We start from the raw sequence: 55,337 nt of genomic DNA, 5'->3' as shown, positions 1-55,337 counted from the left end.
AAACGAAATCAATCACCCCTGACAGCAACCAGGCTGGCGGAAATCGATCGAGCCCGCTGTCCGCGACTTAGCGAAATGCTTGTCCGCGACTTGCTGAAATCGCTGTCCCGATTCATCGAAATCCGCAACCGGACTAAAGCAGAACCTCCTGGGCATAAGCAAACGCGGCAACAACTACCTTCGACGATTGATCATTCATGGCGCAAGGTCATGCATGCTGCATCTCGATCGCGGTAAAGATCGCCTTGGCGTCTGGATCGATGCCTTACGGCTCAGGATGCATGTGGACAAGGTGACCGTTGCTCTAGCCGCTAAATTGGCGCGCATCGTGTGGGTCGTATTGACCAAACCTGGCGCCACGTACATGCGCCAAATTGCAGCTTAACCCCCCATCGCTTCTCTGGCCATCACGGCCAGACAGATTGCGAGGTTCGAGGGTGATGACGAAACAGTTGATCGGCATTCTGTAAATCCTGTCCGAAAGCGGGCCTCGTGCCCGAAGAAGCTATTGGGAAACAGGATGTGCGCATCTCATCAGGGCCTGGCTGCAACAGCAGTCCACTCGCGAGAGGCCGGATACATTTACGCAAACTGCAATCGTCAGAACCTAAAATCCTTGCAATGACAGGGCGGACCATACATTTCGGCGGATGACGTCCTGAAGCATCTCGCGATCCAATGTCAGATCGGCGACGATCTTCTTGAGCCTGGAATTCTCATCTTCCAAAGCCTTTAATCGGCGCATCTCGTCGGGCAGCAGCCCGGCGTACTTCTTGCGCCAATTGAAATAGGTCGCCTGGCTGATGCCCGCCTTGCGGCAAATCTCTGCCACCGGCACTCCGTCATCGCCCTGCTTCAGAATGAACGCCTTCTGGGCGTCCGAAAACTTCGATGCCTTCATCGCTTCCGCTCCTGTTCCCAGCCGGGAGTTTAACGCGGAAAACTCCAGTTATGAACGATCCAGTTTTTGGGGATCAGAGCACCTTGTGTCCGTGGTCCACGCCCTCTTGCTCAGCACCGTTTATCGAGGGCGCGCCCAGATGGGCAACGCGCAGAGCGTGTTGCAACTCAACCTCACCCATGAGCGGCTAGAAGGTTCGTTTAAACGCCCCGACGAAAACAAGGCGCTCGAAGGCTGGGAGAGCTTGAAGGAAAACTTTGGTCACATGCTCCCCGGCGACACGAACGACTTGTGGATTTGGCTGATGGATCAGCAGCGCGATCAGCTTTTGAACCTGATGGCCTTTGCCGCTGCCCACTCCGTTAACGCCGTCGAACTGAAATATTCGGGCGACCGGAAACAGGCTTTCGCCTATGCCGACCAGCTTGGCCAAGCTCTCAATGTGAACATGGGCGACTAGTTCACCCCGACCGTCGAGAGCTATTTCAGCCACATAAATCGCCAGAGCATCGGCGCGGCGGTGGCCGAGGTTTGCGGAACTGACTTTGCCGAGGGCGTTTCCAGCATGAAGAAGGCCGACGCCGCCGAGTTTGCCGTGAAGTCCATCAAAGGCAGTGATGGCTCCCGCCATATATTCGGATCGCCACGACCACCGAAGTACATTGCGACGACGATCAACAGTTCCCTGCGGCGGCCGAATAGTCGACCGCGCAGTCCCGGCCACGTTGCTCCTTTACGTGGCCGGGTCCCCCTTCGCTAGGGTATCGGCCTTGCAACGCGACCCGGCCTTGACCACATGTTGTAGTGTTGGCATTATGGACAACATGAATGCGCAGAAGATAACCGAACACCGCAGCGTTGAAGACGATGGCAGCATCATCCAGTTTGTCATCTGGAAAGTACCAACGCCAGTCCCGCCGACAGAGCATGGGTTCAAATACCGGATGGTCTATGTTCGCGAAGGCCACCGGGTAGTCGGCTTCGACAACGAGCGCGGCAAAGGTGACCATATACATTTGGACGGTGAGGAATATCCTTACAGGTTCACCACACTGGATCAGCTTATCGAGGACTTTATGTCCGAGATCGAAAAACGGAGGCAGTCATGAGAACTCTAACGATCACGACAAATCCAGATTGGAAGTCTGCCCTGCGTGCTGCTGGGCAACGGGCGTCGAAGGGGATCGCCACTGGCGAGTACCAAGGTGAAACTTTGAATTTCGAGACGCCGGGTTCATTCTTTTCCCGGCTGACGGAAAACCGCTGGCAGTTGCTCAACGAGCTGTTGGGCAGTGGCACGGTCGGAGTTCGTGAGCTAGCCCGCAGGCTAGGCCGGGATGTGAAGCGTGTTCACGCAGACGCCGCCGTTCTGGTGGAGCTTGGGCTGATCGAGAAAGACGAGAATGGTGCGCTCGCCTGCCCTTTCGGTAACATTCATGTTGATATGGTGATGACCCAGACCAAGCGCGTGGCATGAGGTTGAACGGATTTGCGAACTAGGGGAGCCCATGCCCCTCCCCTCGTGCTCCCCTTCCCGCCACCTCAGCAGGGAGACGAAGCGCTGGCGAGGATATGCAAAAAGGGATATTATAATATCCTCGAAAGGATATGCTTCCATGCCGCTTTATGTGAAAGACCCGGAAGTCGACAAGCTGACGGCGGAACTCGTCGCTCTTACGAAGACGAGCAAGGTGGATGCCGTGAAGGACGCGCTTAAGGAGGCGATCGCCAGCCGTAAGGCTAGATTGCCGATTCGTGAGCGTCTTGCCAAGACCCTTGCAATGGCAGAGGCCGCTGGCCCGTTTCATCCCGGCGATCACAAGCAGGAAACCGATGAAATGTGGGGCGAGGAAGACTGATGCTGTTTATTGACGCCTCGGTGGCCGTCGCGATCATTACCAGGGAAGCCGATGCGATAGCTCTGATGGACCGATTGGAGAGGGAAGGCGGCCCATTCTACGTCTCGGCCGTGATGAGGCTTGAGGCCACGCTTTCCGTCGCTCGGCGGCTTGCGGGTAAGGACAATCCGACGACACCGGAAATGTTCTCGACTGCGCGCCGTCTTGTCGAGCAATTCATATTCGACCTCGGGGCCCGCGAGGTGCCGGTATCTGGCGACATAGGCACCAAGGCGGTCGAGGCCGCGGAGCAATTTGGAAAGATCGTGAACCATGCGGCCAAGCTGAACCTTGGTGACTGCTTTAGCTACGCATGTGCGAGGGCCTATCGCACGAAGGTCGCCTATAAAGGCGACGACTTCATCCACACCGACATTGGTTGGCAAACGCATTGATTGAACTAATAGGATTCAAACGACCGCGCAGGATCGTGATTTATATGGCTCGCTAGCCGAGCCCGACTGCAGACGACTTGCAGAGGCACCACCGCATCTGGCTATATAACTGGAAATATCAGGAGGGTCCGATGGTCAGCTCCCAGACACGCGCAATTCAGAACTATAGAAGCCGCTTAAGCGACCGCGGCCTCGCTCGTTTTGAGGTACTTGGGCGTGATAGATCGCGGTCTAATTAGACTACTTGCGCGCAAATTGGCAGAAGATGGCCCGGAAGCAGCCAATCTGCGTACTGTTGTCAGCGAAACGCTTGCCGGAGAGCCGCCTAAAAAGGGTGGTATTCTCGCGGCTCTCCGCCGGTCGCCGATGGTCGGAGCCGATCTCGATACAACCCGTTCACGCGAGGAAGGTCGAGCGATAGATCTGTGATGCGCTACTTGCTCGACACCAAAACCTGAGAAATATCACCAAATCAGAGCCTTCGACGTCACTGATGACATGGATGGCAGAACAAGCCGACGATGATTTGTGCATCGCTTCGCTTACCGTCGCCTAGATAAAACGAGGAATACTTGAGAAGCCGGCGGGAAAGACGCGAGCCGCCCTCGAAGCCTGGTTTGCAGGCAATGAAGGCCCGCAATCGCTCTTTGCTGGTCGCATCCTTCCGTTCGATGAAAAAGGCAGCTCTGATCTGGGGCGAGCTAATGGCACACGGAAAGGCGACCGGCCGCCGTCGGAGTGCCTTGAGCATGATCGTAGCTGCCATTGCGCAATCCAACAGCTGCATCGTTGTCACCGACAATGAGCGAGATTTTCAGAGGATCGACATTATCAATCCCCATCGTGCGACCGTAATCTAAGTCAGTCGTCAGGATTTAAAGCTCTTGACTGGATCAGAACCAACGAACGAGTTGGCACCTATTCATGATTTTCTGGTGGATACCCTTGCAGGACGATTCTAGCGGTGCGAAGCCGGCCTACTCAGCGCATGTTCCAAGGATTGGCATCATCGCCTTGACGTGCCCATCGATGCGTTCCAGCACTTTGTGGGGAACATAAGCCCGTTCTGGTAAGGACCACCAAAACCTGTCGACCTGGCCCACAATTTCGGTCACCGCTCTGAGGACTGCAGCTTCGGGCAATTGTGCCCGATTGGCAAATGCTTTCCATCTCTGGGCATTCATCGCCTTGAATGAGCGCTCGCCAGCAAGCGACAGCGCCATTGCGTCAGCTGGAATATACGGGATTGTTGAGAGTACGTCGTAAACTGGGGCGATCGCTGGTTTGTCGCCCACACCACCGTAGGTCACGGAGCAGTTTTTGAGATGCATATCGCCGTTACCAGTCATGACGGCGAAAGCCAGCCGTCGTACGAATTCGAGCGAGGTCGCCGTTGAGACGGCGATTGCGAGCGCTTTGGCGATGTCATGATACGCCGCCCCTTCGTATTTTCGGGAAGGATAGATACCAAATACCTGGGCGAAATCCTCCATGTGGATACGCTCACCGTTGGCCTCACGATCGAACCGCTTGACCAACAGGACTTTGCCATCTGACAGCGTCGCAAATTCTTCCGGAATGCCCTCAAAATCGGATTGTTCGACGAGTTCGCGCTCCGGCACGTCCATCCCGATGGCTTCGGCCAAGGCGAGTTGAGCGTATTCGTTCTCGGAGACGCCGGGGAAAGATGTCGAGGGGAACTTGGCAATGTACGAACCCTGCTCGTCGCCGAGCGGGATGGTCAGCCCTCCACCCTTGCCTGTGTTCTTGATGACAGAGAGCTTCATCTGGACACCTGCCAGAGAAAACCGGGCTTTTGGTCTGGGGCGCGAACGCGCATCGACAGAAGCAACGGCGCCTACGCTCGGCGCGACACGAACGGCTCCGGGCAGATCCGAACCAAGCGCGACAAGGAGATCGAAGTCGTTTCCGGCCCGGACACTGCCTGCGTGGTGCTTCTCCATCGCTTCGCGCAGCTTGTCTTCCGGCAGAAGATTGGCAAAGAACGCAGGCAGTGCTCTGGCTACTGGCTTCGGATCTTTGCGGAGACCACCGGTGGCTGAACGAAAAGACAGGCTGAGCACAGGGAACCCGCCAGTGGCACGATAGCTGTCCTCGAAGCTGAATGCGGTAAAGTCGCCAGGGGTCCTGACGATCGTCCCAATTTTCAGACCATTTAGGAATACCTCGAGAGACGAAATAGACTCCGGATGAACCGGAACATCAGTCATGATCGTCGCTCTCCGGGCTGACAGCAAAGGCTGGTAGATCATCATCGTCATCATGAGGCTTTAGGAGAGCATTGACTGCCGGGGCGATCGCTTTCGGAATGAGAATGAGCTCCAGACCAAGCGCGCGCGCGATGTTTATCAATGTCGTAACGCGGGCAGCAGCGCTCCCGACCTCGATTTCGCGATACCTCGGGCGCGAGATGCCCGCCATATCGGCAACCTGCTCCTGTGTGAGTTGAAGATCCTTGCGGGCCGCCTTTAATAGGCTACCAATTTCCAAGAGAGGATTTGACATATCGTCGACACCGATACCCAGACAGATCATTTTCTGTTAAAAGAAATGTGCGCGGCTCTTTTGTCAAGTATTCGGATTTCAAATTGATCTGTTTACATATCTCTTAGTCCAGAATGAGCCCCAAGGGATCACTATCGCGAGGCGCTAACCACTGTAGTTGAGTCCTAGTCCGCACAGCGACAGGTATGATTTTACTAAAATGCGATACCCTATTTCCGCTCGCCCTAGGCGTTGGCGCCGAGAGAAACCATAATGTCGTAGGTGGGACGCAGGCGCGTCAGCTTGGGGAGGAGGGGTCACGGCTGGTTGTTTCAACGGGCGCAGATACCGGCTGTAATAGAGTTCCAGGAATTTCGAGCGGAATGCGGGAAGCTGACCTTGACGGGGCACTGGCCCGAGCAGACCTTGCACGACCAGCATCGATGCAGCCTACAACTCGACCACGTTCTACGAAGCTTGGCGGACCGTTATTCAACGCTACGGGATAGCGGTGCAATCAAGGGCTTGCTGCCGCCTGGCCCGCATAACTTGCAGGTAATCCTTGCGACGCAAATTTTGAAGCAAACCGGCTCATACGAGCAGGCGAGTTTGCCATTCAGGAGACGCCCGATGTCGTGCAACAGCACTACGGTCGCTTTCTACCGCAAGACAAGGCTGCGTTGGCAGCCAAAATCCTTAGTCAAGTTGGGAAGCTGCGTAAAATCGCATGAGATGCTCGGCTCGGATGTAAACCACGGCCTACTTTCGAGCCGCACTCGTTGTTTCAATCTTGAAGAGAATCGAACCAGCGCCCTGCAATTCTTAAGGCTTAAGGCGACCCGAGGATTAATAACTTCAATCCGGCTGCCTCGAACGGGCTGGTATGTCACGGGCATAGAAGCAATTCCGAAACGAAGTTCGGCAATTGAGATCGCTTAGATGAAGAGCGTCTCGATTGCCTGTGCATACAACCAAGTCAGCACAATGATATCAGTGGGCTGGCTTCCAAGGCTCAGAAATTACATTAGTGTCTAGCAAGATCATTCGAAAGTCATCGGTTCTGCCGGCGTCTTGTCGCGCTGTTGTTGCAGCGCTTAAACATCGCTGTCTGACAATTCGGCGTCACAGTCGATGGAAGCGAGCAATGATCCGAGCTTTACGCGTCTAGTTGGGCGGACCGCGGCTTCAAGAATGTCACGAATTTCGGCTTCAGTGCCACGTCCGTGGTGAGCTGCTCGTGCATGCAACGCTCGATGGGTTTCACCAGAGATGTTTCGAATGGTGACCGCTGCCATGACCGTAATCCTATTAGTCGTCTCGCTGCGCTATCAATGCAACCAAAATGATGTCGCTCTTCAAGCTGCGCTGCGAGGAGGAACTAAGACCTCATTTTGAAATTACTGCCGGAAAACGGACCACCGACCCGCAATCATTTTCTTTTGAAAGCTCTGTATTCCACGATTATTGCGGTGGGTCGGATCCATAATCGCAGAGCCTTCCGCCTGCAGATATCAGATCCTCAACGGTATCAACGTCTTTCAACGCAGCATTCCCAAGGTCGATCATCCTAACCGAAGCCTTTTGTTGTTGAAGCATCTCTTTGGCTCCATGGTCGCCATCCAGCTTGCGCACATGGCTGAACAATGCGGATGGCACTATAACCGGGTGTCCGGGCGTTTTCCCGTCGGAGCCGCGCACGATCACGTCTTGGCTCGATTGAAACGCGGCTAAGAGCTTGTTGATATGAGCCGTGGTGATCTTTGGCATATCGGCAAGCATGACCAGAATCCCACCAAAATCTGCGAGAAACTCATGTCTAAAACCCCAGGCTAGCGATGTGCCCATCCCCTGCAGGAAATTTGGGTTGTACGTGGTAAAGAGCGGCAGACCATGTAGCGCCATTCCCACCTCGGACCATCGGTGTCCAGTCACGACAACCACAGACCCAAGGTCAGAACGTAGCATCGTCTCCGCGGATTTCCGCACTAGCGGAATACGATCGAACTCGGCCAGAAGCTTGTGACAACCTTCCGGCATCCGGCTCGATCGACCCGCCGCCAAAAGCAAACCGCCAACAGTTTTCATCGCTACTCCTACTCCTCGTCAGCCACCGTCATGGAAATGTCTCCAGCCGAGCAGCAGCGATATCAGCCAGAACAGAAAGGGCGAGAGACGTCGAATCTCTTGTCGGGCCGAACAAACCAATGGGTGCTTTAATCCGATCAAAGGCTTCTGAAGAAACGCCATTCGATTTGAGGCGATCGATGCGCCGCCGATGCGTGCGCGTGCTCCCAAGAGCGCCGATGTAGAAAGCGGGGGACGTAAGAGCCTTGCTCAAGAGGTCTTCCTCGTGGTCGAGGTCGTGATGTAACAGTACCACCGCTGTAAACGCATCTATAGCCGTCGCCTGCGATAAGGAGCGCGAGCCCACAAGTGTTAGGTCGTAACCTGACGCTTCCACCAGACGACGCACAGCCTCCGCCTCCCCCGTTTGGCCGGAGATCACGACACGTGTGACAGGCCGATAAACGCAGATGAAATCCTTGCCGCGCCATCCCGATCGAACGGGGACCTGGTCGAAGCGCACAAGACTCTCCGTATCCGGGCTGTAACTCAAGGCCAACGACTTACGCCCAGCCAACTCGCCCAAAACGTCCTTCAGCACATTCGTATCGCGCAAGACATGAATAGCGATAGTGATGCCGCCGCCACAGGGTAGAGCAATGTCGAAGAACGGCGAACCTTCTCCGAATTTGACGATGCGATCACGATCCTCGGCGATCGCCTCCAGAGCCTCTGCTGCTACGGCGGCTTCAACGCAGCCGCCTGACAGATAGCCGCAATACCGGCCATCGGATGCAACGGCGACATGGGCGCCAAGAGCACGCGCAGCCCCGCCTCGTATCTCCACCAGTGTTGCAAGAGCAGCTCTACCTAACTGCGAGGCCTCGATAGCAAAGCCAAGGATATCAGCTTGATTATCGACGGAACTGACCCGGACGGGGCTTGGCATCAAGTTTATCGGGGCATCTTTCAAGTCGGATCCTCGGAAGAACGGGCGGTGGCCATGTGAGGCTAACTCATACGATCATGCTACGTTGGGCAGTTCGTCGATTAGCTTGTCGAGCGTGATCGGGTAATGTCGAACGCGAATGCCGGTTGCGTTGTAGATCGCGTTGGCGATGGCGGCGGAGACACCGCATAACCCGAGTTCGCCCACTCCCTTTGCCTTCATCGGCGATGAGTATGGGTCTGTCTCATCCATGAAAATCACTTCCTGATGCGGAATATCCGCGTGGACAGGAACCTCATAGCCTGCGAGATCGTGATTGACGAAGAACCCATGTCGGGTATCGACCGCAAGCTCTTCCGACAATGCACCACCCGCGCCCATCGTCATTGCACCGATGACCTGGCTGCGGGCGGTGATTGGATTGAGGATGCGGCCGGCTGCGCAGACGGCCAGCATGCGACGGATACGCGTCTCACCGGTGGCGACATCAACGCCGACCTCGACGAAATGTCCGCCAAAGGTTGATTGCTGGTGCGTCTTGGTAAGCTCTCCCCACTCGATGGTATCTTCGCCAACAAGGCCGTCTACGCCTGCGGCTTCGGCCAGACGGACAACCCGGTTGCCGGACTTGACCTCACCATCCTCGAACAGAACGTCGGCCGAATTGAACCCAAGCTTGCTGGCGATTGCCTCGCGAAGCTTGACGCATGCGGCGTAAACGCCGGAGGTTGCAGAATTGGCACCGAATTGACCGCCGGATCCCGCCGAGACGGGAAATCTTGAATCACCAAGCTGGACAGCCACCCTATCGACACCGACGCCCATCATCTCGGCGGCGGTCTGGGCGATGATTGTGTAACTGCCGGTGCCGATATCCGTCATGTCGGTCTCGACTGTGACGATACCATCCTTATCAAGCTTCACCCGCGCGCCGGACGGCATGACGAGGTTGTTGCGGAACGCAGCCGCGACCCCCATGCCAATCATCCAGTTTCCCTCGCGCCGTGTCGCAGGATTTTTCCGCTGGTCCCAACCGAACTTTTCGGCACCAAGTTTCAGACAGCCGATGAGATCGCGATGAGAAAATGGACGCTCCGGGTTTTCCGGATCGACCAAGGTATCATTCTTGATGCGAAACTCGATCGGATCCATGCCGAGTTTTTCCGACATCTCATCGATGGCGATTTCGAGCGCCATCAAGCCGGGAGCCTCGCCTGGCGCACGCATGGCATTGCCCTCCGGCAGATCAAGCGTCGCCAGCTTCATGGCGGTCATCCGGTTTTCACCAGCATAAAGCAGACGCGTCTGCATTACCGCCGTCTCCGGCCCGCCACCCGGCAGATCGCCTGACCAACTTTCGTGCCCAATCGCCGTGATCTTGCCGTCACGTTCGGCGCCGATGCGAATGCGCTGAATCGTGGCTGGACGGTGGGTCGTGTTGTTCGAGATCATCGGACGCGGGAGCGCGACCTTGACCGGCCGTCCGACCGCGTTGGCGGCAAATGCTGCCAGCACCGCATCGACGCGCAGAAACAGTTTGCCACCGAAGCCGCCGCCGATGAACGGTGACATCAGATGCACCTTTTCCTTATCCATGCCGAGCGTGATGGCGAAATCCGAACGCCACCAGTCAATCATCTGACTGGACGTCCAGACCGTGACCTCATCGCCGTCCCATGCAGCAATAGATGCATGCGGCTCCATCATCGCATGCGACTGATCCGGGGTGGTGTATTCGGCATCCAACGTCACGGCGGCTGTAGAAAAAGCCGCCTCGAAATCCCCAACCGAGCTCTCCGGCTCGGTCGAAGGATCAGGCGTTTTAGCATTGGCCATCTCAGCCCTGAGATCGAATGCGCCCTTTTCCGGCACATAGTCGACCTTGAGCAGTGCGGCTGCAGCACGCGCCTGCTCGAATGTTTCTGCAACAACGACGGCGACTACCTGATGGTAGTGTTGAATCACACTGCCGCCGAACAGATTGGCGGTGTTCAGCTTGCCCTTTTGCAGGTTGCCGACATCGAGCGCGGTGACGATGCCGAGAACGCCGGGTGCCTTCTTGGCGGCAGCACTGTCGATCGATGTGATCTGTCCTTTCGCAATGGCGGAGCCGACCGGATAGCCGTAGGCATAGGGCAGGTTGGGATCGTGCCACTCGTAGGCATATCTCGCGCGACCCGTGGTCTTCAGCTCGCCGTCGATCCTTTGAACGGGCTTGCCAACGACCTTGAGCTGGTCGATCGGATTGGTCGTTGCTGGTTTTTCGAACTGCATGATTTATCCCTTCGCCTCTGACAGAACGGCGCCAAGCGTGCGCTCGGTCAGGCTGATCTTGAACCTGTTCTGCTCGGTCGGGCGGGCATCGGCCAGCAGCGCCGATGTCATGGCGTGCGCGCCTTTCGGCAGTTCGGCTTCCGCAGCCTCGATGCGCCACGGTTTGTGGGCGACGCCGCCAACAGCGACCTTGCCACTACCATCGGGCTGAATGACGGCTGCGACAGATACCAGCGCAAACGCATAGGAGGCACGGTCACGAACCTTGCGGTAAATCTGCTTTCCGCCGACCGGCGATGGCAGAACAACGCTGGTGATGAACTCGCCGTGCTCCAGCGCGGATTCGATATGCGGGGTGTCGCCCGGCAGGCGATGGAAGTCGGCGATCGGGATTGTGCGCTTCGCACCGTCGGTCTTGACGGTTTCCACTACCGCGTCCAGAGCTCGCATCGCCACCGCCATGTCGCTTGGGTGGGTGGCTAGACAAGCCTCGCTCACACCGACCACACCAAGCTGGCGGGTAATCCCGCCAATGGCGGAACAGCCGCTGCCGGGGTTCCGCTTGTTGCAAGCCTGGTTGGGATCGTAGAAGTAGGGACAGCGCGTCCGCTGGAGCAGATTGCCGGCAGTCGTCGCCTTGTTGCGCAGTTGCCCTGATGCCCCTGCAACAAGCGCGCGGGACAGAAGCCCATAGTCGCGCCGGACCGTCCCATCCGCTGCGAGATCGGTGTTGCGGACCAGCGCGCCGATACGCAAGCCGTCATCCTGCGTTTTCTCGATCGTATCGAGGCCGAGGCCATTCACATCAATGAGATGCGAAGGCTTTTCGATCTCAAGCTTCATCAGGTCAAGAAGATTGGTACCGCCGGCGATGAACTTTGCATCAGGATTTTGCGCTGCCGCGCCTGCCGCAGCCTCGACCGACGAGGCCCTTTCATAGGTAAACGCTCTCATGCCGGCTCTCCTGCAACTTCTTGGATCGCATCCAGAATGTTCGAGTATGCTCCGCACCGACAGAGGTTGCCGCTCATGCGTTCGCGGATTTCATCGGAGGTAACGGTGGCGTTCTGCGTGAGACTTTCTGTGACGTGGCTTGGAATGTTGGCCTTGATCTCCTCAAGCACCGCCACGGAGGAACAGATCTGTCCTGGCGTACAGTAACCGCATTGAAATCCATCATGCTTGACGAATGCGGCCTGCATCGGATGAAGATTGCCGGGTTGGCCGAGGCCTTCGATGGTGGTGATCGTGTCGCCCTCATGCATGACAGCGAGTGACAGACATGAATTGATGCGGCGACCATCAACAATCACTGTGCAGGCGCCACACTGGCCGTGGTCGCAGCCTTTCTTCGTTCCCGTCAAATGCAAGTGCTCTCGCAATGCGTCGAGCAGCGTGGTGCGATTGTCCAAGGTCAGATGCTGTGTCTCTCCGTTGACCTCGAAGGCCACGTCCGTTGTGTTCTGCAAGGCTTTTCCCCTTGTGTCTGCCGCCCGTACACCCGTCGCGGCTCCAGCGACCGCTACTGTCGCGGCCGAGGACACAAGCAGTTCTCTTCGGGAAAGTTCCAATTGAATTGGTGTTTGCATCGCAACCTCCTGGCTAATGGCATCTTCATATGAGTTGAGACAGCCTCGACGTCGAAGTCAGATAGAGCCTTAATCGAGCGAGATTACCCCTGCAAAACCGCATGCACCTATTAGCGTAGCGCATGAATACGCTTCGGCCTTGCAGCCTGCGCAGAGAGAAACTGTCGTCCGCAAACTTGATAGAGCGCAAGAATGCTTCGCCGGTGGATGCACGAGGCAGGACAATACTACCAGCAGATATGCCGACCCACCGATCATGCCCTTCATGGACGCATTGGTCATCGCAAGCTGGTCGGATCAATAATTTCGCGCGCGGTGCACGGCATCATAGCAATTGGCAAGGCGAGGATGACACTGAATGGCAAATTGATTAGTCCGTCTCCGAGTGACCTGATCCCGGTGCGGCATCCCAGAGCGGCTCGATACATCATACCCGTCTTTTGACACGGCAGTGGAAGGCGGATCCGGTCGCGGGACTGGTTTTCTGATATCTGCAAATTGGCTATTTATTGCGGCAATCACAGGGTATTTGTCGAAGCGACCCCACCTCTGTTGTAGTCTGTTCATTGAAGGCACGTCAGAGCCACCATATTTGTGCTCCATGAGCGATTGTGAAGACACTAACATTGAACTTCTAGCCACCTGGTCGCTTTCTCCGGCGGTGACGCTTGGATCTGCAGTACGTGCCAAAGGCATTTTGCAAGAAATCCAGGCTCGGCTTCCTGCCACGGCGAGAAAAGCAGTTGTCCTTGACGGAAACGCGATCAGGCTTGTGATGTCTGCGGCGGAGAAGACGGCTTTCACAAGGGCGGCGGCCATTGCTTCCAGCATTGTGGCAGAAGCTGAGGCCCTTCCCATTATTCCGCGCGAGATACAGGACATCCTCGCAATCACAGCCAGCGAGCGGCGTCGATGGCTGGCAGATGGACGCTTGGTCAGTGCCGGTACGAGAACCGTTCGCCTTGCCGGCCGCGCTCGCCAGATCACGTTTCATGTGTTCAATCCAAAAGTGGTGGAAGACCTCCTTGATCGGGGGGCAGTCGATGAGTGGCGGGTCGAGGATGCCGAAGCGACGGCCGAGAAGCGCCAACGAGCTGCTTACGAAACAAGACTCAAGCGGCAGTCAAAGAAAAATGAAAAAGCAAAAAGCAAAGCGGTCACTTTCGTGAACGAGGATACCGATCATCTTTCAGGCTGGGCAGATTTCGACCGCGACGGACTTCTCAAATAAGCGATATCGTTGAAGAAATGCTTGGCGATCACCAAGGCGATGAAGCGTAGGAACAACCACGCAGTTGTTTCGGTTACGACCTAGTCAATTTGCAAAGGACGGAGAAGGATGTCGATCGCTCGTATACGCGTCATTGATCTAGAGACCGGCGGCAATGGAGCGAATGATGTCTGCGAACTAGGCTGGCAAGATGTCGTTTTGTGCGACGATGGTGATTGGGTGGTCAACGAGGAAAGAGGTGCAGTGTTCGTCAATCCCGGCCGCCCGATTTCTCCTGACATGATGGCGATCCATCATATCCTCAATGAACAGGTCGCCGATGCACCCTACTGGAAAGATATCGCACCGACAGTTCTACGTCCTGGCGGAGGGATGAGTGCTCTGGCTGCGCATCGCGCGGCCTTCGAACAGCGATATTGTACCCCGCGGCTTACAGGCGGCGTACCATGGATATGCACATGGAAATGTGCGCTCCGTGTTTGGCCGGAACTACCGCGTTTCTCCAATCAGATGCTACGTTACCAGCGGATGCCAGAAGGCCTCGTTCACGAGATTGGGCTTCCGGCGCATCGAGCCATGCCGGATGCCTATGTGACGGCCCATCACTTGCGAGATCTGCTCAATGCCGCGTCGCTAAAGCAACTATTGGCATGGAGCGCTGAGCCAGGTCTTCTCCCGCGGGTGCCCACGGGATTGCATCGCGGAAAAGGATGGGACCGCCTAACCACGGATGTGCTGAACGCATTTCTGCAAGATCGGGACATCGACGTACGCTTCACTGCCCAAACCGAGCTGTCGAAAAGAGGAGAGATTGAGCACCAAGACCATATCGAGCCGCTCCAGAAGGCATTTTTGTAATGGGGAAAGCCTTATCCCGAGACGCTGGATTGACGCTATTTCGTTGTTCGTTGCAGGCTATGGCGCAGAACCAACCCAACGCTTGAGGCTCAAACCAGAGACAAATTCGCAAGGGAGTTATCGTCAGGAAGACGAGCTGTAAGGTCAGCGGAGGGCGACCCGGAGGACTTGGCCCAGGCGCGCCGGCGCGTAGACAAAGCGAAGGTCGCGCTCGGTGAGCGTAGCCCTGTCTGGTGGAAGGATGGCGACCCCGACCTCAGTCGCCATCTTGTCAAAACACGATTTTCACGAATTGGATCCGCCGACTTCGCCGCGTCTTGAGCGAGACGGGCATCTCGCAAACCAATACCGCTTGTCACTTGTCGGCGGCCGGCCAGTCGTCGGCAGGCTCATCAAGGACGATCTCTGACGGCGCATCAGCCGGATCCGGATCGCTCGCGTTGGCTACCTTTAGCTCTTCAATCGTCTTGGTCATTTCGGCAAAAACGTCCGACTGCTTTGCACCTGCCGTAACCGCACGATCGACCAGTTGCTCCAGGTCGTCTGAAATTCGTCCACGCCAATCATCCATATTGCTTTCCTTTGACCATTTATCTTGGGTGAGCCACGGCAGTTTTCGACCAATATTACAGGCCCGACACCCTCATGGCTCCGAGATCACCCATGCTGCGCTGGACTGCGGCTAAGCGGTCTGCGGCGATATCGACCGACACTTCAATATCGCCCATGATCGGTGCGTCCGTCCGCACATCTCCTGAAGATGAAACGTCTCCACCCGACGGCACTGAACCGGCCGAGTTTTCATCATTCGCTGACTGAACGAAAATATCCGGTCGAGGGATCCCATGTTTCTGGACCAGATGCTCGACGGCAAGATTAGCTGCCTCGCGGGTTTCAAATATCGCGCGGACTGTGGTGGTACTGCTGTCAGACATAGTCTCGCTCCTTGGTGGTGATTTAGGGTGAACTAGCGACACCAGCATTGGTTTCGGTAATTTCCAGATTGAATGTCTTCGCGGCTCACTCTCGCAGTAGGCCAGCACTTTTCGCGGCAATCCTGAAAGCCGCGGCGGCGCTATCGCCTGGAATTGCACCTGAGACTGCCCGGAGGCATACTTTTTTAGCGGTACCTACATCGGGCCCGCCTTTGGGAAAGTCGATAGCCAAGGACGCGACGGCCTCTCGGGTATTCCTGATGCATTTCAGATCACCCGCAGCGCCTGTTTTGATCTCTACGGGGTGTTCCCAAAGTTCAGTCATGATTCTTCCAGTGCGGAGGCGTTTTAACAGAATGCGATCAGTCGATCACAGACACGAGTCTACCCATAACCCGAGCAGTCATCAGATTGTTCCCGCCTCATTCTCGCTCGCGGAGCAAGGAGCCTGGTGCTCAGTTTGAACTCAAGCATGAGTCATCGCGGAACATTGTCGGTGCGAGATGTTTTCCTCTCGACAAGTATTCGTTCTCGCCAGTCCAATGCGCGATTGGCCCGTAGTCATCTCATGCCCCTTCTGGAGCTTTTTGTAGCAGACTACATCAGCAACCCAGATGGCTAAGGCCCTGCGGGAGGCTGAGGATCGCTGAAATCGATTGCTCGCATTTACGGCGAGAGAAAGTCGTCAGCCGCTTTCCTGGAGACGGTTGCCCAGCAGAACAAACCGGGCGGCTACATGTGTGTTCCTTGCGCTTGGCCGAAGCCGACGAACTATCACCCCTTCGAATTCTGTGAGAACGGCGCAAAGGCGATGATGTGAGAGCTTACAAACGCCCCTGCACGCCCGACGTTTGGAATGGGCATACCGCGACGGAACTTAAATCGTGGAAGGAATATGTTGTACGCCATCGATCACCATGACGAGTTATCGAAAACGCCAGCGGCTAAGCATCCCTGTTAGGGTCGTCGCGTGATGAGATGCATTGAGAGGTGGGTTTAACCTACCCGACGGTCGCTGCATCAATCGCAGCGCGTCAAAGAAAGAGGCCCCGCAAAAGCGAGGCCTCATTCCCTTGACTTTTACGGCCACTACATCCGTGTCGGCGGAAGGCCATAATAATCGTCGATCCGTCGATCGTTCGCACGATACCAGGAGTCGTCATCCAGATCAGCATAGCGCGGCGCGCCGGTGATCTGGTCCTTGGTGAGGTCAATCCGATAGCCATCGAGACCTTCGTCATAGGTCAGCTTTTCCCAAGGCAGTGGATAGTAATCATCACCGATCCCCAGGAAGCCACCGAAGCTAAGCACCGCGTAGGCCACTTGTCCACCCTGCTTCTCCAAGAGAAGACGCTGGATAGAGCCGATACGCTTTCCGTCGGCGCCATAGACCTTCGTGCCTTCGACCTTGTCGCTTGCGATCAATGAGAGTGTATCCTTGACGTAAGGATCCTGACCGGTCACGCGATTTTCCTGATTCAGCATATTTGCCTCCTCTTCGTTGGTTTCAGGTACGTGGAAGAAACGACAGGACTGAAGCGTTTGTTCCGAGCAAATCGGTTCAGGTCGACGTTCGCTCAGCCCTGTGACCATTTGCGGACCGCGACATATCTGCAGCCAGTTGCTCGTGCGATCAGAATTGTTTCCCAAGCCATCGCGACGATGCTCAATGCGACCGGCCACCCCTGACCAAGCCAGATGGCATCGACAATGAGGAATGTGATCAAGGTTCCGGCGTAAGGCGATTGCGAGGGATTTTATCGATCGTCCTTTCAATTGGCTGTGCATCTACGGAACGCAAAATGGATTGAGGGTTGTCCGGTACCGCACTATCGCAGAATGCGACGTCACCAGGTGGAACATTTGTCAGCATCAATGCTTAGCATCGTCAGTCCCAAGCAGCGGATAAACGCCGCGGCGTCCCAATGAGGTTGAGAGCGCTATGACATACGACCCAAATTTCAGGTCACCCGCACGCGGTGAGGACCTGGGAACCAAGGAACCGGGCATTTCTGTACCGGCTGAAAGCTCGTCGACGTTAGTTTCCGGTCCGGCTGACACTTCGGATGCGCCACGTGTCGATCAGGCGCTGAGTTCCGTTCTTGAACATCGTAATGACCCTTATGTTGAGCCTAGGGAGACACTGTCGGCACTGCAAGAAGAGGTCGGTAGTTTTCGGTATCGCGCATCGGACGAAGTACGCTTTCAGATTCGCAAGAATCCCTGGCAGTCAGTCGGGATTGCGGTCTTCGTCGGATTCCTGTTCGGGATCACCCGATAGGCCCACACTCAAGGGGGTGGCGCCGACTGGAGCTCGATGGCGAGATAAAGCATGTCAGCGTTCCTGGTACGCTGGCGTACGGGAACCGTTCACTCGCACCGAACATTCCACGCTGTCATCGGTGCGGCGCGCGGTCCGCACCTCTTGCAACATCTAAAAACGATGGAGGACGATATGGCAAACGCCAAAACTCTCGACGACCTGTTTCTGGATACGCTGAAAGATATTTACTTTGCAGAGAAGCAGATCCTGAAGGCACTGCCGAAGATGGCGCGTGCGTCGCAGTCCGAGGAAGGCAAGGAAGGTTTTCTCCACCATCGCGAGGAAACACAGGGCCAGATCGAGCGCCTCGAACAGGTGTTCGAGCTCCTCGGCAAGTCGGCACGCGGCAAGACCTGCGAAGCCATCCAGGGCATCATCGCCGAAGGCGAAGAGATCATCGAGGAATTCAAGGGATCCTCGGCGCTTGATGCTGGTCTCATCTCGTCTGCGCAGGCTGTCGAACATTATGAGATCGCGCGTTACGGCACCCTCATTGAGTGGGCCAAGCAGCTCGGCCTGAAGGATGCGGTTCCGCTCCTCGAGCAAAACTTGTCGGAAGAAGTGGCGACCGACAAAAAGTTGACGGCACTGGCAAAAGCTTCCGCCAACGACAAGGGCAAGGAAGCTGCCTGATTAACTGAAATGACGAGAGGCCGCCCGTAAGGCGGCCTTTTTCTGTTTCATAAACCTGAGGACGGGCAAATGGCCAAGAAGACTCAATCATCAACCGATCACGTAGCTATCCACGATCAGAAACCTTCGCGCGGTAACGGCGGCGAGCTTCATCAGACAGCCGAAGATGGCTTCGACGTGCTGACGACATCGCAAGGCGCTCCGGTTGCCGACGATCAGAACACATTGCGTGTGGGTCCTCGTGGCCCGGCGTTGATGGAAGACTTCCACTTCAGGGAGAAGATTTTTCATTTCGACCATGAGCGCATTCCCGAGCGCGTCGTTCATGCACGCGGCTATGGTGCGCACGGCTATTTCGAAACGTATGAATCCCTTGCCAAATATACCCAGGCAGACGTGTTTCAGCGTGCTGGCGAAAAGACACCGGTCTTCGTCCGCTTCTCGACGGTTGCCGGCAACAAGGGGTCGGCAGACCTTGCGCGCGACGTCCGCGGCTTTGCCGTCAAGATGTATACCAAGGAAGGGAATTGGGATCTGGTCGGTAACAACATTCCCGTCTTTTTCATTCAGGATGCGATCAAGTTCCCCGATCTCATCCACGCCGCCAAGCAGGAGCCCGATCGTGCCTTCCCGCAAGCCCAGACGGCACACGACAACTTTTGGGACTTCATAAGTCTCACGCCTGAAAGCATGAACATGGTCATGTGGATCATGTCGGACCGCACCATCCCCAGATCGCTACGCTTTATGGAAGGTTTTGGCGTCCATACTTTCCGGTTCATCAACGAGAAGGATCAGTCCACTTTCGTGAAGTTCCATTGGAAGCCGAAGCTTGGACTGCAGTCTGTCGCTTGGAACGAGGCGGTAAAGATCAATGGTGCGGATCCAGATTTCCATCGCCGGGATCTTTGGCAGGCCATCCAGTCTGGCAACTTCCCGGAATGGGAGCTCGGTGTTCAGCTCTTCGATCAGGATTTTGCAGACAACTTTGATTTTGACATCCTCGACCCGACGAAGATCATCCCGGAAGAGGTTCTGCCTGTGAAGCCGATCGGACGGCTGGTGCTGGACCGCATGCCGGACAATTTCTTTGCTGAGACGGAGCAGGTCGCGTTCATGACCCAGAATGTGCCGCCGGGAATTGGGTTCAGTAACGATCCTTTGCTGCAGGGCCGCAACTTCTCTTATCTCGACACCCAACTGAAGCGGCTGGGTGGTCCGAACTTCACCCATCTGCCGATTAATGCCCCAAAGTGTCCCTTCGCGCATTTCCAGCAGGACGGCCATATGGCAATGCGCAATCCGGTCGGTCGGGTGAACTATGAGCCGAACTCGTTCGGTGAAGGTCCGCGCGAAAGCAAAACTCGCGGCTACAGGCATTTTCCGGCGGAAGAAGCCGGCACCAAGGTTCAACTTCGCCCTGAAAGTTTTGCGGATCACTACAGCCAAGCGCGACAGTTCTTCATCAGCCAGACACCTCCAGAACAACGTCATATCATCATGGCGCTCACCTTTGAGCTCAGCAAGGTCGAGACAGTCGCGATCCGCGAGCGCATGGTTTCCCATCTGATCAACATCGATGAAACGCTCGCATCCGAGGTCGCTCATCGGTTGGGAATGGCCGCCATGCCGAAGCCAGCAACGGCAGCAGTACCAACACGACAGGATCTCGAGCCGTCCCCGGCGCTCAGTATCGTCGAGCGCGGACCGAAGCGCTTTGAGGGCCGCAAACTCGGCATCCTCGTGACCGATGGTGTCGATGCGAAACTGTTGAAGGCTCTGACGAGCGCCATCTTGAAGGAAAAGGGCCTCGTCGAGCTTATCGCACCAAAGGTTGGCGGCGTGAGAGCTTCCGACGGAAGCTTCATCGAGGCGCACCATATGATCGATGGTGGCCCCTCGGTGCTTTTCGATGCTGTTGCACTCCTCCCGTCTGAGGCAGGTGTCGAAGATCTGCTCAAAGAGGCGACAGCACGGGATTTCGTCGCGGACGCGTTCCAGCATTGCAAGTTCATCGGCTACAGCGATGTCGCCCTGCCATTGCTTGAGAAAGCCGGTATCGCAAAGGACATTGACGAAGGTCTTCTGGAAATCTCCGACGGCACGACTTTGACAAGTTTTGTCGAAGAGCTTGGCAAACTTCGCGTCTGGGGACGTGAGCCGTCAGTGAAGCTCGGCTCGGCATCGGCAACCGCAGCATAAACACAGTCATCGGCGCGGGTCATAAGCTCGCGCCGACATCTTTGACGTCGACATCGCTACAGTGATGGCCGCCAGATTCGCCGCAAAGGCTCCAGGCGTCGCATTTCCCTAGTGCTCACGTCCTATGCGAGCCACGCGTGACGGGAGAAATCCGCTGCTGCGTTTGTCCGGCATCGTACCCTTAACCCACTTTTCTCTTTCGTCAGGAACCCACCTAGAAAAGCTGACGTTCTCCGCCCGCTGTTCTTTGGGAGGTGTCGCGCCGAGGTATTAATCACCCTTCGCGGCTCTAACGGGATCAGCAGTTCGAGAATGACAGCAACTGGCTGGCGAGGATGTCTTCGCTTTCCTGCAGGGAGGTTAAAATGGACGAAAATCGTGAGGAATGGACTGCCCGTCGGGCTTACGAGCTGTGGGAGCAGGCTGGACAGCCTGAGGGTCAAGAGCATGAGCATTGGTCCCAGGCCAGCGCCGAATGGGATGCTCGACCGAACGCAGTCTAGCCTGAACGCCCATCTTGGGACGACGAAGAGTAATTCAAATCTAGGCGTGTAGGCGGGTGATCGACCTCACTCGCCTTGCATGTGCATTTCTACTTAAGCTGAATATTTCAACCTTGGTGCAGCCGAAGCACGTCGCGAAATTTGACGGTATCCACGACAGCGCCGCTCTCGTCGGTCAGCTCAAAGGATTGCCCATCGATCTCTTCTCCATTCAGCACGCGCTGGGACAAAAGCTCGCGAGCCGAGCGCACGGCTTCCGTACGTGCGGTTTGGACGTCCTGAAACTCGGCACCCTCCGGATCCCTGGACAATCGATCTCCTTCGCGAATATGGAAATAAAGTCGGATCATTTATCACTCCCTTGTAGCTCCTGCATAACTTGACAGAGCCTCATAGGTTTCCCGCGAACCTTTTGTTTTTATGGATATCTCAGTTTGCCGCGCTAGCTAGCTGGTTAGACCGAAACCGGGCAGCGGAGCTGATCATGAGCTGGACGACGAATAGGATCCTATCGATGCTCTCTCGGACGATGTCGCCACACGTTTGAGGCCTCATCTTGAACCTGTCGAGTTGCAGCAGGGCGAGCACTTGTTTGAATCCGATCAGCAGCTACGCCACGTTTTCTTTTTCGAAGGGGGACTGTCGTCGGAAATCGCTGGCGGTTACGGTGGCAAGACGATCGAAGTCGGCTGCGTGGGTCTGGAGGGTTTTTCGAGTGTTCCAGCCGTACTCGGTGTAGACAGCACGCCTCACTTCGCCTTCATGCAATGTGGAGGTCCCGCATTGAGGATCGAAGTCGAGGCTCTTCGCTCCGCGATGGAAGCGTGTGGGTCGCTGCGCGAGCTTCTTACACGCTATGCCCACGTGTTCCTGATACAAGTCGCCACAACCGCCCTCGCCGATGGTCGTTATGGTGTCGAGAAGAGGCTTGCCCGCTGGATCCTGATGGGCCGTGACCGCATCGGATACGAGTTGCCGCTCACACATGACTTTCTGGCACTGATGCTCGGCGTCCGCCGCCCAAGTGTCACGGACGCACTCCATCGTCTGGAAGGCAAGCACGCGATCAAGGCAGAGCGCGGTCTCATCCTCATCAAGGACGTCGAAAAACTGAAAGAGTTTGCCAGCCCAATCTATGGCATAGCAGAGAAGGAATACGATCAGCATATCCGGCATGACTGGCGCTATTAGCCCGGCTCCAGACCAGGAGCCGAGCTCAACGTCGCGATCGATTAGCCGTGGGGACGGATCACGACCTTCACGCATCCATCGGCCTTGTCCCGAAACGTCTTGTAGGCTTCTGGCCCCTCTTCGAGACCGATGCGATGCGTGATGAGAAAAGACGGGTCGATCTTGCCCTCGGTGATCAGATCCATCAGCGGCTCGAGATATTTCTGAACGTGGGTCTGCCCGGTCTTGAGGGTCAACCCCTTGCCGACAACCGCCCCAAGCGGCGCCGGCACGGCCGGACCGATGAAGACACCTGGAAGGGATACCGTTCCACCCGGACGACACGCCAGGATAGCTTGGCTTAAGGCGTATGGCCGCTCGGTTGCCGACAGCTTCGTTTGCATCGTCTCCATCAAACCGCCGGCACCATGGCTCTCCAGTCCGACGGCTTCGATCACCGCATCAGGTCCCTTCCCACCGGTCATGTCGACAATACGTTGCTGCAGGTCCTCATCAGCATAGTCCAGTGTCTCCGCGCTCGCCCCTTGCGCAAGCGCCAGGCGTTCTGGCACGGTGTCGATTGCAATCACCCGCTCGGCGCCCAGCAGGAACGCTGACTTGATCGCGAACAAACCAACGGGCCCACAACCGAAAACGGCGACCGTCTGTCCCGGTTGGATGTTGCAGTTTTCGGCGGCCATGTAACCCGTCGGGAAAATATCGGACAGAAACGCACCTGCTCGTCGCTCAAGCCCTCAGGCACCTTGATCGGGCCGACGTCGGCATAGGGTACGCGCAGATATTCGGCTTGGCCGCCCGGAAAACGTCCGTACATTTCGGAGTAGCCAAACAGACCGGCGGTAGGATAGCCGATCTGTTTTGCTTGCATGGCACCGTTCGGATTTGATCGCTCGCAAAGCGAAAACTGACCCCACTGGCATTGACGGCATTCACCGCATGAGATGGTGAAGGGTACGACCACGCGGTCACCAACCTTAAGTTTGGAATTCCCGCGGCCAACTTCGACGACCTCGCCCATTGTTTCGTGGCCCATGACATCACCATGGTGCATGCCTGGCACGAAGCCGCCGTAAAGATGGAGGTCAGAGCCGCAAATGGCGCAACTTGTAACCCTGATGATCGCATCGCGGTCATCCTCGATAACAGGATCGTCTACCTGTTCGCAGCGAATGTCGCCGCTTCCATCCCAAGTCAGCGCCTTCATATCTGTTCCTTCCGAATGATCAGCGGGGCCGCAAAAGCTATGAGCGGCACGAAAAGAAAACGGCCGCTTGGAGGCGGCCGCTGGAGGGAGATTATTTATCGAGATCCTGAGCCATTTGGTAATGATGCTCTAGGGCCGGCAGCGTCTTTCCCGCCCACGCCTTGAGGTCGGCATTCTCGCCCTCTTCCGCGTAACGCTTGAACAGATCGACGGCGTCCTCGTGTGCTTCGACCTGGTCATCGATATACTCTTCGTTGAATTCGTCACCATCGAGCTTGGCGAGCTCGTCGATCTCTTCCTTGAAATCCTCGGTCAGCGTTGCAACAGGGTTGCCCTGCACCTTGCCGGAAGCGAGCAGCGCCTTGAGCTCTGCGGTGGTCTTCTCGTGATCGGTGACCATCTGCTGTGCGAACGCCTTCGTCGCGTCATTTCCCTTTTGCAGCGCAAGCTTGCTGGACTCGATCTCGAAGACGTCGCTGGCTGAGGCCTCCATGATGAAATCTTCGGTTTTCGGTGCGACACCAAGAGCGGAGTTCACGCCGGTCGACTCCGTCGCCGACTGCGCGAAAGCGCCGCCAGCGCAAAGGAGGAGGCTTGCCGTGAGAAGGACATGTTTCATTTGCGTATTCCCTGGAACCTGGTCTTCCTGAGTGAAGATCCTCAAACAGAACGACGCCGTTCGCTCGCAGTTCCGGGAGAAACGAGTGATAGTCAGCTTCGTACGGCAACGTACGAAACGTGAGCGCCTAACCGTTTCGCTCTAATTGGTAGGTCTGCAGCAACGGCGGTACCGCGTCGCGATAGGCGTTAAACGCGAGCTCGGCCTTGAGAAAGCCCTCAATCCCAAACCAGCCAAGCTCCGAATGCTCGTGTCCCAGCAAACGCGCAGTCCGCCGTCCCAGAGAGGTACCCTGAAAATATGGAAGGGCGACTTCTTCTTCCGATCGTCGTCTTCATAGAGCGTGGCCACGTGATCAAAGGCGCGGGGCGTCAATCCCACCTCTTCCTGGCATTCTCGCACCAGCGCAACATCGAGCCCCTCACCCTTTTCGACATGACCGCCGACCAGATCCCACTTGTTCGCAGACCATTTTCGATGGGCTGCGCGCCTCGCAAGAAGCACTCGTCCATCGTCGATAAACGCTGCACACACAATCTCTGCCATCAGCAAACCTTCCTAAACACCATGCCGACAGGGAACCCCTGGCCGGTGGCCGATGTTCCACGCTGGCAATGACAACAGTGGGGATTTGTATGAGTAAGCCTGTGGGCGCAATCAAAGAGATCTGGCGCTATCCCATATCCTCGATCGGTGGTGAGGGGCTGGATGCGGCTTCGGTCGGCGACGATGGGATCGAGGGAGATCGCACGCACCTCCTGGTCGATCTCGATATCGGCGAGGTCGCTTCACCGGAAACGACACCACGTTGGCGCCCTGCCCTGATGCTGTCGGCATGTCGAACGGGCAATGAGGTGCTAGTCTCATCACCTATATGGAAAATGAAGCCGATCGGTCCCAGCCTCGACGCTGCACTAAGCGAACTCATGGGATTTCGATGCGGCGTTCGGCCCAAAGGGTCTTCCCTCGAAAATGACGGATCAGCAGCCAATTATTTGCAACCGAGGTATGACCTTGCGTCACTCCACTTCCTGACTACCAAAAGCCTTACAGATCTGGCATCGCTCACCCCAGGCAGCCAGATAGACCGCCGACGGTTCAGGCCTAACGTCGTATTAGAGACCGAAAGTTTTGAGGAGGATTGGCTGGGTCGGAGCTGGGCCTGTGGCGGTGTCAAGGGGAACATCACCGAAAGGACCAAGCGGTGCGGCATGACAATGGTGGCACAGCCGGGATTGCCTGAAGAACCGGAAATTCTGCGGACAATCGTCAGGCAGCGCGCCCGATGCCTTGGCGTTTATGCCTCCGTTGCACGGGCTGGGAAGCTTTCGCTCGGCGACAAGTTTGTGCTTTCCTGACCCAGCGCCGTAATCAGAGGATTGCCTGCAAACTCCGTCGACGTTATGATCGCCTTCGAGACGATCTCCCCCATATCGCGGGCGCTGGTTATACCCTGGATGAAAGGTAGCTTGTGCAGCAAGAAAGGGACGGAAACACAATAGAGGTTTCTTGAGACGGGCTGATCAATGATGGGCCGAAATGCGTGGTCGACATCAATCCCACCGGTACGTCTCAGACTTGCGGACATCTCTGCTGACGTTTCCGTCGCCGCTTCCTTGACCAAGCCCCGACGTTTCAGGCTTGGGAACGGCAGATCGGAGGCAGAGGCCGCATGCTGCCCCGTCGCATCGATAAACGCCGCATAATAGGTCTGGCGCCCTTCGACAGTGACCGTCACGCCTGGACGACTCTCCGAACGATCGATCTCGTAATCGGTGCCAAGCGCCATGATGTCGAGCGCTCCGGCGTTGTAGAGCGCAAGCAGGCGCTCGACGGATGCATGGGGGACCGTGGCATAGTCATCGACAAAGACGGTCTTGAAATGCTTATGGAAGCGCTTAAGATCCTCGTCATTCAAATACGGAACGGCGCGGGCTATCACCTCGTGCATGCGAAGGATCGTGTACCGCCACTGAACCGTGATCTTCTCCGCCTTGTTCTTCTTTGCCTCGGCGAGGTTTCTGGCCGCTGCGATGAACTGGTCCATTGCTTCCCGTTTGCGAAAGTATCGCTCAGCAATGTCTTCGATCGTTGCAAGCCCCAGGCCAATCGATGAGGCGTAGTCCGGGTCGGCCGCCCCGAGCTCGGCTTTGAATAACTCGAACACATTGTCCAATAACCCTGCCGGTCCCCGCGAGATAGCGGCATCGACGGCCTCCGGCGTGCAAAACTGGAGAGCTTCGTAGGGTATCGGGCAGAAGAAGTCTGCTTCCGGCAAGAGCCCTTTCCGAGACATCATTGTCATGTGAAGCCCATGGGTAGTCGGCTGGTAAGCAAGCTGCCCGCGCTCATTGCGCAGGAAGATCCCATGAGCGGTAGCAACGGTGACAGCAGCATCGATGCCGCTGAGTGACGTTCCAAGAATACCGACCTCGACTGGCTCGATCCGCTTGATCGCGCTAGCGGGCCAAGGCGAGATAAAGTAGCCCGGCGTTACCTCGGTGCTTTCCGGCCAATCATGACCAGTCGCCATGACGACATGGTCGAAGTTTTCCGTGCTTTCCGGTTCATCGCCTTGGCGTGCGGCCAGCGCGACATGAGATTTCTCCAGTCGAATATCGGTTATCTTGGTGTTCGCCCGAATTGCGACGGTATGGCCGCGGGCCTTCGCTTGATCCACCAGCTTCCAGAATTGAGCTGCCAGAAACTCTCCGAGCACCACGCGGGGATAAAATTCGCGCTCACCGATGCTCGACCGCTCGAGGCCTAGCTGCTGCAGGTCTGCATCAGAATGTCCACTCAGCCACTCGATGAGGGTATCGATGATGCGAGGGATTTCGATGCTCGCGATGTTGGCTAGCATAGCCTTATCATTGACCGCCGGATGATAGGGCGTGCCCTTCCCGGGATCTGGTAGCTCTTCGAACACGGTGATCGTCAGCGGTTGGTGAGAGGCTACGAGGCCCTTGAAGGTGTAGATGCCGGTGGGACCGGAACCAATGATGGCGATACGTGTCATGAGGCTCGGTGAGCTCGTTTTGAGGGAAGGCCGGACAAAACGGCCTAACGTCTGACAGGTTCCAGATCAGGTCAATAACTGTGCGGTATCGTACAGGCCGCTGATACTCCGTGGTCGAGGGGCGCCTCGTGACTCAAATATTCCCAGCGATTAACGCCTCCGAGTTGATCCGCCAAAAATACGTCGCACACCAACCAGGAACCTTCGCCCGGCGTGACGGTTCTCCTGAGGTCACACGAACCAAGACACCACCTTAACTCAGACGCCGGCGCGCCAAACCTTTGTGCGCGACATGTGGCGCGTTTCAAACTGCCGCCCGTCTTGATCGTCTATAGAAAACGGAGATTAGCATGACCTTGGAAGGCAAGAATATCGCAATCCTGCTGGCGCCCCGTGGCACTGAAGAACCGGAATTCGTTGAGCCGAAGCACGCTGTCGAAGCGGCTGGCGCTTTGGTTACTGTGATCGGCGTAGAAGCCGGCGAGGTCCAAACGGTCAATAACGATCTTGATCCGGGTTCAAGCTTCATCATCGAGAAGTCCGTCGCCGAAGTCTCGGCGTCTGATTTCGATGGCTTGGTCATCCCGGGCGGCAGTGTTGGAGCGGACACACTGCGTGGAAACGAGCAGATCGTGTCCTTCGTGCATGACTTTTTCGCTCAACAGAAGCCCGTGGGCGTTATCTGCCATGGTCCTTGGATCCTTGTAGAAGCAGGCGTGGTGAGAGGGCGCACGCTGACGTCTTACCCGACTGTGTCGACCGACATCCGCAACGCCGGCGGTGCCTGGGTCGATAAGGAAGTCGTAACGGACAAGGGATTGGTCACCAGTCGCAACCCGGATGACTTGCCGGCTTTCTGCGCCAAGATCATCGAGGAATTTGCCGAAGGCCGTCATCCGGCACAGGCGCGCAGCGCATAGTCGCGACGTTTGCGGGCGCCGCGAGGTGTCCGCTTTTCCAATTCTTTCTGAAGGAGGAAACATGACCAACTATCCAACACCGCCATTTAATACACCACGCCAGGACATGCCTGGCACGACGGTAGCGATGTCTCCCCTGCCCGATCATGGCGAAGAAAGCTATCGAGGCTCTGGCCGCCTGACCGGCAAGAAGGCCGTAATCACTGGCGGCGACAGTGGCATCGGGCGTGCCGTCGCGATTGCCTTCGCCCGCGAAGGCGCCGATGTCCTGATCTCATATCTGGACGAAGACGAGGATGCTGAGGAAACAAAATCGTGGGTCGAGAAGGCCGGCCGCAAGGCAATTCTTGTACCCGGGGACATTCAGTACGCCCCACACTGCAAAGAAATCATCGACACAGCGGTCTCTCAGCTCGGCGGCATCGATATCCTTGTCAATAATGCCGCGCACCAGGCGAGCTTCAGCGATATCGGGGACATTTCGGACGAAGAGTGGGAAGGGACTTTCCGCACCAACATCCATGCAATGTTCTACCTGACAAAGGCCGCCGTGCCGCACATGAAACCCGGTGGCGCGATCATCAATACAACTTCGATCAACGCCGATAGTCCAAGTCCGCATCTGCTCGCATATGCCACAACGAAAGGTGCCATTCAGAATTTCACAGCGGGACTGGCACAGATGCTGGCCGAAAAGGGTATTCGCGCCAATTCGGTCGCACCTGGTCCAATCTGGACGCCGCTCATCCCGTCGACCATGCCGGATGAGAACGTCAAGAATTTCGGCAAGCAGGTACCGATGCAACGGCCCGGCCAGCCCGCTGAACTCGCAACCGCCTACGTCATGCTGGCCGATCCGCTGTCGAGCTACGTGTCGGGAGCAACGATCGCAGTTACCGGCGGCAAGCCGATCATTTGATGCGGAAACCTCAAACAAAGGAGAAAGCACATGGCAAAGCCACAGGATGATGCAAAAGGCCAGTAAGCGTCTTCGCAGGCAGATACTCACGCGACTGGCGTCCACAGCGCGAAGCCGACTGTCGTAACGGCTTCAGAAGACGCGACCGTCCATCGGACGCCGCCGGGTTAAAAGAAGGAAAAGGATTTCGATCTGGATTACGAACCGATGCAAACAGGTGGCAAGTCCGTGGCCTCAAGTTGACCTGGAAGTCTAGTCGAGGAGTTCGGCATGACCGATGTAAAGGAATTTTCGATCAGCAGTAATGGCGACCGCTGGTCTCTCGAAGTGGTCGACGGCGATATGTCTGTCCTCCATAAGGCAAACGAGGCATCAGGAGGCCATGAAACCCGCGCCCCGCTTGGCGCCTTTCTCGAAGAACGTGTCGGCAGACCGGAACATACTGCCTTGCTTCAGGTGCTTGGCCAATCCTCGGATGAAGCCAAAAACCGGTCGAAATCCGAAGAGGTGGAAACGCCATCCTTGCGAATCGCCACTGAGTATCTTCGGCTTGGCGGCCGTCGGCGGGCGAAGGTCGATGACAATATCGTAAGTTCGCGCTCTTGGGAAAATGCCCCCTCAGCAGCGGAGGCGTTCGGGCGCGAGCACGTCGCACATCTACCTGAGAAGGAGCAGCGCGACATCATTATCCACCTGCCATCTATAAGCGATCGATAGACCTGAAAGGAGACAGCATGGGCAAAAATAAAGATCTCGGTAGCGATGCTGGCAGAAGCGATCCGGATACCGCCGATCGGGACAGAGAAGAACTCAGGCGGCGTGCCGAGCGCAACATTGAACGTTCGGGAGGGAAACAGCCTCCAGACGATGAACATCCAGCGAGAAAATGGGAGAATGATGGTGGTGAACGAGCTGTTCATCAAGCCGCCTCTACACCGTAAAGGATCTGCATCACTCGGCGCAGCAGTGGCAATTCCGGATCATCAATCCTGTAACGTAGATTTCGGCTATGATCGGAGAGCCAAAATCAAACTGCATCATCTGTCTTCACACAGACCGTCTGCTCGCATTCGCATCTTCGGCTAGCACCAGGCTCGCCGGGGGTGAGCCCCTGTCGTCACCTCCTATAATCGCCGACACATAAGCGAGGGCATTCTTCATGCCGTTCATCGTATAGGGCTTTTCGATTGCTCCGAGGGCACCGGCAAAATCTTCCGGTATCCGCTTGATGTTTCCGCTGACGAAGACGTACGGAATGCCGGCAGCCGCCAGCTCGCGCCCCACGTCGATCCCGGTCGGACCGTCCATCAAGTGAATGTCGACGAACGCGAAGTCGGGCTTCGAGGCACCGATCTGTTCGCGTGCCTGGGCGCTGTTCATGGCAAGACCTGTCACTTGATGGCCTGCCATCTCCACTTCGCTCTCAAGTTCCATGGCAAGCAGCATTTCGTCTTCGACGATCATGACTTTCAATGCGCATTCTCCTGGTGGTCGCCAACGAGCAGCACCACATCGACGACCGTCTTTCGGCCATCCTGTTTCCGTTCAATTTCAGCGCCCAACTGCAACGCCGATGCTTCAAGCAACCTTTTGCCGAGCTCAGCGCTCTCGCTATTCGGCTCGACCGGTTCCGACGTGTCTTCGACACGGATCAGGAAATGACCGTTCAGGCGCCGCACGACAACATGGATGTCGCCGCCGCCATCGCTCAAACCACGGCGAACGGCATCCCCGACCAGTTCGTTGACGATCAGGGACAGCGGCGTTGCCTTGACGGCCGGCACGAGAAGCGGGGAGAGATCCAGAGATAACCGGATGTCCTTGCGACCGGTGGCATCGACCAGATCGGTCACAAGCTCTCGGGTAAATTCCGACATGTCGAATTTGGAGACGTCGTCGAGAGTGAACAGCTTGCGTTGCACCGTGCTGAGCGCTTCGATGCGATTGAGGACAGACATCAGTGTATGCCTCTGCCGATCGTCTTTGGTGACGCGCGCCTGCATTTTGACAATCGAGGCCATCGTCAGCAGGTTGTTCTTCACCCGATGATCGACCTCGTGGACGAGCAGTGTGCGGGCATCCAGCGCCGCGCGAAGTTTCGCAGTATGCTTCGCGACCTCTCCCTCGGCTTGATGGCGAGCAGCGGCAAGGTCCGCTTCCCGGCTCTTGACCGTTGTGAAATCAAGCTGGGACGCAAAGAAGTAGATGATTTTTTCCGCTTCGTCCCGCACGGGGCTGATAAAGACGGCGTTCCAGAAGGTGCTGCCGTCCTTGCGGTAGTTCAGAATGTCGACTGCCACATCCTGGCCGGCGGCAATGTGGTCACGAATTTTAGCGACAGTCTTCCGGTCCGTCTCGGGGCCTTGCAGAAAGCGGCAATTCCGGCCGATCACTTCGTCGTCGCTGTAGCCGGTCAACCTCCTGAACGCCTCATTGCAAAAAATGATCGGATTATCGGGTTGACTGGGATCCGTGACAATCATCGGCATGCGTGTGGCTTTGAACGCCGCCGCGAATGGGTCCTCGCTCACATGTCCGGCGACCAGGCGATCGCCGGCGTTGCGCGCGTCATGTCGATTTTGATCCTTATCCTGCATAGGGGCCCTGATTAAGTTACGTCACGACAAAAGTCATGGCGGGAGAATTCGTTCCTGCTGGTCACGCTCTTCCGTGCGGCGGAAGCAATGCTTCGATCTCGCAAATGACCCCGGCGGAATCGTAGATGATGGTCGATGCCCCGTTCAGCTCTGCCGCCAGCAAGCGCTCAACCAGTCGAGACCCGAAGCCCTTCTTGGTTGGGACATTCACTGTCGGCCCGTCACTTTCCTGCCAGCGGAGATTGAGAACCGAGGTTTTAGAGTTATAGGCCCAGATGATCGACACCTGTCCGGTTGGGACGGAAAGGGCCCCATACTTGACGGCATTCGTTCCAAGTTCATGAAGCGCGAGCGACAATGTCGCAACGGCCTTTTGAGGCAGGAGAACGGATGGACCGGAGATGGTAAATCGCTCCGGTGGGTAAGGCGCTGCGGCCTGCTCGACCACTGCAGCGAGATCTGCGCTCTGCCAGTCACCCTCTGCAAGCAGATCGTGAGCGTGGGCCATTGCCGACAGGCGCGCTTCGAACGCAGCGACCGCATCTATTGTATCAGTCACCTTCCCAAACGTCTGACGCGCAATGGCGATCACCGTCGCGAACACGTTCTTCACCCGGTGATGCAACTCGCCGATCAGGACCGCCTGAAGGCGGTCCGCTTCCATTTTGGCAGAAATATCATGGGCAATTTTTGAAGCCCCGACGATCTTGCCGGCAGTATCATGAATGGGTGAGACGCTTAGCAAGACGTCGACCAGATGGCCGTCCTTGCTGCGACGCTTTGTTTCATAGGCTTCAATCATCGAGCCGGCCTTAATCTGCTCAAGCAACGCCGGCTCTTCATCGATCCTGTCTTTCGGCACCAACATCAAGACAGACTGACCGACGATCTCCTCAGCCGTGTAGCCATAAAGCCGCTCCGCACCACCGTTCCAGGCCGTTATCGTCATGTCCAAGTCGATCGCAAGGATCGCATCGTTGGAGGACTCAATGATGGAGGCCAAGCGGCGCTCGACTTCCTGAGCCTGCTTGCGCTCAGTGATGTCGACCGAAATGACGGCAACTTGATGGATTCGCCCTTGATCATCGCGAAGAGCGGAAACCGTATTGTTTACCCAAACGAGGCTGCCGTCTTTCCGAAGATAGCGCTTCTCCATGTCGAAGCTATCGCCCGTCGCAGCAAGCCGGCCGAACAGGCGGTTCTGCTCGGGCATGTCATCGGCGTAAGTGATGTCGGCGATGTTCTTTCCGAGGAGCTCGTCCTCTCCATAGCCTACGATCTCGCAGAATCGTCGATTAACGTGCAGGATCTTGCCTTGCAGGCTGCTCTGACCAATGCCGGCTGCCGATTGAGAGACGACCGCCCGAAGCCGCTCCTCGCTGGCCTGTAGCGCCTGATCGGCGCGGACACGGTCAGTCGTTTCGTTGACGATGCAAAAAACGCCGCGGACTGCGCGATGTTCATCGCGGATCGCTGAATACGAGATGTCGAAATAAACCGTTTCCGGATAGCCATGCCTTTCGATGTAGAAAGGCCTGTCCTTTGCGGCAACCGTCTCGCCCGTATCCATCACTCGACGCAAAAGTGGTTCGAGGTCACCCCAGAGCTCAACCCAGTTTTCCCGCGCTGGCCGGCCGAAGGCTCGCGGGTGCCGCTGGCCGATCGTCGGCGCATAGGGTTCGTTGTAGAGAGCCACGAGATCCGGCCCCCAGAACATGACTATCTGCGCCATAGACGGCAGCATGATATCGACGGCTGATTTGAGACACTGGGGCCAGTCAGATGGCGGACCAAGGAGTGAGTTGTCGCACACGCCGCTATCAATCATTCGGGAGATTTCATCTTTCCCGTTTAAGGTCCACTCCGTGTCGCTCCGCATTGGTATCCGCTCTACACTTCCATTGCGATGCCGCGCATCTTGTTCCCGTTCGTTTGGTGGCAGATTTATGGCGGCTGACAGCCACTGCAAGGTCTGTCCGAATGAAATTGGTGTCAGTGTGCGACAGAGTGATGTCGCGGTGTGTCAGCCCCCGTCACCACTTCCTTCAGGTTCCCAGAAATGGCCGGGAAGCAAAACTTCCAGCAGCGAGGCCTGATCGATCCAGGCCAGTTCAGTTCGATTTTTTAACCGTGCCGAGCGCCGGCTGTGTTCTACTGAGCAGCCTCCTTGGGCAAGGCGCAATGAAACATCGCAACGCTTCTTACAGAGAGCAGGTGCAATTGTTATAAGCTAGCCGACGCAACAATAAGCCATCCTGCCATTTCGACGACCTGCTCGGGTCCAGCTGGCTTGGCGAGGATCGGGCAATCACGGAAGCCTTCCGACAAGCCATCCTTGTCATATCCGGTCGCGAACGCGAAGGGCACGCCTTGCTCGACGAGCGCGGCGGCAACCTCGCCGACCGGACGTCCGTGAAGATTGGCATCGACCAGCGCAGCGTCGAACCGACTGTTGCTGATTACCCTGCACGCTTCCTCTATCGTTGCGATCGGCCCTTCGACCTCCGCCCCTGCGTGTTCCAGAGATGCAACGATATCCATGCCAATCAGGGGCTCATCCTCGATCACCAAGATACGCCGCCCTTTGAGGTCACGCAGATTCGTGGAACCGGTTTCCAACTGGCCTGTTTTAGCCTCCGCAGTCCTTGATGCGGACCATTGTGCAGCGGCGAACGGCACCATAATGTCCCAGATGATGCCTTCCGGCAGTATTGTCATGAGTGCTTCGCCACCCTGCCCGCGAACGCTCTGGGAAATAAGGGTGGTGCCGAACCCTGGTGAAGAAGCCGGCTCGACGCGCGGACCGCCACGTTCGGTCCAGCGGATACGCAGGCCATAGTCTATCCTCCAGTCGATATAGATCCGGCCTTGTGGCGTAGAAAGCGCACCGTATTTGATGGCATTGGTGCCGAGCTCATGGATGACCAACGCAAGATGAAGCGCGCTCTGCGGATCAAGCCGGACGGCTGGGCCTGTTGCTGTAAGCCTCGTCTCATCTCCGCCAGCGGAGATCTGGCCATGGATGAGATCCTTGAAGTCTGCACCTTCCCAGCTCTTGGCGCTAAGCAGATCATGGATTTTTGCAAGAGACTGAACGCGACCGCCAAACGATTTGGCAAACTCTTTGGGATCCGGAGAGCGCACCAGTGTGCGGCTCGCCATCGCCTGCACGACTGCAAGCGTGTTCTTGACACGATGGTTCAGCTCGTTGAGCAGAAGCCGCTGGGTCTCGGCCGCCCGGCGACGCTCAATGAGGTCAGCCGTCGGCCGGGCAATGATGTCCAGCATGCGCAATTCGCGCTCGCTCGGTTTGTGCGGCTGGCCCCAGTGGGTCGAGATCATACCGACAAGCTTGCCTTCGCGGGTGATAAGCGGCGTCGTCTGTCCCGCACGGATGCCGCCGCCGAGAAGCACGTCGCGGTCATGTGTCCCGGCCATGAACAGACAGGTTTCTACATCTTCCGCGATTGCCCGCCTGCCGGTGCGCAGGACTTCACCGCAGGTGCAGCCAGAATCGCCACGCACCCATTTCCAGTATTCGATGCCATGGGCGTAGGAGGTATTGGCTTTTGTTCCTTGGTCCGTAAGCCCGCTCCTGGCGCTCATCAAATTCGGCTCCGTCCCGCTGCAGTTGCTCTCGATGGCGGTCGACCCAGCCGACGAGCAGTCTTTGGCAAAAATCATGGGATCTTGTGACATTCGGGCTTAACGTTCGACACGAAACTTTTGCTATCGCCGTTTGAGTTAGGCAGCAGCCGCTCCACACAGAAAGACAGCAGATTGGCGCATTTTGGGTTTTCTGAACCCACCTCACGAGGGACGTTGTATGACATGATCATCGAAGGAACTGACTTCATGTTCTCTCTCCCAGACGGTTTTCGGGCTGTTGTGATTGGCGCGAACGGCGGCATAGGTCGGGCTGTATGCGAGCGTCTACAGTCCGAAAGCAAGCTAGGAGAACTAATCGAACTTTCGCGCAGCCATGACGGCTTCGATCTCCTGAACGAGGCGAGCATCGCAGAACATGCGCGATCCATTTCAGGTAAACCTGTCCATCTTCTCATTTGCGCAACCGGGATCCTGACCTGCGCAGACACGCCGCCCGAAAAGGCTCTGCGTCACCTCGCTCCCGACGTGATGATCGCGCAATTTCAGACCAACGCGATCGGACCAGCCTTGGTGGCCAAGCATTTCCTGCCGCTGCTCGATCGAAGATCCCGGTCGATCGTCGCTTTCCTGTCTGCCCGCGTCGGCTCCATTAGCGACAACCGCCTGGGTGGCTGGATCTCTTACCGCGCATCGAAAGCGGCATTGAACCAGATCGTGCGGACGGCGTCGATAGAACTGACTCGGACCCATCCCATTTCAGTCGTCGTAGCGATCCATCCCGGCACAGTGAGAACAGAGCTTTCGAAACCTTACTCCGGCAATCATCTTACCGTAAGCGCGGATGAGGCAGCCGCAAACATCCTCAGCACTCTCGACGATCTGGACAGCTCGCGCACTGGTTGCTTCGTCGCCTACAATGGCTCGGAGATCCCATGGTGACATACAGACCACGGCTCCTAGACAGGAAGCGCGGTCTGCTACTGAACTAAACTACCTTGACGACAAGCTTTCCGAAATTCTTACCCGTCAGCATTCCTACGAGCTGGTAGGAAACACGGCGAGTGAGCAACTAGATCCGCCAATCCCAGAGGCGCGCAATCTTCATAGCGGCAAACGGACGCCTGTTGATTCACGCGCCGTTTGGCTCCGAATATCACTGTAATGGCTAGAAAACGTGACGACGACGGCAACGAACTGATCCGAACCTGCTCCTTGCCGAGCGCGGCAACAATGGGATCCGCGGTGTGGGCAAAAGGCATCGTGCAGGAGATCAACGCCCGCCTCCCCGCACCCGTCCGGAAGTCAGTGGAACACGACGTCGCGGCCGTCACCGTAACGATGTGGCCCCCCCGAGCGGCTTTCCGCGCAGCCGTCGCCATCATCTCCAAGATACTTGCGAACGTAGTGACCCTGCCTGTCATCTTCAGAGAGATCCAGGACAATCCGGTTGCGGGGGCGTGCCAAGGCAATAACATTCCACGTCTTCGACCCTCAGATGGTCGTGAAGGCTCTCGACAGCGGCAGCGTCGATGACTGGCGTACACACGACAAGGAAGTGGCCGCAGAGAACCGACGGTGTGCCGCCTATAAGCGTAAAGTCACCAGACCATTGGCAAGACAAGAGAAGGCGAAGAGTTTGCCATCCGAAGACAGTGCCCCGCTGGAAGGATGGGCCGAGTTCGGCGCTAATGGTCTTTGCGCTGAAATGACGGCGCCTGTCCATGCAAGAGGGCTTGGATCCTCGTATTGAGCGAGTTGACCAAAGCGGCACCGATTCCTATTGCGCCAGCAGCGAGCCTCCTAATCGGAAGGGAGCCGAGACAGCATTACCTACCCCGTTCAGCACGAGGGCTCCAGTCCCTGCCACAGGGTTGCTGAATCCCTCGCGAAGTTGAGGATAGACGGCTGCAAGCGAGGCGAACCGGTCGTGGTTGGTGCCGTTCAGCGATGGGACGGTAGAGATATCCACGACGTCGAGATTTTCTTTCAAGGCGAGTTCGCGCGTCCTTGGATCGTCGATATCCAGTGAACCAGCGGTCGCTGCGGAGCCCGCCAATCTCTTAGACAAGGCCAGTGCAATGTCATCTTTGGATGCAAGGACAATGATCGGCCTCGCCAATCTAGCGGTGACCGAGAGCTGCTTGCGAAGCAGGTCGATATCAATGTCAGGTGCTGCGAGAACAAGTTGGTCGATTGACCGGACAACGTCCCTCTTGCCCATCAACGTGAGTTGTCTGACTGTTTCGACCGCCAGCCACGCTCCCATGCTGTGGGCAAGGATCGTCGGGCGCACCCCGCTTTGCGATAGCTCGGTGAGAAGCGTTGCCAGGTCGTCGCGAGCGAAGGCAGCCGAGTCCTTGTCTGCGACGTAGCCGGTGACCTCTGCCTGGGATGGCCAGTCAAACAGGATGGCGCGGTCTTGCACCTTGGAGTCGGCCGCCATCTGTGCAAGCCTGAAGAGGGCCTCCTGGTGGCTGTAGTTGTAGCCATGGACAAATATCCCGGCATGACCACGTGCCAGTGACTTGGCCTGCCCTCGGGCCAGCATGGAAAACTCGTGCGCCGATAGTTCGCGTCGTCCCACCACCGCGAAGGAGAGCTTAGGATCCGGTGTTGCAGTCGGCCATTCGATCTTCGATGGGCGATGTGTTGGAGGAATGGAGATGGTAACCTCGGAATAGTGCAGCCGATCTCCTCTGCCAGCGGTGTAAGCGCCACTTTTGCCAGCGTCCGGCACGCGATTGGTCGCGACCAGGATTTCGACTGTGTGTGCACGTGGAACGGGTGTCACAACAGCAAGTGTCTCGGGACCGGGCCTTGCGCACGATGACAGTGTTGCAACGATCGCGAGAATTATGTGGAACTGGCGCAATGATAGGTACTCGTGGATGCTAACAACGAAAACCTAGTACCAATCAGAAACGGCGCCAGTTGTCTCCCGACACCCAGTCGCCATTTTTAGTCCGTGTTGCGTCTAAGCAACGATGCGTCTTGCGCGTAATCATTCACAGTTCCTACACATCAAACGTCAAAGCTTTTAGTTGGAAACATGTTGGCACAGACTGAACGCCCTTATTTCATCGCTCTCGAGAGAGAGAGAGAGAGAGAGAGAGAATGCGATGTCACCACACCCACTCAACGAAAAGTACGACACCTACGTTTTGTATCCGGACCGAGTGATGAGCGATGCCGAATTGGTCGGTCGGTTTCCACGCGCAACTGATGCGCCTATCCGCCTCAGTTGCGCGTACAAATTAACATGTACCGCAGCCGCAGCTATAAAGGCGCGCTTTCTGGGACCAATTTGGACATGATCGCAATCCATTTTTGATCGAAACATTGTCTACGACAACAAGCTAGATCATGAACAAACAAATCGAGGCAAACTGGAGCTTGCCCGAGGATCACACGTCGAACTCCTCTTTAAAGCGGTGCGAGGGCGCGATCCGAAATGCGGAAGCTAGTAAGGAGCATAGTTTGGCTAATCACACCGGAAGCCATTTCATTCGTGCACTAACCAAAATGGGAACCAAGTCTTGTCTCTCGCATTATTTTGCGAGGTAAGGAGCCCGATATGCGAAATGTTTCCAAGTTTTTTTCCGCAATTTCCCTTTCTGCTATGATGACTTTGACCTCGCTAGGTCCCGCGGCGGCGATGCCGCTCCCGACAGTGAGCCCACCGCAAATAGGTAATGTCGAGCAGGTCCAATATCGCCATCACGACCGCCGCCGGTATTATCGTCATCATCGCGGTGATCGCCACTACAGCCGTCACCATCGCAGATACGACCGCCATCATCACAGGCATCGCCGTTCCAATGCCGGCGCCATCATTGGAGGTCTAGCTGCAGGGGCCATCATCGGCGGAGCTATTGCCAACTCCGGTAACCGGTCCTACGGGAACAGCCATGCGCAATGGTGCGCTAACCGTTACCGCACCTATAGAGCCTCGGATAATAGTTATGTTCCGCGCGCTGGTGTCAGAGCGCAGTGCCGGTCACCTTATTGAGGCTGGTATAGGATGAGGGCGGCAGCAATGGCGCCCTTTTCGTTTGCTGTGGAACGGATCAACCTCTCGTCGATTGTTGAGGTCTTAGTAAGGAGAACGCGACGATGATCATCGAGGACTGGATTGATGACCGCCGGGAGGAACACCGATTTGCAGCTTTACCTGCTGGTAACGAGCATGAGTTCAGCAATGCTCGCCGGCGTGTTGGGCGCAGAGGCAAAGATAGCGGGATACTATCTTGAACATCTTGTGGCTGCCTGTCGCGGCGACATTGCGGCCTACCTGATGTCATGACCACTCCAGATTGTAGCAGCGGAAGGAGCCGGTGCAGACCTCACACTCTAACTTATGGCTTTGATGTGATGTGAACTCTCGACCCGCACCTATAATCACTGACCAATTGAGAATTTGCATATTCGACGCAACCGGTCGATTGCCCTTCGACGCGGCCGCAGGTCTGCTTTGCACTCTTAGGCCAAATCGCGGCATGAGCGCGTCATCAGTTAAGGCGAGTAGTGCCATCTTCAGAAAAAAGGTGAACGGCGCCGATTTCCGGCAAGACGTGCATCACGTCACCCGGGGCACCATTGATCCGCTCACGGAAGACGCCAATCACTTGGACATCTCCTAACCTCATGGTCACCTGGGTTTCGGACCCCATGGGTTCGATGAGCATGATTTCGGCAGGAACACTTGCGAGGCCGGGATGGTCATTCAATCGGAAGTGTTCTGGACGAATACCGTAGACGGCAGCCTGCCCCACGATGGTGTTTGTAGATGTCGCCAAAGGCAAAACAACGCCGGATGTCTGGAAGCCCCGCTGGGTTATCGTGCCGGTAAGAAAATTCATCGAAGGCGAACCGATGAAACCCGCAACGAACCGGTTGACCGGGCGGTCGTAGAGATCGAGCGGCGCACCGATCTGCTCTACCCTGCCGCCATTCAGGACAACGATCCGGTCAGCCATGGTCATCGCTTCCACCTGGTCGTGAGTGACGTAGATTGTCGTTGTCTTGAGTTTGTGATGGAGCGCCTTGATCTCACCGCGCATCACGACACGCAGCTTGGCATCGAGGTTTGACAGCGGCTCGTCGAAGAGGAAAACCTGCGGATTGCGCACGATCGCGCGGCCCATGGCAACACGTTGCCGCTGCCCCCCAGAAAGCTGACGCGGGTAGCGGTCGAGCAGATTTGTCAGCCCGAGTATGCCGGCCGCCCAGTTCACCCGCTCTGTAATCTCCGCTTTGCTGCCACCGCGATGTTCCAGCGAAAAGCCCATATTCGTCGCCACGGTCATATGCGGATAGAGCGCGTAGGACTGGAATACCATGGCGATGTCGCGATCCTTTGGATCGAGATCGTTGACCTTCCTGTCGCCGATCTTCAGCGTGCCGTCGGTGATCGTCTCGAGACCGGCGATCATTCTGAGAAGCGTGGACTTGCCGCAGCCGGACGGCCCGACAAGAACGACGAACTCGCCGTCGCGGATATCGAGGTCGACACCATGGATGGTCTTTACGGCGCCGTAGCTCTTGCGGATGTCGGAAAGGTTGACTTTTGCCATGATCTGATCCGGTTGCTCAGCCCTTAAGGCCGGTATGGGCGAGGCCTTCGACGAAGTGCTTTTGGGCAATCACGAAGACGATGAGGACAGGCAATGCCGTCAGCGTTGCGGCGGCAAGCTGGATGTTCCACATCGGCCCGCCATAGGCGTCGGTGTATTGTGTGAGCGCCTGCGGCAGCGTGAACATTTCAGCGCTCGACAGGAACACGATCGGTTCGAGGAACAGGTTCCACGAGTGCAGGAAGGTGAAGATCGCCACCGAGGCCAGTGCGGGCCTGGCAAGCGGCAACGCGATCTTGCGGAAGATCTTGAAACGCCCCAGACCGTCGACACGCGCAGCGTCCTCCAGCTCGGCCGGCAGTGTGACGAAGAACTGACGCATCACGAAGGTGGCAAAGACACTCGGCGCACCGAAGATCGGCACGAGGATCAGCGGCCAATGGGTATTGACCATGCCGGCCTTCAGGAACATCTGGAACAGCGGCACGATCGTCACTTCCGACGGGATCAACAGGCCGAGCAGTACGATCATAAAGATCGTGTTGGCGTAGGGGAATTTGATCCGTGCAAAAGCATATCCCGCCATGGACGAGACGATCATCGTGCCGACCGTCACCAGAGCCGCAATATAAGCGGAATTCCAGTATTGCCGCACAAAGGGCTGCAGCTCGAACACCTTGGAATAGGTCGTCCAGTCATAGCTTTGCGGGATGAGTTGCGGCGGAAAGGCGAAGATATCGCTGATCGGCTTGATCGACGACGTCACCATCCACCAGGTGGGGAAGACGAAGGGGATCAGCAGTACGCACATCAGCCCATAAAGCGCGGTCCTCATGCGGGGGGAAAGGTCAGCTTTCATAAAACACGATCCTCTTGCGCATCTGCCATTGGGCGAAGGTCAAGACAGCGACAATTGCAAACAGCATGATGGACAGCGTCGAGCCATAGCCGAAGAAATGGAACTGGAAGGCCTGCTGGTAGAGGTAATAGACCAGCACGGTGGTCGAGAGCCCCGGCCCTCCCTGTGTCAGTACCGCGATCTGCGCAAACACCTGCAGCGAGCCGACGATGGTGATGATCGAGGTCAAGAGGATGGTCGGGCTGATCAGCGGCAAGGTGATACGGCGGAACTGCTTGAACGCCGGCGCGCCGTCGATGCGAGCAGCTTCATACAGTTCCTTCGGCACGCCCTGCAGTGCAGCCAGGAACAGGATCATGTTGAGCCCGACATTCTTGAACACCTGCACGACGATGACCGAGATCATCGCGGTGGTTTCCTCGCGCAGCCAGTTAGGCCCTTCGATGCCGACCATCAGCAGCATGCCGTTGATACCACCGTTCTTTTGCAAGAGGAAACCCCAGACGATCGTCCAGGCGACAAGCGAGACCACGACCGGCGAGAAGAAGAGCGTGCGGAAGATCGCGATCCCCGCAAGCTTCTGGTTGAGCAATACTGCGAGTAGCAGCGCGAGCGACATGTTCATGACGACGAGGCCGGCCGAAAAGATCGCCGTCGCGCCGAGCACTTCGACAAGGCTCTCGTCCTCGATCAGCATCAGGTAATTCTGTGCACCGGTATAAGTGAAGGTATTGGCCAGCACGTTCCACTCGTGCAGCGAATACCAGAAGACCAGCCCGAGCGGGATCAGCACAAAGGCGATGATGCCGATCAGTTGCGGGGCGATGAAGAGGAAGCCGGCGAGGCTGTCGCGCCGGGCAATGGTCCAGAACGGCGATAAGGAGCGGCCTTCCGGATAAGCGTTTTCCTGCGCGACAGCCATGGCGCCCTCCTCAGCGCTTCAGGAGCGGGCCGATTTGGCCGCAGATTTTCTGGAGCGTGGTCGGCACATCCGCCTCCGGCCGCCAGATCGAATCGAGATTGGAACGCACCATCTGCTGGATCTGGGCAAAGCCGGTATGGCCGGGCATAACCTTGCCGGTGGCGATGCCGGAAATGACCACCTTGTCGATCTGCTCTTCGGAAAGCAGAGGGTTGGTCTTCTTCAGCACCTCGGCATTGAGAAGCGACTTACGCGCCGAGGGGAAGAACTGGCTGAGCTTGGCCGAGTTTTCCGGGTTGGTCATGTAGGCGACGAACTCGGCTGCCGTTTCGGCATTCTTGCCCGACTGCATGACGCCGACACCTGCCTGGCCGATCAGCGCATATTCTCCCGCCGGCCCCTTGGGCAGTGGCACTAGATCCCAGTCGAAGGGCTTATCCTTGGGCAGAAGCGAGGCGCGGCTAATCTGCGTGATCGTCATCGCCGCGTTACCGGCAAAGAAATCGACAGTCTCGCCGGGTCCAGGCATCGCCTTTTTCGTAAAGACCGCATCGTGGATGAAGGCGAGCGCATCCGCCATCGGTTTTTCGGCCATGGTGCAGGTCTTGCCGTCCTCGCTCCAGGGCGAAGCGCCCCAACCGTTCCAGACCGATGTCAGATATTGCCAGGCCTGGTAGTTGAAGTCGCGGACGACCAGCCCGCCCTTGTCCGATCTTGCGACTGCCGAAGCCGTGGCGATGGCATTGTCCCAGGTCCATTCCCCGGTCGCGACCATTTCACCCGGTGTCGTCGCGCCTGCCGCCTTGACGAGATCGTTGTTGACAAACATTGCAAATGGCGAAGTGGAGAACGGATAGGCGTAGAGCGTGCCATTCTGCATCCAGCGCTCGGTGGCTCCGGCGCTGACCTCGTCGAGATTATAGCCTTCCGTTGCCTTCAGCGTGTCGCTCAGCGGATATAGCGCACCCGATTTGACGAAGTCATAAGCCGAGGTTTCGAAAATCCAGGCCATGTCCGGCGCGTTGCCACCGGCAATCTGGGTCGTCAGCGCCGTTGTATAGGTTTCGAACGGCAGCGACTCGTAGGTGACTGTAACGTTCGGATGGTTTTGTTTGAAACCCGCCGCGATCTCGTTGAACAGTTTCAGATGGGCCTCGTTTGCGCTCCAGATCGTCATGCGCAGATTGACTGCGTCCTGGGCGTGGGCGGACCCGCCACCGACGAACGATCCGATTACCGCTATTGCGCAGGCCGTGGACTTTAGATTCCGATAATGAAGCATTCCCAGTCCTCCTCCAAAGATGGGTGATCAGTAGGCCGCGATATCCGGCCACCGTATTTCAATGCCCTCGCGGGTCAGCGCCGCCTGGAAATCATGGAGATGCTGGTCATCAGCCTGCACCTGATGCGGTGTCAGTCCCCTGTCGAGGCAGTAAGACGCGAGCATTCCGGCGACCTCGCCTACATTCCATTCAACGGGATGCAGGCGATAGCAGCCATTGGTGATATGCGTCGTGCCGATATTCTTCCCGGCCGGGATGAGGTTTTTTACCCGTTGCGGCAAAAGCGCCCCAAGCGGGATCTCGAACGGGCAGGACGGAACGTCCACGTAGTTGTCGCCGCCGGTCGAGGGATGCAGGTCGATGCGGTACATGCCGATACCGACACTGTCGCGATAGCGCACCGCGCCGTTGTCGCCGCGCACCGTATAGGACAGATCCTGCTCGACGATGCGAGTAACCGGCTTGATGCGACGGCCTTCGCGCACATAGGGCGCCATGGCGAGGCCATGATCCGTGCCTGTAATATCACCGCGCAGCCGCAGGCCGCGAAAACCCTGACCACCGTCGAGACGGGGAGCCGCCGTCTGCAGCCAGTAGAAGACTGAGTAGGAAAGATCGGCAGCGGCCTTCAGGTGCCGCGCCTTTTCTTCTTCCGACACATCGATGATCGTGCCGTCCATGTAGTCAATCATCGGCCAGTTCACGAGGCAGATGTCGGACTTGTAGAAACCGGGCGCGAAATTCTTGCGGGCCGCAATGCGCCGGAAGATCCAGAGGTTCTCGTCGCCGCCGCCCTTGCGCTGGTCGGCATCAACGAGCAGAGGATCATCGTCCGGGTTCGGCGTGAAGGAGCGCGTCGTATGCTCAAGCGTGCGCGGATGCGGCGCGGTGAAGCCGAGCAGCGGACCACCCCAGAAATGCGGCTCGTATTTGCGCCAATAATCGTAATTGTCAGGCTTGTCGATCGTCTGGTCTCCGTCGACATGGTCGATCGCAAAGCAGATCGACACCGCCTGCACGTTGTCTGGCTGCGCTTTACTTGGGGCGCTCGGCTCGCCGGTATCGGATTGCGCCTCGAAGCCCTTGGCATATTCGGTGCCGGTCATCGGCAGGAGATCGCCGAGTTCCGTGGCATCGAGAATATAATCCGCCGAAATGACGATCTCGGCACTCGTATCGCGATGGCGTAGGGTGACGGAGCGGACGGTATCGCCCTCCACATCGGCCGCGACCGGCCGGTAAGGTTTCAGGATCGTCAGTCGGTCAGCACCGATATAGGGGATCAGCATGCTTTCCATCACCGCCAGACTGACGCGCGGCTCGGCGCAGATGCGGCTCACCCAGCCACCGCCCGGATTGAGATCGCCCCAGGCACGGGCGCCCTCCGTTAGCGGATAGTGGTCGCGGTAATATTGCCGCACGCCGTTGCGCAGCCTCCGATAGGAACGCGTGATGCCGAACTGCTCAACCCAGCTGTGCTCATCCGAAGGAACCGCCTGGCTGGTGAGCTGGCCGCCGATCCAGTCATATTCCTCGGTCATGATCACGCTGCGTCCCGTGCGTGCCGCGCCGAGTGCCGCTGCGACGCCACCAAGTCCGCCACCGACGACAAGAATATCTGCTCGCATCTCTTTCACGTCATTACATCCGTTTTCTATTGGCGTTTTTCGCAAGATCGGAAGAACAGGGTCCCAGTGTTTCGCCCTCGACGGGCTCACAGGTCAGAAGGATTTGGCTGCCGGCACTGCCGGTTTCGATGCGGTTCACCAGCATGGCCGTTGCCTGCCGTCCCATCTCTTCGCGCGGGATGTCGTAAGAGGTGAAGCGTACCGGGCTCCGGCCGGCGCGGATATGGCTGCCGAGCACGACCATCGAGAAATCCTGCGGCACCGAAAGCCCGCGTTCGCGCGCTGCGGCCTCGACGCGCACCGCGTCCGCAAGCTCGATGAAGAACGCGGCCGTCGCGCCGCTCGACACGATCCCGTCAAGGATTTCTTCAGCCGGTCGGTTGACGGCATCCACATGCAGCGCAAGCTCCGCCCCCTCTTCGAGCGCAGAGCCGAAACCCCGCCAGCGATCAGCTATGGACTCCGCTGGGCCTTTCGGACCGATATAAGCGAGCTTCGAATGGCCGAGTGAAACGGCCGCCTCGACGAGTTTCCGGGTGCCGGCCGCATAATCACCGCCGACATAGGGAACAGGCCCGCCAGCTTCGTCGCGACGGCCGATCGCAACGAACGGGTAATCCTCTGCCACCAACCGGGCGAGTTCCTTGCGGTCGAACTCGCGGCCTAGCACGAGGCAGCCGTCGGCGATCCTGAGGCGGTTATTTTCGGAAAATATCTTGCGGTTATTGCCCACGCCGGCACTCGTCAGGAGCAAGAGATCGTAGTTTTGCTGCTGCGCCTCTTCCTCGATCCCCAGCAGAAAGGGCGTGAAGAAGTCGGCTTGTGCGCTCGGAAAGGCTGGCTCGTAGGTGAAGACACCGAGGATGCGATTGAGCCCCTTTGCCATGCGCCTCGCGATTGGGTCGGCGACATAACCAGTGGTTCTGATGACAGCCTGAACACGTTCGCGGGTTTCGGCAGGGATACGTGCCAGCGCTGTCGGCGCACCATTGAGAACGAGCGAAACAGTTGCCTGGCTTACTCCTGCAAGCTTCGCGATATCGTTCTGGGTAAGCCGCTTGTGGCCTGTCACGCGGTGCCCTCCCAAGCATCCCGAAACCTGCTAATACGCATTAGCGTTAATGCGTATTAGCACGATGGCCTAGTCTTTTGTCAAGAGATTAGTCGATTAGGGCGGAGCTGCTTGAATTGTTGGCCGATGGAAGCGCAAGCGAAATGATAGAAACGCGTTTTTCCAGTAAGCGGGTACTCTTTGTGTATCATCAATTCTCCGCCGTTCTTGCTTATCCCCGGCGTTCCTGTTCACGACAGTAGTCTCGGAACAAACCGCAAAACCGCCGAGTTCCACAACAAGACGATGCCTTTCGCATGGACATCGGCTGTCTTCTGCTGCTCCGCTCACCGGCTCAGTCGGGGAGGGTTGCGGCAACCTGAACACGAGAGAAATAGCGATCTCGCATGCATACAGCAGATTACGAATTATAATCACGGCGCTCGGTCCGCGCGCATTCAAACCACTCCCTTTCGGCATTGTCTGAAGACAGCAAATCAAGCTAAAAGCGAAGGGCTAGTTGAAGCCGACGGCGAATTGTCTTCAAAAGCAAAGTACCGGCTGACGCCAGCAGGGGCTGCGAGAAAGACCCTTTACGGTGGAACGTACCGAAAAAAATAACAAGGAAGCATTGCGGGAACCAAACGACACAACCAACGTTTATGCTGCGACCGCTCTGGTATCCCCTCCCAGATTGGTGTCCCCTCTAAACCCGCTGCGCTCCCCGATCTCGCAGCGGGTTTTCTTTATTCTCGGCGGGACCCTCGCCCCATCCGAAAACCTGACAATTGTCCAGCTTCGTACGGTATTAGACTAACACTCTGATATAGTTATTATTATGCGCCCGCAGACGGTACTTTGCGGCAAGAATGGGGCTAGCACATGTATTTTACTGCGTACGACGCGTTGGAGCCGGACGATTTAGACCTGCTTAAAAGCGTATTGGAAGAAATTCGACTTGAGCGCGGGATCGACGCTCGCGAGCCAGATCTTGAGGCCTTGGCGAGCGATCTCGTCAATCTATGGCATGCTGGTTTTCGAGGTTCGGAGGAACTGAAGGCGATGATCAAGCCTCTCGATAGTCACCTGATTCAGTGACGGATTCTCGATTTGAGCCGCGCATTCATCAGAAGCTCATGCTTCGTGGCGAACATTCCAAACAACTTGGTGAGGCGTAATTGCTCATCGCTCGTGAGCTTATATTGTAAGGCGAACTCAGTGATCGTAGTGACCTGTTGCGCGCCCTGAACGTTCAAATCAGCCGTATCGATATGCTTTGACACTAAACCCTACTCCGCTATTGCGTTCTTTAACGCATAGGAGGAGCTCGGGTTTCCGTACGGTTTCGTACCTAGCGCGTTGTTAGATATCATTCCGGCTCACTTGGCTATTCGCCAGCAGAGCCACATTGTGATTGTGAACACGACAAAAAAGAGAGTGCCGAACGTCCACGCGAAACCGATGTGGATTTGCAGCGAAATCCACATATCTGGTGAGAAGCGGTAGATTGCGTAAGGAACCAGCAACGCGATCACAACGCTCGCGAACACTGATGCGATAAACTGAAAGAATTTAAACACTCATTCCGCCATCGGGACGGTCAGCATCACGCTCGATAAGACGAAACCGATCAGCATTGGAGTAACCGAGCACACGACCCAGACGAACGACAGATGAGACATCCCGTAAATGTCTTGGTATCGCACAAGGTACGGGAATATCAGCAGAAGCGCGATCGACAGGAAGATGAACGGCAAGGCTTGCGAAGTCATCATCAGCACCTTCCCTTAAGTTGAAAGAGGTTCGATGCCATCTGAAAACATCGAACCTCCCGCGTCAGAACAGTGTTAAGGTTTTGACAGCTCGAGCATCTACTACATCTTCAACGATGTAAACTGTCCGTAATCGTACAAAGACAGCTAAGGTCACCGGACCGACGTCTCGTTGGAGCAACCGTCACGTCCTACTGTCGTGGCGTGCGTACAGCACATCAGTACAGTGAATGAGTTGTTATGTTTCGCAAGGAAAAAGGGAAGCTCAGCCTCCCAACTGAACTTCCCTTGATGCGCTCGATTGTCGCCAGAGCAAGAGCACACAGGAGTTTTGGAATGAGGCGAGAAGAAGAGCAAGCCACTTTTTATGTCCGATACCGTACCGACGAGCTCGAAAAATGAGGACGACCAGCTCAATCAGAGTTGGTCGTCCTCAGTTCGACGGTGTGCCCAGGACCGTCAGTGGTCATCGAGCTGAACCGGATGATATCGATCCGACTGGATCGCAGCTATTCCCGCGTCGATCGCAGCAGCTAATAACGACGTCGACAAAGGCCTGACCATCGCCGCGATGAAGTCGAAAATGGCGTTGATCGCAAAATGATCGCGGGAAAGCGGCTCATTCGACTGGCTGAACCCGACGGCTATCGATGTTATTGGCTGTCCGGGATATCCCCGCATATCGGGTAGATGATTTGTGGATTTAAGCGGCGGAAATTTAGTCCTCATTAACGATTCACTTGGCTCATCCCCGACTTCGCTTCGAACATCGCTACAGTAGCTCTGTCTAGTGGAGGGTATGGTTAAGCTAACAGCCTATGAATTTGCGATGTACGCATGTTTGTTGATAATCGCAGTTTACATTTTACCGCTTCGTCGTCATCTTTCCGTAACTTGTGATCCGGAACTTCTTTCTGCTGAAAAGGTTAGATTTTGCAGGAGGAATTACTATGTACAAGGATCACAGCCTAGCCTTCTACTGCGGTCTGAACGCGGCGCTTTTCTCGGTCATAACAGCTTCGCTATGGCTAGCGTGGCCGATTTTTTGATATGGACGACCGAGGCTTCAATTTACGACGAACGTTGACTACATCGGGGCTTACTCAACTTTTCGCCTAATGTCCGCAAATTTAGAACCAGGAGCCCTACGGACATTTCTTGGCGCTTGTTCGTTCACCCGCCCGTCGCAAACGACAAAGCCCCGCCGAAGCGGAGCCTATTCTATCAGGTAGTGTTATATGTAAGCAGGATCCTGCCTGACCAGCACCGGTATTTGCACCCTTGTTGTTGCTCTGCCAGGGCTGAGCCGCGCCTTGCGTGCCGGCGGGAGCACCACAGTTCGTATTGCTGTGGCCCTGATCTGCACCATGGTTTTCGCCGGAATTGCTACCGCCAGAATTATTCGCGCCGGACGAATTACCGTCGCTACTGGTCCCGCTGCTGTTACCGCCACTTCCACTTTTGCTGCCGACGCTCGAACTCTGCGCCAGTGTCGAAGTTGCGAAACCGTTCCAAAGCGCACAGGAACCATCCGCCGTTCTCTGTGTTAGCCCCGTCACAGGAGAAAACCATGCGAACGCAAGCTGAACCAGGCCTACAAAATCGTTCGGAACCTGTAGCAACGCAGCACCAAAACGCGGCCTTCGATCTTCCAGCCCTAATTCTTGCCGCGATTGTGGCGGCTATCGCAGCATGCGTTTGGATTGGGATGGCCGTATTTGGCATCAGTACCGGCACCTAGCGATGGCTGACCACGACATTCCACCGAAAAAAGGATACGCGCGCGGCGTAGTCGTGCTTGTTATCGGCTTACTGCTTTTGATCGCTGTTGCCGGATTTTGGATCGTCTTTTTGCCTCAGACAACTTGAGCAGCAGCAGATGCGGTCGAGTTGCGATCGCGCTTACATGCCGCCATGACTCATACCTATTAGACGGAACTGGCCGAGATTGCAGCACAGTTTGTCGTAATAATGCGCCGATGCAAACTATGAGAAACTTAGTCGACAGACGGAACCTGCGACACAATTAAAGGTTTAGCAGTCTCAATCGGGGATATAACTCATGACTGCAGAAGACGTATTATACTCACAGTGCTTCAATGAAGGACGACGAGCGGCTTGTATTGGAATGCAGCGCACAACCAACCCCTATATTGACAGTAGCGGGATAAAATTAGACGCGTGGGTGGAGGGGTTCGAGACTGTAAACAGTAGCGAAATCATACCGATCGAACGAATGCATCTTTTCCATCTAGGCAGGGAGGCCGCCGAACGAGGTGAACCCGCGTCGATGTGCCCCTACGTTGCTGACGACAACCCTGAACGCATGGAAATTTGGCTAATCGGTTACGCGCCTCATATCGATCCGGAACTGATCGCGAATGACAACGTTCCGCCTCTATGAGATTTCTGGAACGCCGCCCACTCGTCACGACATTCATATTCTCAAACGCTATCATCGCGTCGGTATACGTCGTCCAGACGTGGATGACCGACCGCTTCGGTAATACCGATGCGAAAGCTCCGATTACTGAGCCGCCGACTTGAAGAGGTCAAATTCGGCTTGACGCCTAAGGGTCAAACCATGATGGGGGACGGTCAGTGCCGTACCACGCCGATGCCCGACACCGTCGTGAACCGCCTTGTCGTCTCATCTGCTCGAGCCATCTGTGGGACCTGGCGGTCCAACTAATCAACCTCTCGGAAAACATAGGCATGCACGCAAATTAGTGGTAGCAAAGCCGGCCAGAGAACGTACCGTCTCCGGTCAATTCGGTGACGCAGCGCTGGAACTGACCTGCGATGGCGCGAGGGAAGATTAAGGCTCCGCTGGCAGCGGCAACAGATCGCCGCCCAGCATGACGAGCTGCAACTGCAGGCCGAAGCATTGAAGGATGCCGATCGACGCTAGAATGAGCTCCTGGCAACGTTTGCCCATGAGTAGCTCAATCCGCCGCCTCAATGGTGCAATGGGGTGGACATCTTGAAACGCAACCCGAATAGTAAGAATGCAGGCGAAATTCGCAACACGATGGAACGACAGTTGGTTCATCTCGTCCGGCTGATCGATGATCTTCTTGACGTTTCACACGTCGGTCAGGGAGAGGTCGAACTGCGGAAAGCTCCGGTAAGGATCGACGAGATCGCCAACTCGGGGCAAGGGACCCCTTGACGATCGATTTGCCGCTCGAAACTCGATGGGTTGATGGCGATCCAGTCCGTATGTCCCAAGCTCTGTCCAACCTGTTGAACAATGCCGCCAAATACGCGCTGCCAGGTATCGGCGCGAACAAGCTCAAGTGTGCCGAAAAACTACTTCTTTCACGTCCCTCCTGCGACCGTCAGTTAGGCAGCGTGATGTAATCCGGCGCCTTCTCCGCTTGGGAACACATTTTATGCCAAGGAGTTTCTAGGCCGCTTAATGAGAGTACGCATAAAATGAAATTTGAGAATTTCGACACCCGGACCGATTGGCGGTGGCTCACTCCAGTTTGGATCCGTGTCGGCAATGGCGCCGCGGAGGCGGTGCGCGGACCAGGCGAAGCGCTTGAGAAGCTGATGTATCGCTGGCCCAACCGCGCCGACGCTCACTACTCGCTGGCGAAGACGCGCTGCATGGATGCCCTCAGTGACCCGAGCAAATCGCATTCGGCACGCGAAACATTTATTCGAGCAGCGATCGAAGCCCAAATGCTGGACTGAGGCCTTCTAATGACTGACCATCCGCTGACTGCCTCGGTGCGCAGGTGCAGCCAAACTACAACTCATCACGTCATAATCTCGTGCTGCCATGGGCCGCCAGACGAGTCGTTATGGCAGACAGCACTCGAAATGGAACATAAGCGCCACTTTAGAATTCTCGCCTGGTCAGCAACATACATGTTAGAGGAGATGGTTATGAACAATATCGTTTGGCTAGTTGGAGCCGTCGTCATCATACTTGCAATTCTTAGCTTCTTCGGATTGCGATGAAAGCAACGCCTGCGGCCAGAGCTCGTACAATGACTGCGGCAGTTTGAAGACACGTGGTCGTTTCGCGAGAGACGCAGGATCCTCAAGTTCCAGTTCCCTCTTCCGGATGGTGCATAACATGGGAGCTTGACTGGCGTCTCGGTGCGCACTTCGCACATCTCGCCTGCAGCCAACCGATCCATCCGCTTCCTTCAAACAGGCCGTGGTGATGATCTTGGGCCAGACTCAGTAGCGAATGGGAGCCAATATCATGAAAAAGGGGCATGCCGGGGAATGCGCCTTATCTCCCGCAACGTCAGTCGGCTTCGTGCGTTGACACTGCGAACAAGCGGGAGGTGGATATGCGAGACGTTGTGCGCTTCGAACTTACGGCAAAACTCGGCTATGCCGCCCGCGGCATTGTGTTTCTTCTTGTCGCGATTCTGGCACTCTTCTCAGGGATAGCCGGTGGGCAGCCAGAAACGAAAACAGCGATCTCTACCCTGCTGCAACAGCCACTCGGCCGCGTCTGGGTTGGGTTGATTGGACTTGGTCTCCTCGGTTTTGTGGCCTGGCGCCTGGCTCAGTCGATCGCTGATGCCGATGGGCAGGGCAACGACGGCCGAGCCATGGTAATACGGGCTGCGCTGCTTGGTAGCGCAGTGACTTACACTGGTCTCGCCGTATATGCCCTTGGGCACGCAGTCAGTGCGAGCGGCGGCACCGGTGGTTCAGGAGAGAAAGGGCTCGCCCAATGGGTGATGTCGCAGCCCTTCGGCTCATATGTAGCAACCGCGATCGGGATTGGACTGATCGTGGGGGGCATTGTCACTGGAGCTAAAGGCGCCTTCCGAAAATTCGAGAAGTATATCAGCTTCCCCGATCGGAGTGGGTTGCTCTCTTACATCTGTATATACGGTCTTATCGCACGTGGTGCCGTATTCTCTGTTACCGGGATATTATTTGCGTACGCGGGTTTCAAGGTCGATCCAGAGCAGGCGGGCGGTATCGCCGACGCGCTTGAGTGGCTCCGTGAACTGCCTTTCGGCTCTGTCCTGTATGTCGTCATTGCGATCGGGCTAGCCGCATTTGGGGTCTATAACCTAGTTGCTGCTAAATATCGCACCGTCAAAGGGCCAAGCCTCGATGATGTGAAGCGTGCTGTTCCCCTGAACTTACGCCGCTAAGAGAGCGGTTTTCGCGTTATGCCTGAAGGACAAAAACTACCATGAATTCGTCGTCAATCTTCAACGTAGAGCAACTCAACACTATCAGAGACGCGCATCTGGAATGGTGCGCTGAAAACTCCGTTGACCCGAAAAGCCCGCTAGGGGAAGAGGCAGCCGCTTTTCTGATCAGAGCGTTCGATGTTGAGCATGACAGTGTCGATCGCCTGATCACGTCACTTGATCACCATATGAGAGAGCGTGGGCGTCACGTGCAAATCGGATCAACGAGCATACCGTCAAAAGATGATTAAGCGGTCACGCTTACGCAGAGGCTCGATACCTGCCAAATCGACCGCTCCCAAAACGCAATTTCGCCTTCGCTATCATCCTCCATCATCCGGTTGGTCTCTGGCTGCTTTGAAGTTCGCCATAATCCCGAGCGTAGCAAAGGTGACTATCGAAAGAAAATTGCGGTGTCATAGGCTCCAAGTCCGACCGCGGTACCGATCGCACCCGTCGCCCATATGCTCGCGGCAGTCGCCGTCCCGCGTGTTCCAAGTTTCGCTACAAGGATGGCTCCGCCGCCAATAAAGCCGACTTCGTTGATGATACCTTTAACGATGCGAGCCGTCGCCTCGGCAGCTTACAGTAACGGTTTCTGCAGCCTGAACGAAGCCGCAGGCGGCGATATCAACAAGAGGAAAGGTGCGCATGGAATTTCCCAATTGTCACCGTGAAACAGGTCCGGTCTGGCGTTCGTTACACTGAGCCGGCAGGGTCGATCTGACAAGTCCATTATTAGCCGATATATGCCAACTGCCCGACCGTGCCCCGTGCTCCACGCAACCCTGCCACGTATATATCAAGCTTCTAATGTTAGGAATTTTCTCTTATCTGATCGCTATTCGCCCGCGCAGCCGGATATCTGCGGAGCCATACTCAAGAAACGGAGAACAACTTTGCTGCCAGGAATGACAGAAGAAGAAGGAAAGCGTTTGTTTGAACGCATCGGCGCAACTGCCATCGCCAACCAGGCGATCCTCAAATGTACGGTTGCTGGGTTCCCACTCACCGTAGACAATGTGATCTTATTCGTTGGCGACTTTGTCGATCCTGCGCGAGGCACGTGCGAAAACCTTGTCGAGATGATTGGTCTCGCCATTGAAGAGGTTATCGATTGCCGTGGCTTGGCTGCTCACTCGACCGACAAAGGAATATAATCTCAGCAATGCCAGAGACACCGCCTTGCAGCTAATGCCGGGCGTTCGGTATCACCACCAAAGAACAATGAGAACGCGATCAACGAGACTTGACGGCTGAAAGGCAACGCCGATCAGCTTGCCAAGCGCCGCTCTCCATCGGATGTCATATCAGCCACGATTGTCGCGATAGCGTCCAACCGATAAGGCTTGGCGACGAAGACAGCGTCGCCCGGCAGCTCGTCCGCCTTTGGGCGGTGCCTCCCTGATGCGATAACAACCGGAACGTTCATGCGCGTGTCGGAAATCATCCGAGCCAGATCGAAGCCGCTAAGGCCACCCGGCATGTCTACGTCGGTGACGACTGCGTCAATCTTCCGCTGGCCCAGGATTGCGACGGCTTCGAGGACGTTTGCGGCCTCGATCACATGATAGCCTTCATCCAGCAGGGTGTCGGCCAGCAACATCCGGATAAGAATCTCGTCTTCTACGATGAGAACTGTACGCTGATACATGGCAGTCTCCGCTCCGTGGTCACGAGATCAACTCGCTTGCCCAGATTTCGATCGCCCCTCGGCGCAGAGTATTTGCC

Annotated in this window: 58 protein-coding genes and 9 pseudogenes; 32 read left to right on the top strand and 35 right to left on the bottom strand. The window is 56.5% G+C overall.

From position 1 onward, the window contains the following. Positions 1–124: 124 nt before the first annotated feature. Positions 125–385: pseudogene (locus JNB91_RS31480) on the top strand (IS110 family transposase); the annotation flags it as partial. Between the two features lie 258 nt (positions 386–643). On the opposite strand, the pseudogene JNB91_RS23765 reads toward JNB91_RS31480, so the two are convergent. After that, positions 644–901 (bottom strand): annotated as a pseudogene (locus JNB91_RS23765) (transposase); the annotation flags it as partial. On the opposite strand from JNB91_RS23765, the gene JNB91_RS23760 reads away from it, so the two are divergent. After that, a complete protein-coding gene (locus JNB91_RS23760) occupies positions 861–1,361 on the top strand; it encodes a hypothetical protein (RefSeq protein WP_220327963.1) in 501 nt (166 codons plus the stop codon). The pseudogene JNB91_RS23765 and the gene JNB91_RS23760 sit on opposite strands and share 41 nt — an antisense overlap. 20 nt (positions 1,362–1,381) lie before the next feature. Here JNB91_RS23760 and JNB91_RS23755 read toward each other — a convergent pair whose 3' ends face one another. Beyond that, positions 1,382–1,579, bottom strand: coding sequence for a hypothetical protein (locus tag JNB91_RS23755; RefSeq protein ID WP_220327953.1), 198 nt, complete (start codon positions 1,577–1,579; stop codon positions 1,382–1,384). Positions 1,580–1,725: 146 nt separating this feature from the next. On the opposite strand from JNB91_RS23755, the gene JNB91_RS23750 reads away from it, so the two are divergent. The 6 genes and pseudogenes from JNB91_RS23750 to JNB91_RS30900 all read left to right on the top strand — a co-directional run bounded on the left by JNB91_RS23750 (position 1,726) and on the right by JNB91_RS30900 (position 4,054). Then, positions 1,726–2,010 carry a toxin-antitoxin system TumE family protein gene (locus JNB91_RS23750; protein ID WP_220327952.1) on the top strand — a complete coding sequence of 95 codons (285 nt, stop codon included), beginning with the start codon at positions 1,726–1,728 and terminating at the stop codon, positions 2,008–2,010. After that, positions 2,007–2,378, top strand: a complete 372-nt coding sequence (locus JNB91_RS23745) for an HVO_A0114 family putative DNA-binding protein (protein ID WP_220327951.1) — start codon at positions 2,007–2,009, stop codon at positions 2,376–2,378. Before JNB91_RS23750 ends, JNB91_RS23745 begins: the two co-directional genes overlap by 4 nt. A 139-nt stretch (positions 2,379–2,517) precedes the next feature. Continuing rightward, the gene (locus tag JNB91_RS23740) at positions 2,518–2,760 is read left to right on the top strand and encodes a type II toxin-antitoxin system VapB family antitoxin (RefSeq protein ID WP_220327950.1); all 243 of its coding nucleotides are present in this window, start codon (positions 2,518–2,520) and stop codon (positions 2,758–2,760) included. Beyond that, positions 2,760–3,194: a type II toxin-antitoxin system VapC family toxin gene (locus tag JNB91_RS23735; RefSeq protein WP_220327949.1), complete on the top strand. Its 435-nt coding sequence runs from the start codon at positions 2,760–2,762 to the stop codon at positions 3,192–3,194. The genes JNB91_RS23740 and JNB91_RS23735 overlap by 1 nt, the downstream gene beginning before the upstream one ends. Before the next feature lie 131 nt (positions 3,195–3,325). After that, positions 3,326–3,623: pseudogene (locus tag JNB91_RS30905) on the top strand (hypothetical protein). Further along, positions 3,623–4,054 (top strand): annotated as a pseudogene (locus JNB91_RS30900) (PIN domain-containing protein). The pseudogenes JNB91_RS30905 and JNB91_RS30900 overlap by 1 nt, the downstream one beginning before the upstream one ends. Positions 4,055–4,171: 117 nt before the next feature. Here JNB91_RS30900 and JNB91_RS23725 read toward each other — a convergent pair. The 3 genes and pseudogenes from JNB91_RS23725 to JNB91_RS31745 form a co-directional block, all read right to left on the bottom strand. Next, entirely contained in the window at positions 4,172–5,425 is a 1,254-nt protein-coding gene (locus JNB91_RS23725) for a type II toxin-antitoxin system HipA family toxin (protein ID WP_220327947.1), read from the bottom strand. Further along, the gene (locus JNB91_RS23720) at positions 5,418–5,720 is read right to left on the bottom strand and encodes a helix-turn-helix domain-containing protein (RefSeq protein WP_223218349.1); all 303 of its coding nucleotides are present in this window, start codon (positions 5,718–5,720) and stop codon (positions 5,418–5,420) included. The genes JNB91_RS23725 and JNB91_RS23720 overlap by 8 nt, the downstream gene beginning before the upstream one ends. 233 nt (positions 5,721–5,953) lie before the next feature. Then, a pseudogene (locus tag JNB91_RS31745) lies at positions 5,954–6,139 on the bottom strand (hypothetical protein); the annotation flags it as partial. Here JNB91_RS31745 and JNB91_RS30895 point away from each other — a divergent pair. Continuing rightward, positions 6,130–6,420: pseudogene (locus JNB91_RS30895) on the top strand (hypothetical protein); the annotation flags it as partial. The pseudogenes JNB91_RS31745 and JNB91_RS30895 overlap by 10 nt on opposite strands. A 373-nt stretch (positions 6,421–6,793) precedes the next feature. Here the strand turns inward: JNB91_RS30895 and JNB91_RS30890 are convergent. The 6 genes from JNB91_RS30890 to paoA all read right to left on the bottom strand — a co-directional run bounded on the left by JNB91_RS30890 (position 6,794) and on the right by paoA (position 12,575). Further along, complete coding sequence (locus JNB91_RS30890) at positions 6,794–6,994, bottom strand: FitA-like ribbon-helix-helix domain-containing protein (protein ID WP_223218348.1); 201 nt, start codon at positions 6,992–6,994, stop codon at positions 6,794–6,796. A gap of 166 nt (positions 6,995–7,160) precedes the next feature. Then, positions 7,161–7,784: a nucleotidyltransferase family protein gene (locus JNB91_RS23715; protein ID WP_220327945.1), complete on the bottom strand. Its 624-nt coding sequence runs from the start codon at positions 7,782–7,784 to the stop codon at positions 7,161–7,163. A 28-nt stretch (positions 7,785–7,812) separates the two neighbouring features. Then, positions 7,813–8,712 carry an XdhC family protein gene (locus tag JNB91_RS23710; protein ID WP_220327962.1) on the bottom strand — a complete coding sequence of 300 codons (900 nt, stop codon included), beginning with the start codon at positions 8,710–8,712 and terminating at the stop codon, positions 7,813–7,815. A 75-nt stretch (positions 8,713–8,787) separates the two neighbouring features. Next, entirely contained in the window at positions 8,788–10,986 is a 2,199-nt protein-coding gene (paoC, locus tag JNB91_RS23705) for an aldehyde oxidoreductase molybdenum-binding subunit PaoC (RefSeq protein WP_220327944.1), read from the bottom strand. Positions 10,987–10,989: 3 nt separating this feature from the next. Continuing rightward, on the bottom strand, positions 10,990–11,940 hold the full coding sequence (locus JNB91_RS23700) for an FAD binding domain-containing protein (protein WP_220327943.1): 951 nt from the start codon (positions 11,938–11,940) through the stop codon (positions 10,990–10,992). Continuing rightward, positions 11,937–12,575, bottom strand: a complete 639-nt coding sequence (gene paoA / locus JNB91_RS23695; protein WP_220327942.1) for an aldehyde dehydrogenase iron-sulfur subunit PaoA — start codon at positions 12,573–12,575, stop codon at positions 11,937–11,939. The genes JNB91_RS23700 and paoA overlap by 4 nt, the downstream gene beginning before the upstream one ends. A 601-nt stretch (positions 12,576–13,176) precedes the next feature. Between paoA and JNB91_RS23690 the strand changes: the two genes are divergently transcribed. Together JNB91_RS23690 and JNB91_RS23685 are read left to right on the top strand one after the other, a co-directional pair. Next, entirely contained in the window at positions 13,177–13,806 is a 630-nt protein-coding gene (locus tag JNB91_RS23690; RefSeq protein ID WP_220327941.1) for a hypothetical protein, read from the top strand. 108 nt (positions 13,807–13,914) lie between these two features. Further along, positions 13,915–14,664: an exonuclease domain-containing protein gene (locus JNB91_RS23685; RefSeq protein WP_220327940.1), complete on the top strand. Its 750-nt coding sequence runs from the start codon at positions 13,915–13,917 to the stop codon at positions 14,662–14,664. 355 nt (positions 14,665–15,019) lie between these two features. Here JNB91_RS23685 and JNB91_RS23680 read toward each other — a convergent pair whose 3' ends face one another. From JNB91_RS23680 to JNB91_RS23665, 4 genes are all read right to left on the bottom strand, one after another. Further along, the gene (locus tag JNB91_RS23680; protein ID WP_220327939.1) at positions 15,020–15,235 is read right to left on the bottom strand and encodes a hypothetical protein; all 216 of its coding nucleotides are present in this window, start codon (positions 15,233–15,235) and stop codon (positions 15,020–15,022) included. Between the two features lie 55 nt (positions 15,236–15,290). Continuing rightward, the gene (locus JNB91_RS23675; RefSeq protein ID WP_220327938.1) at positions 15,291–15,599 is read right to left on the bottom strand and encodes a hypothetical protein; all 309 of its coding nucleotides are present in this window, start codon (positions 15,597–15,599) and stop codon (positions 15,291–15,293) included. An 85-nt stretch (positions 15,600–15,684) separates the two neighbouring features. Then, positions 15,685–15,924 (bottom strand): DUF982 domain-containing protein, encoded by a 240-nt coding sequence (locus JNB91_RS31740; RefSeq protein ID WP_220327937.1) that lies wholly within the window; start codon positions 15,922–15,924, stop codon positions 15,685–15,687. Between the two features lie 764 nt (positions 15,925–16,688). Next, complete coding sequence (locus JNB91_RS23665; protein WP_220327936.1) at positions 16,689–17,084, bottom strand: PRC-barrel domain-containing protein; 396 nt, start codon at positions 17,082–17,084, stop codon at positions 16,689–16,691. Between the two features lie 970 nt (positions 17,085–18,054). On the opposite strand from JNB91_RS23665, the gene JNB91_RS23660 reads away from it, so the two are divergent. The 3 genes from JNB91_RS23660 (at position 18,055) to JNB91_RS23650 (ending at position 21,260) form a co-directional block, all read left to right on the top strand. Then, the gene (locus tag JNB91_RS23660; RefSeq protein ID WP_220327935.1) at positions 18,055–18,555 is read left to right on the top strand and encodes a YciE/YciF ferroxidase family protein; all 501 of its coding nucleotides are present in this window, start codon (positions 18,055–18,057) and stop codon (positions 18,553–18,555) included. A 69-nt stretch (positions 18,556–18,624) separates the two neighbouring features. Beyond that, a complete protein-coding gene (gene katE, locus JNB91_RS23655; protein ID WP_220327934.1) occupies positions 18,625–20,757 on the top strand; it encodes a catalase in 2,133 nt (710 codons plus the stop codon). A gap of 335 nt (positions 20,758–21,092) precedes the next feature. Further along, positions 21,093–21,260 (top strand): DUF2934 domain-containing protein, encoded by a 168-nt coding sequence (locus JNB91_RS23650; protein ID WP_346269388.1) that lies wholly within the window; start codon positions 21,093–21,095, stop codon positions 21,258–21,260. A 107-nt stretch (positions 21,261–21,367) separates the two neighbouring features. Here the strand turns inward: JNB91_RS23650 and JNB91_RS23645 are convergent, their stop codons facing one another. After that, a complete protein-coding gene (locus tag JNB91_RS23645) occupies positions 21,368–21,610 on the bottom strand; it encodes a DUF6894 family protein (RefSeq protein ID WP_220327932.1) in 243 nt (80 codons plus the stop codon). 238 nt (positions 21,611–21,848) lie between these two features. On the opposite strand from JNB91_RS23645, the gene JNB91_RS23640 reads away from it, so the two are divergent. Beyond that, on the top strand, positions 21,849–22,451 hold the full coding sequence (locus JNB91_RS23640; protein WP_223218346.1) for a Crp/Fnr family transcriptional regulator: 603 nt from the start codon (positions 21,849–21,851) through the stop codon (positions 22,449–22,451). A gap of 41 nt (positions 22,452–22,492) precedes the next feature. On the opposite strand, the pseudogene JNB91_RS23635 reads toward JNB91_RS23640, so the two are convergent. The 3 genes and pseudogenes from JNB91_RS23635 to JNB91_RS31735 all read right to left on the bottom strand — a co-directional run bounded on the left by JNB91_RS23635 (position 22,493) and on the right by JNB91_RS31735 (position 24,820). Next, positions 22,493–23,655, bottom strand: a pseudogene (locus JNB91_RS23635) (zinc-dependent alcohol dehydrogenase). 91 nt (positions 23,656–23,746) lie between these two features. Beyond that, on the bottom strand, positions 23,747–24,274 hold the full coding sequence (locus JNB91_RS23630; protein WP_220327931.1) for a DUF4142 domain-containing protein: 528 nt from the start codon (positions 24,272–24,274) through the stop codon (positions 23,747–23,749). Positions 24,275–24,415: 141 nt separating this feature from the next. Then, the gene (locus JNB91_RS31735) at positions 24,416–24,820 is read right to left on the bottom strand and encodes an NUDIX domain-containing protein (RefSeq protein ID WP_220327930.1); all 405 of its coding nucleotides are present in this window, start codon (positions 24,818–24,820) and stop codon (positions 24,416–24,418) included. A gap of 89 nt (positions 24,821–24,909) precedes the next feature. Here JNB91_RS31735 and JNB91_RS23620 point away from each other — a divergent pair, with 89 nt between their 5' ends. Beyond that, positions 24,910–25,632, top strand: a complete 723-nt coding sequence (locus tag JNB91_RS23620; protein WP_220327929.1) for an MOSC domain-containing protein — start codon at positions 24,910–24,912, stop codon at positions 25,630–25,632. On the opposite strand, the gene JNB91_RS23615 is transcribed toward JNB91_RS23620, so the two are convergent. Beyond that, entirely contained in the window at positions 25,572–27,293 is a 1,722-nt protein-coding gene (locus JNB91_RS23615) for an FAD/NAD(P)-binding protein (protein ID WP_220327928.1), read from the bottom strand. The genes JNB91_RS23620 and JNB91_RS23615 overlap by 61 nt on opposite strands. Before the next feature lie 350 nt (positions 27,294–27,643). Between JNB91_RS23615 and JNB91_RS23610 the strand changes: the two genes are divergently transcribed. The 4 genes from JNB91_RS23610 (at position 27,644) to JNB91_RS23595 (ending at position 30,073) form a co-directional block, all read left to right on the top strand. Continuing rightward, positions 27,644–28,213, top strand: a complete 570-nt coding sequence (locus JNB91_RS23610) for a type 1 glutamine amidotransferase domain-containing protein (RefSeq protein WP_220327927.1) — start codon at positions 27,644–27,646, stop codon at positions 28,211–28,213. 61 nt (positions 28,214–28,274) lie between these two features. Then, complete coding sequence (locus JNB91_RS23605; RefSeq protein ID WP_220327960.1) at positions 28,275–29,132, top strand: SDR family oxidoreductase; 858 nt, start codon at positions 28,275–28,277, stop codon at positions 29,130–29,132. Positions 29,133–29,402: 270 nt separating this feature from the next. After that, positions 29,403–29,849 (top strand): hypothetical protein, encoded by a 447-nt coding sequence (locus JNB91_RS30880; protein ID WP_223218345.1) that lies wholly within the window; start codon positions 29,403–29,405, stop codon positions 29,847–29,849. Between the two features lie 17 nt (positions 29,850–29,866). Further along, positions 29,867–30,073, top strand: a complete 207-nt coding sequence (locus JNB91_RS23595) for a hypothetical protein (protein ID WP_220327926.1) — start codon at positions 29,867–29,869, stop codon at positions 30,071–30,073. 106 nt (positions 30,074–30,179) lie between these two features. Here the strand turns inward: JNB91_RS23595 and JNB91_RS23590 are convergent, their stop codons facing one another. The 4 genes from JNB91_RS23590 to JNB91_RS23575 form a co-directional block, all read right to left on the bottom strand. Beyond that, complete coding sequence (locus tag JNB91_RS23590; RefSeq protein WP_220327925.1) at positions 30,180–30,605, bottom strand: response regulator; 426 nt, start codon at positions 30,603–30,605, stop codon at positions 30,180–30,182. After that, the gene (locus tag JNB91_RS23585) at positions 30,602–31,729 is read right to left on the bottom strand and encodes a PAS domain-containing protein (protein ID WP_220327924.1); all 1,128 of its coding nucleotides are present in this window, start codon (positions 31,727–31,729) and stop codon (positions 30,602–30,604) included. The genes JNB91_RS23590 and JNB91_RS23585 overlap by 4 nt, the downstream gene beginning before the upstream one ends. 61 nt (positions 31,730–31,790) lie before the next feature. Then, on the bottom strand, positions 31,791–33,557 hold the full coding sequence (locus tag JNB91_RS23580; RefSeq protein WP_223218344.1) for a PAS domain S-box protein: 1,767 nt from the start codon (positions 33,555–33,557) through the stop codon (positions 31,791–31,793). 395 nt (positions 33,558–33,952) lie between these two features. After that, positions 33,953–35,335, bottom strand: a complete 1,383-nt coding sequence (locus tag JNB91_RS23575; RefSeq protein WP_220327922.1) for an HWE histidine kinase domain-containing protein — start codon at positions 35,333–35,335, stop codon at positions 33,953–33,955. A gap of 174 nt (positions 35,336–35,509) precedes the next feature. On the opposite strand from JNB91_RS23575, the gene JNB91_RS23570 reads away from it, so the two are divergent. Beyond that, positions 35,510–36,277 (top strand): SDR family oxidoreductase, encoded by a 768-nt coding sequence (locus JNB91_RS23570; RefSeq protein WP_346269387.1) that lies wholly within the window; start codon positions 35,510–35,512, stop codon positions 36,275–36,277. 222 nt (positions 36,278–36,499) lie between these two features. Then, positions 36,500–37,088: pseudogene (locus JNB91_RS30875) on the top strand (hypothetical protein). A 27-nt stretch (positions 37,089–37,115) separates the two neighbouring features. Here the strand turns inward: JNB91_RS30875 and JNB91_RS23565 are convergent. After that, the gene (locus tag JNB91_RS23565; protein WP_220327921.1) at positions 37,116–38,075 is read right to left on the bottom strand and encodes an alpha/beta hydrolase; all 960 of its coding nucleotides are present in this window, start codon (positions 38,073–38,075) and stop codon (positions 37,116–37,118) included. Positions 38,076–39,030: 955 nt separating this feature from the next. Between JNB91_RS23565 and JNB91_RS30870 the strand changes: the two genes are divergently transcribed. The 3 genes from JNB91_RS30870 (at position 39,031) to JNB91_RS23555 (ending at position 39,641) form a co-directional block, all read left to right on the top strand. Beyond that, positions 39,031–39,183: a hypothetical protein gene (locus tag JNB91_RS30870; protein ID WP_223218354.1), complete on the top strand. Its 153-nt coding sequence runs from the start codon at positions 39,031–39,033 to the stop codon at positions 39,181–39,183. Next, positions 39,168–39,347, top strand: a complete 180-nt coding sequence (locus JNB91_RS31475) for a BA14K family protein (protein ID WP_346269390.1) — start codon at positions 39,168–39,170, stop codon at positions 39,345–39,347. Before JNB91_RS30870 ends, JNB91_RS31475 begins: the two co-directional genes overlap by 16 nt. 126 nt (positions 39,348–39,473) lie before the next feature. Beyond that, positions 39,474–39,641, top strand: a complete 168-nt coding sequence (locus JNB91_RS23555; protein ID WP_220327919.1) for a hypothetical protein — start codon at positions 39,474–39,476, stop codon at positions 39,639–39,641. A 205-nt stretch (positions 39,642–39,846) separates the two neighbouring features. Here JNB91_RS23555 and JNB91_RS23550 read toward each other — a convergent pair whose 3' ends face one another. From JNB91_RS23550 to JNB91_RS23525, 6 genes are read right to left on the bottom strand one after another with little or no spacing between them, the layout of a single operon-like run. Next, on the bottom strand, positions 39,847–40,911 hold the full coding sequence (locus tag JNB91_RS23550) for an ABC transporter ATP-binding protein (RefSeq protein ID WP_220327918.1): 1,065 nt from the start codon (positions 40,909–40,911) through the stop codon (positions 39,847–39,849). 16 nt (positions 40,912–40,927) lie between these two features. Continuing rightward, complete coding sequence (locus JNB91_RS23545) at positions 40,928–41,770, bottom strand: carbohydrate ABC transporter permease (RefSeq protein ID WP_220327917.1); 843 nt, start codon at positions 41,768–41,770, stop codon at positions 40,928–40,930. Then, entirely contained in the window at positions 41,760–42,692 is a 933-nt protein-coding gene (locus JNB91_RS23540; protein ID WP_220327916.1) for a carbohydrate ABC transporter permease, read from the bottom strand. The genes JNB91_RS23545 and JNB91_RS23540 overlap by 11 nt, the downstream gene beginning before the upstream one ends. Positions 42,693–42,702: 10 nt before the next feature. After that, positions 42,703–43,974 (bottom strand): ABC transporter substrate-binding protein, encoded by a 1,272-nt coding sequence (locus tag JNB91_RS23535; protein WP_220327915.1) that lies wholly within the window; start codon positions 43,972–43,974, stop codon positions 42,703–42,705. 27 nt (positions 43,975–44,001) lie between these two features. Continuing rightward, complete coding sequence (locus JNB91_RS23530) at positions 44,002–45,603, bottom strand: FAD-dependent oxidoreductase (protein WP_220327914.1); 1,602 nt, start codon at positions 45,601–45,603, stop codon at positions 44,002–44,004. Between the two features lie 13 nt (positions 45,604–45,616). Next, the gene (locus JNB91_RS23525; protein ID WP_220327913.1) at positions 45,617–46,675 is read right to left on the bottom strand and encodes a LacI family DNA-binding transcriptional regulator; all 1,059 of its coding nucleotides are present in this window, start codon (positions 46,673–46,675) and stop codon (positions 45,617–45,619) included. An 861-nt stretch (positions 46,676–47,536) separates the two neighbouring features. Between JNB91_RS23525 and JNB91_RS23520 the strand changes: the two genes are divergently transcribed. Next, on the top strand, positions 47,537–47,752 hold the full coding sequence (locus JNB91_RS23520; protein ID WP_220327912.1) for a hypothetical protein: 216 nt from the start codon (positions 47,537–47,539) through the stop codon (positions 47,750–47,752). Positions 47,753–48,234: 482 nt separating this feature from the next. Here JNB91_RS23520 and JNB91_RS23515 read toward each other — a convergent pair whose 3' ends face one another. Continuing rightward, positions 48,235–48,429 carry a hypothetical protein gene (locus tag JNB91_RS23515; protein ID WP_220327911.1) on the bottom strand — a complete coding sequence of 65 codons (195 nt, stop codon included), beginning with the start codon at positions 48,427–48,429 and terminating at the stop codon, positions 48,235–48,237. Positions 48,430–50,169: 1,740 nt separating this feature from the next. Here JNB91_RS23515 and JNB91_RS31240 point away from each other — a divergent pair. Next, positions 50,170–50,295, top strand: a complete 126-nt coding sequence (locus JNB91_RS31240; protein WP_262928026.1) for a hypothetical protein — start codon at positions 50,170–50,172, stop codon at positions 50,293–50,295. Positions 50,296–50,488: 193 nt separating this feature from the next. After that, a complete protein-coding gene (locus JNB91_RS23510) occupies positions 50,489–50,830 on the top strand; it encodes an Rmf/CrpP family protein (protein WP_220327910.1) in 342 nt (113 codons plus the stop codon). Between the two features lie 414 nt (positions 50,831–51,244). Here the strand turns inward: JNB91_RS23510 and JNB91_RS23505 are convergent, their stop codons facing one another. Then, positions 51,245–51,478, bottom strand: coding sequence for a hypothetical protein (locus JNB91_RS23505; RefSeq protein WP_220327909.1), 234 nt, complete (start codon positions 51,476–51,478; stop codon positions 51,245–51,247). Positions 51,479–51,594: 116 nt separating this feature from the next. On the opposite strand from JNB91_RS23505, the gene JNB91_RS23500 reads away from it, so the two are divergent. The 3 genes from JNB91_RS23500 to JNB91_RS23490 all read left to right on the top strand — a co-directional run bounded on the left by JNB91_RS23500 (position 51,595) and on the right by JNB91_RS23490 (position 53,564). Continuing rightward, positions 51,595–51,789: a hypothetical protein gene (locus JNB91_RS23500; protein ID WP_220327908.1), complete on the top strand. Its 195-nt coding sequence runs from the start codon at positions 51,595–51,597 to the stop codon at positions 51,787–51,789. Between the two features lie 75 nt (positions 51,790–51,864). Continuing rightward, complete coding sequence (locus JNB91_RS23495) at positions 51,865–52,128, top strand: DUF982 domain-containing protein (protein ID WP_220327907.1); 264 nt, start codon at positions 51,865–51,867, stop codon at positions 52,126–52,128. A 611-nt stretch (positions 52,129–52,739) separates the two neighbouring features. Beyond that, positions 52,740–53,564 (top strand): DUF1206 domain-containing protein, encoded by an 825-nt coding sequence (locus tag JNB91_RS23490; protein WP_220327906.1) that lies wholly within the window; start codon positions 52,740–52,742, stop codon positions 53,562–53,564. 365 nt (positions 53,565–53,929) lie between these two features. Here the strand turns inward: JNB91_RS23490 and JNB91_RS23485 are convergent. Further along, positions 53,930–54,259, bottom strand: a pseudogene (locus JNB91_RS23485) (MgtC/SapB family protein); the annotation flags it as partial. A 258-nt stretch (positions 54,260–54,517) separates the two neighbouring features. Between JNB91_RS23485 and JNB91_RS23480 the strand changes: the two are divergent. After that, a complete protein-coding gene (locus tag JNB91_RS23480; RefSeq protein WP_220327905.1) occupies positions 54,518–54,766 on the top strand; it encodes a hypothetical protein in 249 nt (82 codons plus the stop codon). Between the two features lie 113 nt (positions 54,767–54,879). Here the strand turns inward: JNB91_RS23480 and JNB91_RS23475 are convergent, their stop codons facing one another. Continuing rightward, on the bottom strand, positions 54,880–55,260 hold the full coding sequence (locus tag JNB91_RS23475) for a response regulator (protein ID WP_220327904.1): 381 nt from the start codon (positions 55,258–55,260) through the stop codon (positions 54,880–54,882). Between the last annotated feature and the right edge of the window lie 77 nt (positions 55,261–55,337).

This window comes from Aliirhizobium wenxiniae, from assembly GCF_019511445.1.
In the GTDB taxonomy this organism is placed as follows: Bacteria; Pseudomonadota; Alphaproteobacteria; order Rhizobiales; family Rhizobiaceae; genus Neorhizobium; species Neorhizobium wenxiniae_A.
The sequence above is the reverse complement of the archived record's forward strand: the minus strand, read 5'-3'. Positions and strand labels throughout refer to the sequence as shown.

Coding starts and splice junctions, on each gene's coding strand:
- JNB91_RS23700 (WP_220327943.1), bottom strand. CDS start 11,940: ATGAGAGCGTTTACCTATGAAAGGGCCTCGTCGGTCGAGGCTGCGGCA.
- JNB91_RS31740 (WP_220327937.1), bottom strand. CDS start 15,924: ATGACTGAACTTTGGGAACACCCCGTAGAGATCAAAACAGGCGCTGCG.
- JNB91_RS23645 (WP_220327932.1), bottom strand. CDS start 21,610: ATGATCCGACTTTATTTCCATATTCGCGAAGGAGATCGATTGTCCAGG.
- JNB91_RS23650 (WP_346269388.1), top strand. CDS start 21,093: ATGTCTTCGCTTTCCTGCAGGGAGGTTAAAATGGACGAAAATCGTGAG.
- JNB91_RS23605 (WP_220327960.1), top strand. CDS start 28,275: ATGACCAACTATCCAACACCGCCATTTAATACACCACGCCAGGACATG.
- JNB91_RS23490 (WP_220327906.1), top strand. CDS start 52,740: ATGCGAGACGTTGTGCGCTTCGAACTTACGGCAAAACTCGGCTATGCC.
- katE (WP_220327934.1), top strand. CDS start 18,625: ATGGCCAAGAAGACTCAATCATCAACCGATCACGTAGCTATCCACGAT.
- JNB91_RS23580 (WP_223218344.1), bottom strand. CDS start 33,557: ATGATTGATAGCGGCGTGTGCGACAACTCACTCCTTGGTCCGCCATCT.
- JNB91_RS23495 (WP_220327907.1), top strand. CDS start 51,865: ATGAAATTTGAGAATTTCGACACCCGGACCGATTGGCGGTGGCTCACT.
- JNB91_RS23620 (WP_220327929.1), top strand. CDS start 24,910: ATGAGTAAGCCTGTGGGCGCAATCAAAGAGATCTGGCGCTATCCCATA.
- JNB91_RS23675 (WP_220327938.1), bottom strand. CDS start 15,599: ATGTCTGACAGCAGTACCACCACAGTCCGCGCGATATTTGAAACCCGC.
- JNB91_RS23760 (WP_220327963.1), top strand. CDS start 861: ATGAACGCCTTCTGGGCGTCCGAAAACTTCGATGCCTTCATCGCTTCC.
- JNB91_RS31240 (WP_262928026.1), top strand. CDS start 50,170: ATGGCTGACCACGACATTCCACCGAAAAAAGGATACGCGCGCGGCGTA.
- JNB91_RS23680 (WP_220327939.1), bottom strand. CDS start 15,235: ATGGATGATTGGCGTGGACGAATTTCAGACGACCTGGAGCAACTGGTC.
- paoA (WP_220327942.1), bottom strand. CDS start 12,575: ATGCAAACACCAATTCAATTGGAACTTTCCCGAAGAGAACTGCTTGTG.
- JNB91_RS23750 (WP_220327952.1), top strand. CDS start 1,726: ATGAATGCGCAGAAGATAACCGAACACCGCAGCGTTGAAGACGATGGC.
- JNB91_RS23690 (WP_220327941.1), top strand. CDS start 13,177: ATGAGCGATTGTGAAGACACTAACATTGAACTTCTAGCCACCTGGTCG.
- JNB91_RS23685 (WP_220327940.1), top strand. CDS start 13,915: ATGTCGATCGCTCGTATACGCGTCATTGATCTAGAGACCGGCGGCAAT.
- JNB91_RS30880 (WP_223218345.1), top strand. CDS start 29,403: ATGACCGATGTAAAGGAATTTTCGATCAGCAGTAATGGCGACCGCTGG.
- JNB91_RS23515 (WP_220327911.1), bottom strand. CDS start 48,429: ATGATGACTTCGCAAGCCTTGCCGTTCATCTTCCTGTCGATCGCGCTT.
- JNB91_RS23510 (WP_220327910.1), top strand. CDS start 50,489: ATGACTGCAGAAGACGTATTATACTCACAGTGCTTCAATGAAGGACGA.
- JNB91_RS31735 (WP_220327930.1), bottom strand. CDS start 24,820: ATGGCAGAGATTGTGTGTGCAGCGTTTATCGACGATGGACGAGTGCTT.
- JNB91_RS23595 (WP_220327926.1), top strand. CDS start 29,867: ATGGGCAAAAATAAAGATCTCGGTAGCGATGCTGGCAGAAGCGATCCG.
- JNB91_RS23745 (WP_220327951.1), top strand. CDS start 2,007: ATGAGAACTCTAACGATCACGACAAATCCAGATTGGAAGTCTGCCCTG.
- JNB91_RS23720 (WP_223218349.1), bottom strand. CDS start 5,720: ATGTCAAATCCTCTCTTGGAAATTGGTAGCCTATTAAAGGCGGCCCGC.
- JNB91_RS23660 (WP_220327935.1), top strand. CDS start 18,055: ATGGCAAACGCCAAAACTCTCGACGACCTGTTTCTGGATACGCTGAAA.
- JNB91_RS23735 (WP_220327949.1), top strand. CDS start 2,760: ATGCTGTTTATTGACGCCTCGGTGGCCGTCGCGATCATTACCAGGGAA.
- JNB91_RS23615 (WP_220327928.1), bottom strand. CDS start 27,293: ATGACACGTATCGCCATCATTGGTTCCGGTCCCACCGGCATCTACACC.
- JNB91_RS23530 (WP_220327914.1), bottom strand. CDS start 45,603: ATGCGAGCAGATATTCTTGTCGTCGGTGGCGGACTTGGTGGCGTCGCA.
- JNB91_RS23740 (WP_220327950.1), top strand. CDS start 2,518: ATGCCGCTTTATGTGAAAGACCCGGAAGTCGACAAGCTGACGGCGGAA.
- JNB91_RS23630 (WP_220327931.1), bottom strand. CDS start 24,274: ATGAAACATGTCCTTCTCACGGCAAGCCTCCTCCTTTGCGCTGGCGGC.
- JNB91_RS23535 (WP_220327915.1), bottom strand. CDS start 43,974: ATGCTTCATTATCGGAATCTAAAGTCCACGGCCTGCGCAATAGCGGTA.
- JNB91_RS23540 (WP_220327916.1), bottom strand. CDS start 42,692: ATGGCTGTCGCGCAGGAAAACGCTTATCCGGAAGGCCGCTCCTTATCG.
- JNB91_RS23715 (WP_220327945.1), bottom strand. CDS start 7,784: ATGAAAACTGTTGGCGGTTTGCTTTTGGCGGCGGGTCGATCGAGCCGG.
- JNB91_RS23725 (WP_220327947.1), bottom strand. CDS start 5,425: ATGACTGATGTTCCGGTTCATCCGGAGTCTATTTCGTCTCTCGAGGTA.
- JNB91_RS23610 (WP_220327927.1), top strand. CDS start 27,644: ATGACCTTGGAAGGCAAGAATATCGCAATCCTGCTGGCGCCCCGTGGC.
- JNB91_RS23710 (WP_220327962.1), bottom strand. CDS start 8,712: ATGCCAAGCCCCGTCCGGGTCAGTTCCGTCGATAATCAAGCTGATATC.
- paoC (WP_220327944.1), bottom strand. CDS start 10,986: ATGCAGTTCGAAAAACCAGCAACGACCAATCCGATCGACCAGCTCAAG.
- JNB91_RS23545 (WP_220327917.1), bottom strand. CDS start 41,770: ATGAAAGCTGACCTTTCCCCCCGCATGAGGACCGCGCTTTATGGGCTG.
- JNB91_RS23550 (WP_220327918.1), bottom strand. CDS start 40,911: ATGGCAAAAGTCAACCTTTCCGACATCCGCAAGAGCTACGGCGCCGTA.
- JNB91_RS23475 (WP_220327904.1), bottom strand. CDS start 55,260: ATGTATCAGCGTACAGTTCTCATCGTAGAAGACGAGATTCTTATCCGG.
- JNB91_RS23585 (WP_220327924.1), bottom strand. CDS start 31,729: ATGCAGGATAAGGATCAAAATCGACATGACGCGCGCAACGCCGGCGAT.
- JNB91_RS23520 (WP_220327912.1), top strand. CDS start 47,537: ATGTATTTTACTGCGTACGACGCGTTGGAGCCGGACGATTTAGACCTG.
- JNB91_RS23505 (WP_220327909.1), bottom strand. CDS start 51,478: ATGAACCAACTGTCGTTCCATCGTGTTGCGAATTTCGCCTGCATTCTT.
- JNB91_RS30870 (WP_223218354.1), top strand. CDS start 39,031: ATGTCGAGCAGGTCCAATATCGCCATCACGACCGCCGCCGGTATTATC.
- JNB91_RS30890 (WP_223218348.1), bottom strand. CDS start 6,994: ATGGCAGCGGTCACCATTCGAAACATCTCTGGTGAAACCCATCGAGCG.
- JNB91_RS23575 (WP_220327922.1), bottom strand. CDS start 35,335: ATGAGCGCCAGGAGCGGGCTTACGGACCAAGGAACAAAAGCCAATACC.
- JNB91_RS23480 (WP_220327905.1), top strand. CDS start 54,518: ATGACAGAAGAAGAAGGAAAGCGTTTGTTTGAACGCATCGGCGCAACT.
- JNB91_RS23555 (WP_220327919.1), top strand. CDS start 39,474: ATGACCGCCGGGAGGAACACCGATTTGCAGCTTTACCTGCTGGTAACG.
- JNB91_RS23665 (WP_220327936.1), bottom strand. CDS start 17,084: ATGCTGAATCAGGAAAATCGCGTGACCGGTCAGGATCCTTACGTCAAG.